52 protein-coding genes and 1 tRNA gene (1 of these 53 only partly in view) are annotated in these 56907 nt (G+C 64.1%); 27 read left to right on the top strand and 26 right to left on the bottom strand.

The annotated features are described in order from the left end of the window. The 3 genes from purB to RLQ26_02535 all read right to left on the bottom strand — a co-directional run. Positions 1-852: the 5' portion of an adenylosuccinate lyase gene (gene purB / locus RLQ26_02545; GenBank protein MEQ9087603.1), read on the bottom strand. Its footprint begins 447 nt before the window's first position; 852 of the gene's 1299 nt are visible here — the first part of the coding sequence; the start codon lies at positions 850-852; its stop codon lies off the left edge, out of view. Positions 853-927: 75 nt separating this feature from the next. Then, positions 928-1995: a glycosyltransferase family 1 protein gene (locus RLQ26_02540; protein MEQ9087602.1), complete on the bottom strand. Its 1068-nt coding sequence runs from the start codon at positions 1993-1995 to the stop codon at positions 928-930. After that, positions 1995-2924 (bottom strand): UDP-2,3-diacylglucosamine diphosphatase, encoded by a 930-nt coding sequence (locus RLQ26_02535; GenBank protein MEQ9087601.1) that lies wholly within the window; start codon positions 2922-2924, stop codon positions 1995-1997. The genes RLQ26_02540 and RLQ26_02535 overlap by 1 nt, the downstream gene beginning before the upstream one ends. 231 nt (positions 2925-3155) lie before the next feature. On the opposite strand from RLQ26_02535, the gene RLQ26_02530 reads away from it, so the two are divergent. Beyond that, positions 3156-4079 (top strand): YegS/Rv2252/BmrU family lipid kinase, encoded by a 924-nt coding sequence (locus RLQ26_02530; GenBank protein ID MEQ9087600.1) that lies wholly within the window; start codon positions 3156-3158, stop codon positions 4077-4079. A gap of 8 nt (positions 4080-4087) precedes the next feature. Here the strand turns inward: RLQ26_02530 and RLQ26_02525 are convergent, their stop codons facing one another. Beyond that, on the bottom strand, positions 4088-4621 hold the full coding sequence (locus RLQ26_02525; GenBank protein MEQ9087599.1) for a histidine phosphatase family protein: 534 nt from the start codon (positions 4619-4621) through the stop codon (positions 4088-4090). A 148-nt stretch (positions 4622-4769) separates the two neighbouring features. Between RLQ26_02525 and RLQ26_02520 the strand changes: the two genes are divergently transcribed. Genes RLQ26_02520 through RLQ26_02510 form a run of 3 tightly spaced genes read left to right on the top strand, consistent with a single transcriptional unit; the run spans position 4770 to position 8989 of the window. Further along, positions 4770-6953, top strand: coding sequence for an RNA degradosome polyphosphate kinase (locus RLQ26_02520; GenBank protein MEQ9087598.1), 2184 nt, complete (start codon positions 4770-4772; stop codon positions 6951-6953). Further along, positions 6954-8489: a Ppx/GppA family phosphatase gene (locus RLQ26_02515; GenBank protein MEQ9087597.1), complete on the top strand. Its 1536-nt coding sequence runs from the start codon at positions 6954-6956 to the stop codon at positions 8487-8489. It begins immediately after the preceding gene. 29 nt (positions 8490-8518) lie between these two features. After that, positions 8519-8989, top strand: a complete 471-nt coding sequence (locus RLQ26_02510) for a RidA family protein (protein MEQ9087596.1) — start codon at positions 8519-8521, stop codon at positions 8987-8989. 21 nt (positions 8990-9010) lie between these two features. Here RLQ26_02510 and RLQ26_02505 read toward each other — a convergent pair whose 3' ends face one another. From RLQ26_02505 to sfsA, 4 genes are all read right to left on the bottom strand, one after another. Next, a complete protein-coding gene (locus RLQ26_02505) occupies positions 9011-10033 on the bottom strand; it encodes a lipid A deacylase LpxR family protein (GenBank protein MEQ9087595.1) in 1023 nt (340 codons plus the stop codon). A gap of 223 nt (positions 10034-10256) precedes the next feature. After that, complete coding sequence (gene radC / locus RLQ26_02500) at positions 10257-10952, bottom strand: DNA repair protein RadC (GenBank protein MEQ9087594.1); 696 nt, start codon at positions 10950-10952, stop codon at positions 10257-10259. Then, positions 10939-11751 (bottom strand): type I methionyl aminopeptidase, encoded by an 813-nt coding sequence (map, locus tag RLQ26_02495; protein MEQ9087593.1) that lies wholly within the window; start codon positions 11749-11751, stop codon positions 10939-10941. The genes radC and map overlap by 14 nt, the downstream gene beginning before the upstream one ends. A gap of 141 nt (positions 11752-11892) precedes the next feature. Beyond that, a complete protein-coding gene (sfsA, locus tag RLQ26_02490) occupies positions 11893-12633 on the bottom strand; it encodes a DNA/RNA nuclease SfsA (protein MEQ9087592.1) in 741 nt (246 codons plus the stop codon). Between the two features lie 209 nt (positions 12634-12842). On the opposite strand from sfsA, the gene RLQ26_02485 reads away from it, so the two are divergent. Further along, positions 12843-13625, top strand: a complete 783-nt coding sequence (locus RLQ26_02485; GenBank protein MEQ9087591.1) for a molybdopterin-binding protein — start codon at positions 12843-12845, stop codon at positions 13623-13625. A gap of 67 nt (positions 13626-13692) precedes the next feature. Here the strand turns inward: RLQ26_02485 and RLQ26_02480 are convergent, their stop codons facing one another. Next, positions 13693-13998 carry a hypothetical protein gene (locus RLQ26_02480; GenBank protein ID MEQ9087590.1) on the bottom strand — a complete coding sequence of 102 codons (306 nt, stop codon included), beginning with the start codon at positions 13996-13998 and terminating at the stop codon, positions 13693-13695. 209 nt (positions 13999-14207) lie between these two features. On the opposite strand from RLQ26_02480, the gene RLQ26_02475 reads away from it, so the two are divergent. The 4 genes from RLQ26_02475 to RLQ26_02460 all read left to right on the top strand — a co-directional run bounded on the left by RLQ26_02475 (position 14208) and on the right by RLQ26_02460 (position 17414). Further along, positions 14208-14296 (top strand) — tRNA-Leu (locus tag RLQ26_02475). A gap of 118 nt (positions 14297-14414) precedes the next feature. Beyond that, the gene (locus tag RLQ26_02470; protein ID MEQ9087589.1) at positions 14415-15707 is read left to right on the top strand and encodes a DUF1329 domain-containing protein; all 1293 of its coding nucleotides are present in this window, start codon (positions 14415-14417) and stop codon (positions 15705-15707) included. A 19-nt stretch (positions 15708-15726) separates the two neighbouring features. Beyond that, positions 15727-16923: an SGNH/GDSL hydrolase family protein gene (locus RLQ26_02465; protein MEQ9087588.1), complete on the top strand. Its 1197-nt coding sequence runs from the start codon at positions 15727-15729 to the stop codon at positions 16921-16923. A gap of 53 nt (positions 16924-16976) precedes the next feature. After that, positions 16977-17414 carry a DUF1499 domain-containing protein gene (locus RLQ26_02460; GenBank protein ID MEQ9087587.1) on the top strand — a complete coding sequence of 146 codons (438 nt, stop codon included), beginning with the start codon at positions 16977-16979 and terminating at the stop codon, positions 17412-17414. A gap of 55 nt (positions 17415-17469) precedes the next feature. On the opposite strand, the gene RLQ26_02455 is transcribed toward RLQ26_02460, so the two are convergent. The 3 genes from RLQ26_02455 to RLQ26_02445 all read right to left on the bottom strand — a co-directional run bounded on the left by RLQ26_02455 (position 17470) and on the right by RLQ26_02445 (position 21794). Next, complete coding sequence (locus RLQ26_02455) at positions 17470-18489, bottom strand: 2-oxoacid:ferredoxin oxidoreductase subunit beta (protein MEQ9087586.1); 1020 nt, start codon at positions 18487-18489, stop codon at positions 17470-17472. After that, positions 18486-20360, bottom strand: coding sequence for a 2-oxoacid:acceptor oxidoreductase subunit alpha (locus RLQ26_02450; protein ID MEQ9087585.1), 1875 nt, complete (start codon positions 20358-20360; stop codon positions 18486-18488). The genes RLQ26_02455 and RLQ26_02450 overlap by 4 nt, the downstream gene beginning before the upstream one ends. 336 nt (positions 20361-20696) lie before the next feature. Next, on the bottom strand, positions 20697-21794 hold the full coding sequence (locus RLQ26_02445) for a cyclase family protein (protein ID MEQ9087584.1): 1098 nt from the start codon (positions 21792-21794) through the stop codon (positions 20697-20699). Between the two features lie 209 nt (positions 21795-22003). Between RLQ26_02445 and RLQ26_02440 the strand changes: the two genes are divergently transcribed. Next, positions 22004-23605, top strand: a complete 1602-nt coding sequence (locus RLQ26_02440; GenBank protein MEQ9087583.1) for an FAD-binding oxidoreductase — start codon at positions 22004-22006, stop codon at positions 23603-23605. Positions 23606-23615: 10 nt separating this feature from the next. After that, positions 23616-25220: a gamma-glutamyltransferase gene (ggt, locus tag RLQ26_02435; protein ID MEQ9087582.1), complete on the top strand. Its 1605-nt coding sequence runs from the start codon at positions 23616-23618 to the stop codon at positions 25218-25220. A 13-nt stretch (positions 25221-25233) separates the two neighbouring features. Here the strand turns inward: ggt and RLQ26_02430 are convergent, their stop codons facing one another. Continuing rightward, positions 25234-25872, bottom strand: a complete 639-nt coding sequence (locus RLQ26_02430; GenBank protein MEQ9087581.1) for a TetR/AcrR family transcriptional regulator — start codon at positions 25870-25872, stop codon at positions 25234-25236. Positions 25873-26065: 193 nt separating this feature from the next. Here RLQ26_02430 and RLQ26_02425 point away from each other — a divergent pair, with 193 nt between their 5' ends. From RLQ26_02425 to RLQ26_02410, 4 genes are read left to right on the top strand one after another with little or no spacing between them, the layout of a single operon-like run. Further along, the gene (locus RLQ26_02425) at positions 26066-26998 is read left to right on the top strand and encodes an efflux RND transporter periplasmic adaptor subunit (GenBank protein ID MEQ9087580.1); all 933 of its coding nucleotides are present in this window, start codon (positions 26066-26068) and stop codon (positions 26996-26998) included. After that, the gene (locus tag RLQ26_02420; GenBank protein MEQ9087579.1) at positions 26982-28748 is read left to right on the top strand and encodes an ATP-binding cassette domain-containing protein; all 1767 of its coding nucleotides are present in this window, start codon (positions 26982-26984) and stop codon (positions 28746-28748) included. The genes RLQ26_02425 and RLQ26_02420 overlap by 17 nt, the downstream gene beginning before the upstream one ends. Then, positions 28745-29914: an ABC transporter permease gene (locus RLQ26_02415; GenBank protein ID MEQ9087578.1), complete on the top strand. Its 1170-nt coding sequence runs from the start codon at positions 28745-28747 to the stop codon at positions 29912-29914. The genes RLQ26_02420 and RLQ26_02415 overlap by 4 nt, the downstream gene beginning before the upstream one ends. Positions 29915-29919: 5 nt before the next feature. After that, positions 29920-31056 (top strand): ABC transporter permease, encoded by a 1137-nt coding sequence (locus RLQ26_02410; protein MEQ9087577.1) that lies wholly within the window; start codon positions 29920-29922, stop codon positions 31054-31056. Here the strand turns inward: RLQ26_02410 and queG are convergent. Continuing rightward, positions 31010-32167, bottom strand: coding sequence for a tRNA epoxyqueuosine(34) reductase QueG (gene queG, locus RLQ26_02405; GenBank protein MEQ9087576.1), 1158 nt, complete (start codon positions 32165-32167; stop codon positions 31010-31012). The two genes, RLQ26_02410 and queG, sit on opposite strands and share 47 nt — an antisense overlap. A 100-nt stretch (positions 32168-32267) precedes the next feature. Here queG and queC point away from each other — a divergent pair, with 100 nt between their 5' ends. The 3 genes from queC to RLQ26_02390 are packed head-to-tail and all read left to right on the top strand — an operon-like array spanning position 32268 to position 33990. Continuing rightward, positions 32268-32978 (top strand): 7-cyano-7-deazaguanine synthase QueC, encoded by a 711-nt coding sequence (queC, locus tag RLQ26_02400; GenBank protein ID MEQ9087575.1) that lies wholly within the window; start codon positions 32268-32270, stop codon positions 32976-32978. Then, the gene (gene queE, locus RLQ26_02395; protein MEQ9087574.1) at positions 32975-33619 is read left to right on the top strand and encodes a 7-carboxy-7-deazaguanine synthase; all 645 of its coding nucleotides are present in this window, start codon (positions 32975-32977) and stop codon (positions 33617-33619) included. Before queC ends, queE begins: the two co-directional genes overlap by 4 nt. A gap of 11 nt (positions 33620-33630) precedes the next feature. Further along, positions 33631-33990 (top strand): 6-carboxytetrahydropterin synthase, encoded by a 360-nt coding sequence (locus RLQ26_02390; protein ID MEQ9087573.1) that lies wholly within the window; start codon positions 33631-33633, stop codon positions 33988-33990. 16 nt (positions 33991-34006) lie between these two features. On the opposite strand, the gene queF is transcribed toward RLQ26_02390, so the two are convergent. The 9 genes from queF to RLQ26_02345 all read right to left on the bottom strand — a co-directional run bounded on the left by queF (position 34007) and on the right by RLQ26_02345 (position 44652). Continuing rightward, entirely contained in the window at positions 34007-34471 is a 465-nt protein-coding gene (queF, locus tag RLQ26_02385; GenBank protein MEQ9087572.1) for a preQ(1) synthase, read from the bottom strand. A 4-nt stretch (positions 34472-34475) separates the two neighbouring features. Beyond that, the gene (gene tgt / locus RLQ26_02380) at positions 34476-35639 is read right to left on the bottom strand and encodes a tRNA guanosine(34) transglycosylase Tgt (protein MEQ9087571.1); all 1164 of its coding nucleotides are present in this window, start codon (positions 35637-35639) and stop codon (positions 34476-34478) included. Between the two features lie 20 nt (positions 35640-35659). Further along, the gene (queA, locus tag RLQ26_02375; GenBank protein ID MEQ9087570.1) at positions 35660-36706 is read right to left on the bottom strand and encodes a tRNA preQ1(34) S-adenosylmethionine ribosyltransferase-isomerase QueA; all 1047 of its coding nucleotides are present in this window, start codon (positions 36704-36706) and stop codon (positions 35660-35662) included. Further along, entirely contained in the window at positions 36703-37782 is a 1080-nt protein-coding gene (locus RLQ26_02370) for an AbrB family transcriptional regulator (protein ID MEQ9087569.1), read from the bottom strand. Before RLQ26_02370 ends, queA begins: the two co-directional genes overlap by 4 nt. Before the next feature lie 27 nt (positions 37783-37809). Then, a complete protein-coding gene (argE, locus tag RLQ26_02365; GenBank protein MEQ9087568.1) occupies positions 37810-38979 on the bottom strand; it encodes an acetylornithine deacetylase in 1170 nt (389 codons plus the stop codon). Between the two features lie 53 nt (positions 38980-39032). After that, complete coding sequence (locus tag RLQ26_02360; GenBank protein MEQ9087567.1) at positions 39033-39812, bottom strand: NAD kinase; 780 nt, start codon at positions 39810-39812, stop codon at positions 39033-39035. 142 nt (positions 39813-39954) lie between these two features. Further along, positions 39955-41238, bottom strand: coding sequence for an ankyrin repeat domain-containing protein (locus tag RLQ26_02355; GenBank protein ID MEQ9087566.1), 1284 nt, complete (start codon positions 41236-41238; stop codon positions 39955-39957). A 535-nt stretch (positions 41239-41773) separates the two neighbouring features. After that, positions 41774-42775, bottom strand: a complete 1002-nt coding sequence (gene moaA / locus RLQ26_02350) for a GTP 3',8-cyclase MoaA (protein MEQ9087565.1) — start codon at positions 42773-42775, stop codon at positions 41774-41776. Between the two features lie 149 nt (positions 42776-42924). Beyond that, positions 42925-44652, bottom strand: a complete 1728-nt coding sequence (locus RLQ26_02345; GenBank protein ID MEQ9087564.1) for a PAS domain-containing sensor histidine kinase — start codon at positions 44650-44652, stop codon at positions 42925-42927. Positions 44653-44967: 315 nt separating this feature from the next. Between RLQ26_02345 and mobA the strand changes: the two genes are divergently transcribed. After that, positions 44968-45606, top strand: a complete 639-nt coding sequence (gene mobA, locus RLQ26_02340; protein ID MEQ9087563.1) for a molybdenum cofactor guanylyltransferase MobA — start codon at positions 44968-44970, stop codon at positions 45604-45606. A 26-nt stretch (positions 45607-45632) separates the two neighbouring features. Here mobA and RLQ26_02335 read toward each other — a convergent pair whose 3' ends face one another. Continuing rightward, positions 45633-45812 carry a DUF3553 domain-containing protein gene (locus tag RLQ26_02335; GenBank protein ID MEQ9087562.1) on the bottom strand — a complete coding sequence of 60 codons (180 nt, stop codon included), beginning with the start codon at positions 45810-45812 and terminating at the stop codon, positions 45633-45635. Positions 45813-45957: 145 nt separating this feature from the next. On the opposite strand from RLQ26_02335, the gene RLQ26_02330 reads away from it, so the two are divergent. The 6 genes from RLQ26_02330 (at position 45958) to RLQ26_02305 (ending at position 52755) form a co-directional block, all read left to right on the top strand. Further along, a complete protein-coding gene (locus RLQ26_02330; protein ID MEQ9087561.1) occupies positions 45958-46620 on the top strand; it encodes a histidine phosphotransferase family protein in 663 nt (220 codons plus the stop codon). A 172-nt stretch (positions 46621-46792) separates the two neighbouring features. Continuing rightward, entirely contained in the window at positions 46793-49810 is a 3018-nt protein-coding gene (locus RLQ26_02325; GenBank protein MEQ9087560.1) for a hybrid sensor histidine kinase/response regulator, read from the top strand. Then, the gene (locus RLQ26_02320) at positions 49810-50298 is read left to right on the top strand and encodes a chemotaxis protein CheW (protein ID MEQ9087559.1); all 489 of its coding nucleotides are present in this window, start codon (positions 49810-49812) and stop codon (positions 50296-50298) included. Before RLQ26_02325 ends, RLQ26_02320 begins: the two co-directional genes overlap by 1 nt. Positions 50299-50327: 29 nt before the next feature. Beyond that, positions 50328-50693 (top strand): response regulator, encoded by a 366-nt coding sequence (locus RLQ26_02315; protein MEQ9087558.1) that lies wholly within the window; start codon positions 50328-50330, stop codon positions 50691-50693. Positions 50694-50782: 89 nt separating this feature from the next. Then, a complete protein-coding gene (locus RLQ26_02310; GenBank protein MEQ9087557.1) occupies positions 50783-51916 on the top strand; it encodes a chemotaxis response regulator protein-glutamate methylesterase in 1134 nt (377 codons plus the stop codon). Further along, on the top strand, positions 51913-52755 hold the full coding sequence (locus RLQ26_02305) for a CheR family methyltransferase (protein MEQ9087556.1): 843 nt from the start codon (positions 51913-51915) through the stop codon (positions 52753-52755). Before RLQ26_02310 ends, RLQ26_02305 begins: the two co-directional genes overlap by 4 nt. Positions 52756-52854: 99 nt before the next feature. Here RLQ26_02305 and RLQ26_02300 read toward each other — a convergent pair whose 3' ends face one another. After that, positions 52855-53577: a response regulator transcription factor gene (locus tag RLQ26_02300; GenBank protein MEQ9087555.1), complete on the bottom strand. Its 723-nt coding sequence runs from the start codon at positions 53575-53577 to the stop codon at positions 52855-52857. 172 nt (positions 53578-53749) lie between these two features. Between RLQ26_02300 and fliI the strand changes: the two genes are divergently transcribed. Both fliI and RLQ26_02290 read left to right on the top strand, forming a co-directional pair. Continuing rightward, complete coding sequence (fliI, locus tag RLQ26_02295; GenBank protein ID MEQ9087554.1) at positions 53750-55150, top strand: flagellar protein export ATPase FliI; 1401 nt, start codon at positions 53750-53752, stop codon at positions 55148-55150. A gap of 33 nt (positions 55151-55183) precedes the next feature. Further along, complete coding sequence (locus RLQ26_02290; GenBank protein ID MEQ9087553.1) at positions 55184-55597, top strand: flagellar FliJ family protein; 414 nt, start codon at positions 55184-55186, stop codon at positions 55595-55597. A 35-nt stretch (positions 55598-55632) separates the two neighbouring features. On the opposite strand, the gene RLQ26_02285 is transcribed toward RLQ26_02290, so the two are convergent. Continuing rightward, complete coding sequence (locus RLQ26_02285) at positions 55633-56829, bottom strand: hypothetical protein (GenBank protein MEQ9087552.1); 1197 nt, start codon at positions 56827-56829, stop codon at positions 55633-55635. Positions 56830-56907: the final 78 nt, after the last annotated feature.

The following is a 56907-nucleotide window of genomic DNA, read 5'->3' as shown; positions in this document are numbered from 1 at the left end:
CACGATTCGGGCCAGGCCGGTCAGGTTTTCGGTCAGAACAGGGTTGCGTTTGTGCGGCATGGCGCTCGAGCCCTTCTGGCCCGGCGCGAAGAACTCCTCCGCTTCGCGTACCTCGCTGCGCTGAAGGTGACGGATTTCCGTCGCGAGATTCTCGACCGACCCGGCGATGACGCCCAGCGTCGCAAAAAACATGGCGTGCCGGTCGCGCGGGATCACCTGCGTCGAGATCGGCTCGGGCCGCAGGCCCAGTTTTTTCGCAACATGTTTTTCGACATGGGGGTCGATATTGGCGAAGGTGCCGACGGCGCCCGAAAGGGCACATGTGGCGATTTCGGCGCGGGCCGCCTCCAGGCGCTGGCGCGCCCGGGCGAAGGCGGCGAAATGCCCCGCCAGCTTGAGGCCGAATGTGGTGGGCTCGGCATGGATGCCGTGGCTGCGTCCGACACAAACCGTCATCTTGTGTTCGAAGGCGCGGCCTTCGATCGCATCCAGCAACGCGTCCAGATCGGCCAGCAGCAGGTCGCTGGCGCGGACCAGTTGCACCGCGAGGCAGGTATCGAGGACATCGGACGAGGTCATGCCCTGGTGCACGAATCGGGCTTCCGGCCCGACATGCTCGGCCAGATTGGTGAGGAAGGCGATGACGTCGTGGTGCGTCTTGCGCTCGATCTCGTCGATCCGCCCGACTTCGAACCGGCCTTTTTCCCAGACTGCCCGGGCGGCTTCTTTCGGGATGACCCCCAGTTCCGCCTGGGCGTCCGAGGCATGGGCCTCGATTTCAAACCAGATCTGAAACCTGCTTTCAGGCGCCCAGATATCGGCCATCTGGGGCCGGCTGTAACGGGGTATCATGGATTGGCCATCCTGACGGAAGGGTGGGAACGGACGGCTCTTCTGATACCACGATTATCCGCGGATTTGAAAGTTTCAGGAGAAGGCGGCGGCTGTGGCGTGGTCCCCGGCCGATTGCGGCCGGGTCGGTGTCAGATTGGCGAGAAACTGGGCGGCGCTGCGCGCCCAGGTAAAGCGGAGCGCATAGGCGCGGGCCACCTCGCCCGGGATGTCGAGCGCCGCCAGTGCCGCCCGTCCGAGGTCATCGTCCAGGATGCCGGGCGCCGGATCGTCGGACCTGTGCTCCGCCAGCACGTCGCGCGGGCCGGTCACGGGATAAGCCGCCACCGGCACGCCCGAGGCCATCGCCTCGAGAAGGACATTGCCGAACGTATCGGTCAGGCTGGGGAAAACGAAGACATTGGCGGCCGCATAGTGCCGGGCCAGCTCTTCGCCATGCTTGGCGCCCGCGAAATGGACGTCCGGATAAGCACGGCGCAGTGTTTCGAGCTGGGGGCCGTCGCCGACGACCATCTTGGTGCCGGGCAGGTCGAGCTCGAGGAAGGCCGTGATATTCTTTTCCACCGCCACCCGCCCGGTATAGAGAAACAGCGGCCTTTCGAGCGGAAGGAATGCGGTCTCGCGGCATTCCGGGCGCGGGTGGAAGATTTCCACATCCACGCCGCGGGTCCAGGGGACGAGGTTCTCGAACCCCCAACCGGCGAGTTCCTCCCCGACCGAAGGAGTCGCTACCATGGTCTGGCTGGCGGTGCTGTGGAACCAGTGAAGAAACCGGTAGCTGAGACGGATTGGAATGCCGAAACGGGCGTGGACGTATTCCGGGAACTTTGTGTGGAAGGATGTCGTGAAGGCCAGATCTCGCCGGCGGCAGACGCGCCTCGCGGCGAGGCCGAGCGGCCCTTCCGTCGCGATGTGAATGGCCTCAGGCGCGAAAGACCCGATGATCCGCGCGATCTTCCGCCCCGGCAGAAGCGACAGCCGGATTTCCGAATACGTGGGGCAGGGGATGGAGCGAAACTGGTCCGGGGTTATGAGGAGGATTGTGTGTCCGGCTTTTTCCAGTTCCCGGCCGATAGCGTCCAGCGTGCGAACCACGCCGTTGATCTGGGGAAACCAGGCGTCGGTGACAATCAGAACGCGCATCAGGACTCCGTGCCGAGTGGTGCGGGATGGTGGCGTGCCAGGGGGACAGGAATCTCCTCCGGGCCGGATATCGGCGCCTCGCCCGAATCGCCCGAATCGCTCGTCGCCGCGGGCTTCTTGTCTTTTTTCCGCTTCTTCCGCCTGACTTCCTTGGGCGACAATCCGGCACTTACGAAATCCGGTTCGACCCACTGGATGATCTCAAGCCGGCCATCGTAATGCTCGACGAGTGCGGTGCAGCTTTCTACCCAGTCCCCGTCATTGCAGTACAGAATGCCGTCCATGTCGCGAATCTCGGCCCGGTGGATATGGCCGCACACCACGCCGTCGAAACCCCGCCGCCGGGCTTCCTCGCTCAGGCTGTTTTCGTACTGGCTGATATATTCGACCGCGTTCTTGACCCGGTCCTTGAGGTAGGCCGACAGCGACCAGTATTTGTAACCGAACCGGTCGCGCAGCACGTTGAACCAGTGATTCAGCGTCAGGGCCAGATTGTAGGCCATGTCCCCGAGCACGGCGAGCCACTTGGCGTATTTTACGATTCCGTCGAACTCGTCGCCATGAATGACGAGGAGCCTGCGGCCGTCCGCTGTGGTGTGGACGGCTTCCAGCATGAAGTGAATTTCGCCGAATTCGATGTTGCAGTAGTGACGCGCGCCCTCGTCGTGGTTGCCCGGGACATAGATGACGCTCGTGCCGTGCTTGGCCTTTTTGAGGATCGCCTGGATGACATTGTTATGGCTTTGCTGCCAGTACCAGTTGCGGCGCATGCGCCAAAGATCGACGATATCGCCCACGAGGTAGAGAAAATCGCAATCGTGATGCTTGAGGAAATCGTGGAGAAACGCCGCCTTGCAGCCCCGGGTGCCGAGATGCGTGTCCGAGATCCAGATGGTCCGGTATTTTTGCTTGAGCGGTTTTGCGGCCATGGGTCACCTGCCTGTGCCACCCCCGGGGAAAAATCGTGCTGGGTCAAATTCTTGTGGCTTCGAGGCGCGCGCATCCTAGATATGGATGGATGTTAGTTATGTTACGGATTGCATAATCTTTGATGACAGTGAGCGGTTTCGCGCGAACCTCGTGGCCGGGACGGTGCGCGCAGGCTATACCTCTGCTCCTTGCGGGCCCGGCTGTTATTGACCGGGAAGGGGGAAGCGAAGGTGCGAGATTATCCGGAAGAGGCGGGGGCGCCCGTCCTGCCGCGCGACCGCCGGCTTGCGATCATTTTCAATCCGACGGCCGGGATGCGCGCCCGCGCGAGGCTGACCCCGGTGCTCCGCCGGCTCGAAGCGGCGGGCGCGAAAGTTGACCTGCGGGCAACCGGCTGCCGGGGCGATGGCGAGCGTATCGCCGCCGGCATCGGACGACAGGACGCGGACGTGCTTGTCGTGGCTGGCGGAGACGGGACGCTGAACGAAGTTCTCAACGGCCTTACAGCGGAGAGCCCGCCCCTCGGCGTCATTCCACTCGGCACGGCCAACGTGTTCGCGGCCGAAATCGGGCTTGGCACCTCTGCTCGCGATGTGGCCGAGACGCTCCTGCACGGACAGGCCTGGCCTCTCCGGCCGGGCCGGGTGAATGGCCGGCGTTTTCTGATGATGGCCGGGGCCGGGTTCGACGCCGATGTCGTCCAGGGCGTGCACCCGGGTCTGAAACGGCTGCTTGGAAAAGGCGCCTACGCGTTTCAGATCATGAAGGAATTCGCGATCCTCGACCCACCCCGTCTGACCTGTCGGGTGGAAGCACAATCGGTCGATGTCGCCGCCTGCATCCTGGCCAAGGGAAAACATTATGCCGGGCGGTTTGTGCTGGCGCCGCGCGCCGACATCGCGCGCTCCGATTTCGAGGCCGTTCTGTTCCGGCGGGGCCGGCGCCGCGACGTCCTGCGGTACCTTCTGGCGCTGCCGTTCGGGCGCCTCTGGCGCGTGCCCGGCGTGGAACTCCGCCGCGTAACCATGCTGGAGATTACCGGGCCGGCTGGCCTGCCCGTCCATGCCGACGGCGATATCGTGACCCGTCTGCCGGTCACGGTCGATATGGCGCCCGAAACCTTTTACGTGCTGCGCGCGACCCGCACGCCGTAGGGGTCCACTCAGTCCTCGTCAAGATCGCGTGGATAGGCGAGATCGGTCAGGCGGCCCGTGCCTGGCGTCAGGGTGGCCCATGCCGTGATGCCAAGGTCGAGGCAGGCGAGGGCACAGGTCGGGAATTTTTCACGAATCCGGGTGACATCGGCCGGCTCTCCCTGACCGGCCAGTTCCGCGGCCAGATCGGCCAGTCCCGGATTGTGACCGATCAGAAGAACCGTGCCGGTCTGCTCATCGAGACGCTGCAGGCACCGCAGAAGCGTGCGGGAGCCGGCCATGTAGAGCGAGTCCGTCGTCTCGATCCGCATCGACGGGGGCAGCAGCCCGATCATGTTGGCCAGGGTTTCGCGGGTCCGGAACGCGGCTGAACACAGGACAAGATTTGGCCGATAGCCCCTGGCTGCCATATACTGCGCGATCTGGCGGGCGTCGCGAATGCCGCGCGGGGTCAGCGGGCGTTCCGAATCGAGCTCCCCGGCGCGTCCCGGCCGGGCCTTGGCGTGACGCAAAATGTAACAAATCTTTCTTGATTCCGTCACAATATGGGCTCCGTAGACAGCGATGCTCCCAGCGCCCGGCAGACTGATCGTTCCTGCCGTGGCCACACAATACGCGCGCCACGCGCCCGTCGGAAGGGGGAGCGGGCCGGGGCGGGGCGACCAAAAAAGGGGTCGAGGCTTGACGGAAATGGAAAAGGGCGACGTGACGAAACTCGCGCCGGAAGAAGATTACAGCGTACCGTCGCGCACCGAGCGGTCGCCGGACCAGGAGCAAAGCCGCTACATCGACCGGGAACTTTCCTGGCTCGCCTTCAACGAACGCGTGCTGGATGAAGCCCATAATCCCGACCACCCGCTCCTCGAACGGCTGCGCTTCCTCTCCATTTCAGCCAGCAACCTCGATGAATTCTACATGGTCCGCGTCGCTGGGTTGAAAGGCCAGGTCCGGGCGGGCGTGAAGGAGCTTGGCTTCTCGGGGCTGCTGCCGCAAGAAACGCTTGAACAGATTCATGCACGCGCCCTCCTGCTTATCCAGCGCCAGCAGGCCTGCTGGCTGACCTTGAAGACGGCTCTGAGGGCGGAAGACATCTCCGTTATCGAGCCGGAAGAGACGACCCCCTCGGATCGCGACTGGCTGGGTAATTTTTTCGACGAGAATATTTTCCCGATGCTGACGCCGCTGGCGGTGGACCCCGCGCACCCGTTTCCTTTCATGCCGAATCTCGGCTTTGCCATCGCGCTTGAATTTGTGCGCTCGGCTGATGGCGAGAAACTCAACGCGCTCATTCCCGTGCCCCAGGCCCTGGACCGGTTTGTCTGGCTGCCGGGAGACTCGCCCCGTTGCCTGCCGCTCGAACGTGTGATCGAGATGTTTCTCGGCCGGCTCTTTCCCGGCTTTGAATGTCGGGAAATCGGCTTTTTCCGCATCATCCGCGACAGCGACATCGAGATTGAAGAAGAAGCGGAAGACCTTGTCAGCAGTTACCTGTCGGCCCTGAAGCGCCGTCGGCGCGGATCTGTCATTCGTCTCAAGATCAATGCCGGCATGGCGCCGCAGCTTCGCCGACTGGTGTTCGACGAATTGGGCGTGAACGAGCAAGACGACGTCTTTGAGCTCGATGACCTGCTCGGGCTCCGCGACCTGTCGCAACTGATCGTATCCAATCGGCCGGACCTGCTTTTCAAGCCCTATAATCCCCGGTTTCCCGAGCGGATCCGCGAGGCCAACGGCGATTGTTTCGCGGCCATCCGGCAAAAGGATTTCGTCATTCACCACCCTTATGAGAGTTTCGACGTGGTGGTGCAGTTCCTGCGCCAGGCGGCAGCCGATCCGCATGTCATTTCGATCAAGCAGACGCTTTACCGTACGAGCCAGAATTCACCGATCGTCCAGACCCTGATCGAAGCGGCCGAAAGCGGTAAGTCCGTGACGGCGATGGTGGAGCTCAAGGCGCGGTTCGACGAGGAGGCCAATATCCGCTGGGCCAAGGACATGGAGCGCGCTGGCGTTCAGGTCGTCTACGGCTTCGTGAACAAGAAAATTCATGCCAAGCTGTCGATGGCCACCCGCCGGGAGGGGCTTGGGATCCGCACCTATGTTCATTACGGCACGGGCAACTACCACCCGGTGACGGCGAAGATCTACACGGATCTCTCGTACTTCACCTGCGATCCGGTGCTGTGTCGCGACGCGGCCCTGATTTTCAACTACATGACCGGCTACGCCGAGCCCGAAGGGCTTGCCAAGGTTTCGATCTCGCCCATTGACCTGCGCGAGACGCTCTATGAGTTGATCGACGACGAGATCCGCAACGCGCGGGCTGGAAAGCCGGCGCAAATCTGGGCGAAACTGAATTCACTGGCGGACCAGGGGGTTATCGACAAGCTGTACGAGGCCTCGGAGGCGGGGGTCGAAATCGATCTCGTGATCCGGGGGATCTGTTGCCTGCGGCCGGGCGTGCCGGGCCTGTCATCCAATATCAGGGTGAAGAGCCTGGTCGGCCGGTTCCTCGAACATTCCCGCATTGCCTGTTTTGCCGCCAGCCAGCCGCTCCCGAGCCGGCAGGCGAAGGTCTTTATCTCGTCTGCCGACTGGATGCCGCGTAATCTCAACCGACGGGTCGAGGCTTTCGTCCCGGTGGAAAACGAGACGGTGCATGAACAAATTCTCGACCAGATCATGGTCGCCAACCTGAAGGACAACGTCCAGAGCTGGAATCTGCGACCCGACGGCGATTACGAGCGGGAAAAACCGGGGGATGACAGATTTAGCGCGCATAACTACTTTATGACCAACCCGAGTCTCTCGGGCCGCGGCAAGGCCCTCACGGATGGCGGAGCGGTCCCGCGTCTGATCCTGGACAATGACTGAGTGAACGACCCCGATTTTCTGGCGCCCGATTCGCTGGATCCCCCGCCCCTGGCCGTCATCGACATCGGCTCGAACTCCGTCCGGCTGGTGATCTTCCAGATGCTGGGGGCCTTTCCGGTCGTCCTGTTCAACGAAAGCCTGTCCTGCCGTCTCGGCAAGGGGCTGGACAAGACCGGCCGCCTCAACCCCGACGGCGTCAAAATGGTCTTTGACAATCTGCCGCGGTTCCGCGCCGTCTGTGATGCGATGGATGTCTCGCATATGACGCCGCTCGCCACGGCCGCGGTCCGCGACGCGTCGGACGGCGCCGAATTCGTCCGCGCCGCGGCCCGGATTCTCGGGACGGAAATCCAGATACTGACCGGCGACCAGGAGGCGGTGACCTCGGCCGAGGGTGTGCTGCGCGGCATTTATGATGCTGACGGAATTGTCTGCGACATGGGCGGCGGGAGCATGGAACTGGCCATGGTCGAGAAGGGCACGGTCGGTGAGACGGTCACGCTGCCGCTTGGCTCCATGCGCCTCGAACAACCCGGCAGCGATCGCCGGCGGAAGATGCAGGACCACGTCGCCCGGGAGCTCGCGGGCGTATCCTGGCTGGACCAGGGTTCCGGCCGCAGCGCCTATCTTGTTGGCGGCGCGTGGCGCGCGCTGGCCCGCGCGCACATGCATCTGTCGGGCTATCCGGTAAAGATGGTGCACAATTATGCCTTGTCCGCCCAGGAGGCTCGCGAGGCTGCCAATGTCATGCTGACCATCGAAAGCGCCATTCTGGGCGCCGTGCCGCGGATGAGCCGCAAGCGGATCGAGACCATGCCGTCGGCCGCCATCGGGTTGCTTGGGGTGCTCGACCACATGCGGCCGCGCCAGGTGGTGTTTTCCACCTACGGGTTACGCGAAGGCCGCATCTTCGGGCACATGCCGCCCAACGGTCCCGAGCACGACTGGTTCCTGGCCGCGGCGGCGGATTATGCGCGGCGGACAATTCATGAAAGTCTTTCGGCCGATGTTCTTGTCAAATGGGCTGAGCCGCTTTTCGAGGATGCCTCCCGCGCGCATCGCCGGATTTTCCTGGGCGCCTGCCATCTGAGCAATCTTGGCTGGGCGGATCACCCCGAGGATCGCGCCTATCACGTCATGAACCGCTGTCTCAGGATCGCCGTGCCGGGGCTCGATCACCCGTCCCGGGCCTTCATCGCGCTCGCGCTGTTCCGGCGGTACAATGGTGAGTTGAGCGACGAACGCCTGTCGCGCCTCGATGGGCTTTTGTCGGTGGCCGAAAAGAACGAGGCGGTCACCCTTGGCCTCGTCCTCCGATTGGCGTATTTCATTTCCGCCGGAGACTCGCGGGTGCTCGCCGCCACCCGGCTGCATCGGGCCGACGGCAAGCTCGTCCTCAGCGTGGGCTCGGTGGCCCAGCCGTTTTTGGGGGACGTCGTGCACCGCCGCCTGGATGATCTGGCCAAGGCACTCGGACTCAACCCCGTCCTCGTCATCGAGGGTGAGGGCGGGAGGGCGGATTCCCGGCGCGCCTGAGCCAAACGCAAACCAGAGGGAGAGGTTTCTTGGGAAAGATTGATACCCGGTTGACGGAACTCGGCATTACCCTGCCGCAACCGCAAAAAGCGAAAATCGCCAAAATTCTCGGTTATGCGATGACGGGCAATTTACTCATGATCTCGGGCCAATTGCCGCAATGGGAAGGCGACATTCGCTTCAAGGGCAAGGTTGGCCAGGAATTCAGTCTCGCCGAGGGGCAGGAGGCGGCCCGGCTCAGTGCCCTCAACGTCCTGGGTCAAGCCTACAAGGCGCTCGACGGCGATCTCGACCGGGTGCGCCGCGTGGTCAAGGTCAACGGCTTCGTCAATTGTACGCCCGACTTCGACGAGGTCGCCCAGGTCGTCAACGGCGCTTCCGAACTGATTATCGATGTTTTTGGCGACGCTGGACATCACGCGCGGGTTGCTGTCGGCGCGACCACGATGCCGTTCGGTGTTGCGGTCGAGATTGAGGCGATCATGGAAGTGTCCCCCTAGAACGGGGCCGGGGGCCAACGCTCAGAAATTCCAGGAAATCGCAAAGGAGCCGAACCGGTCGCCGGCGGTCTGCGTGTCGAATTCGCGCGACCGCCAGACATGCGTGTAGGTAAGACGGACCCCGTAGATCCGGACGGCGAGCCCAGCCTGATAATCGGCCACCAGAAAATTCTTGTTGACGTTCAGGCTGTCGGAAACGGTGTTGCCATCCAGAAAGATATTGTGGCCGACCGCCCGGGCCCCGGCTCCGGCGAAGAGATACCAGGCGAACCCATCCTGGGGCTGCAGCACGCTGGAGCCCGCCAGATTGGGCTGGATGCGGTGTGTGCCGAAATCGTCGGCCAGATCGTCACCGAGGCGCAATGTCACTTCGCCGCCGGCATAGGTGAAGATATTGCCAAGGCTGAGGTTGGCGCCGGGGATGATGTCCAGTTCCAGCCCCTCGGCAGACAGAGCTCCAAGGGGCGGGCTTTGCCAGAGAGCGGCCCGCCATTTGGTCCGATAAAGGAAGACCAGCCCCGGTTCGGTCTTGAGCTGGTTTTCCCAGCCGTTCGGTCTCGGGCTGTTGATGACCTTGTGCCAGTTGATCTGGGTTTCATCCGCAAGGGAGCCGGGGCCGATCACGCCGAGATCAATTTCGATTTCGTCGATGCGGCGGTCGCCGCGCCGCTCCGTCAGGATCAGCCCGCCATAGAGCCAGCCGGCATAAGGCCGGTCATCGGGAATGGGATCGGTCCGGCTGATATCCTCGGGCGTATACATGTTCTGGCCGATGGCACCGCCCACCCATCGGGCGCGGGCAAGTCCGTGGTCAGGCGCAAGAAGGTCGATCAGATGCGAGAGAGGTCGTGTCCAGGCTGGGAACGCCTCGACCGGGGAGACCCAGGAGAGGCGCAGCCCGTTCGTGAAATGCCGGTCGGTCGCGCCGGGGATGAATTTGTCGTTCTCGACCACGAGATTGAGCGAGGTCGGCGCGGAATCCACCTCCGGGTCCGCGGCGAGAGCCGGCGCCACTCCTGTCGCCAGTCCCATTGCCAGTCCCATTGCCAGCGCGATCTTCGCGCTCCTCAGGGCTGCGTCGCGGCCGCTGACGTGGCCAAGCGGGGAACGGGGTGTGGAACGGGGCGGCGTCAATTCCGGCCTCCTTCGCGTTGTCCGGGGCGCCTGTCGCGATCTCGGCTCCTGCCGGGAACCTTGAACGGAATTTGCGACAATTCTGTGATCGGGGGCAGTTGCGGCGCAAGCCCCAGGGTGACTTGAGGCGGACCTAAAGAAGTCCCTTTGACTTCAGGGAGACGTGGCCCGTCCGCGCCACGATGATATGGTCGTGAACCGTCACGCCCAGCTTCGCGCCCGCTTCTGCCACTTCGCGTGTCATGTCGATATCGGCGGGCGAGGGGGTCGGATCGCCCGATGGATGATTATGGACGAGGATGATGGCCGACGCCCCGATTTCGAGGGAGCGACGGATGACCTCCCGCGGATAAAGCGGCGTGTGGTCAATGGTCCCTTTCTGCTGAACCTCGTCGGCGAGAAGTGCGTTCTTCTTGTCGAGGAACAGGACGCGGAACTGCTCGATATTCTCGAAGCCCATCGAAACCCGCACATAATCCAGCACCGCGTTCCATGAGGAAAGGACGGGGCGTTTGTAAACCTTCTCTCGGGCCATGCGGATGGCGGCGGCCTGGGCCACCTTCAGCGCATGGGCCGCCTGCGGTCCGATGCCCTTGATTTTCTGGAGTTCCGCCGGGCTGGCGGCCAGTACGCCGGCGAAGCTGTCGAAACGCCTGAGAAGCGCCTTCGCCGATGGCTTCACGTCACCGCGCTGGATGACCGGGAACAGCAGCAGTTCCAGCAGCTCGTAATCGCTGACCGCGTCGCTGCCCGATTTCATGAATCTGTCGCGCAGTCTTTCGCGATGGCCCGCCTGGTCGGGCCGCGAGGGCGGGTCACCTTTGCTCATAGGGTGGCGCGTGCCAGTTCCGGGGCGAGAGGGTGAAGATTTCGCAACCGGCCGCCGTTACGCCGATGGAATGCTCGAACTGGGCGGAGGGCTGCCGGTCACGCGTTACCGCGGTCCAGCCGTCCTCGAGGACCTTAACCTCGAACCCGCCGGCATTGATCATCGGTTCGATGGTGAAGAACATGCCTTCCCGTATTACGGGGCCTTGTCCCGGCTCGCCGTAATGGAGAATGCTCGGCGGCTGGTGGAAGATCCGGCCCAGCCCATGACCGCAAAAATCACGCACGACGGAAAACCGGTTGGCTTCGGCATGGGTCTGAATGGCGTGGCCGATATCGCCAAGCGTCGCACCCGGGCGCACAGCCTCGATCCCCTTCATCAGGCATTCATAGGTGACCTGGACCAGCTTGCGCATCTTCACACCGACCTTGCCGACATAGAACATGCGGCTCGTGTCGCCATGCCAGCCATCCAATATGGGCGTCACGTCGATATTGACGATATCGCCGTCCTTGAGCCGCTTGTCGCCGGGAATGCCGTGACAGACGACGTGGTTGACCGAAGTGCAGACGGATTTGGGAAACCCCTTGTAGTTAAGCGGCGCCGGGCGGGCGCCCGCATGAACCTGAAAATCGTGGCACAGCTGGTTCAGCTCTTCCGTCGTGACGCCCGGCCGGACATGGGGGGTGATGAAGTCAAGCGTCTCCGCCGCCAGGCGACCTGCCCGGCGCATGCCCTCGAATTCTTCGGGGCCGTGGAGCTCGTATTCGGAATCTCGCGCCGTCCAGGGCGTTTCCATGCCTGATTACCTCTCTGTCGCGTCCCGGGATCGGTCCGGGCGCACCGGGCTGACGCATAGAATTAAGGACTAACCGGCCCGTCGACAAGGGTTGTCGGCTCCGAAACCGCTGAAACGGGGCCTCCCGGCGGTGCCGACCCGTCAGCCCGGCGGGCGATCGGGCCAGATCACCGGTATCGGATCGGTGATCGAAAGGGCGGTCAGGCTGAGGTCGCACTGATAGGCGAGGAAGGCCACCCCTGCTTCGCGGGCGGCCCAGGCGGCGGCGGCATAATCGGGATCGATATCGCCGGCCACGGCGAACCGGTCGCAATCCATGCGCTGGACCACGTAAAGGACAACCGCCCGGTGTCCGGCCCGGGTCATGGCGGCGAGTTCGCGCATGTGCTTGGCGCCCCGGCGGGTCACGGTGTCGGGAAACTCGGCCAGCCCGCCCGGTGCCGTGCCGTTACGCCGCAGATGTACGTTCTTGACCTCGAGATAGGTATCGGGTCCCCTGGCGCTGCTCAGCAGGAAGTCGATCCGCGAATTCTCGCCATAAGGCACTTCCGCGCGAAGCGTGCCGAACCTGGCGAGGGGCGCGATCCGGCCGCCGTCGAGCGCTTCGCGGACGAGCCGGTTGGGGTGATGGGTGTTGATCCCGACAAGCCCCGAAGCGGTCTCGATCATCTCCCAGGAATAGGGCAGCCTGGCCTTGGGGTTGCGCGCGGGGGCCAGCCAGACCCGCGCCCCCGGCGTCGTCAGCCCCGTCATCGCGCCCGGGTCCGGGCAATGGACCGTCACGGGCGCGCCATCCGGCGCCGAGTCGAGCCGGACATCGGCCAGGAATCGCTTGTAGCGCCGGATAAGCCGGGCCGGGATCAAAGGCTTGTCGAAATCCATGGAAAGATCGTCCCGAAACGCGGCGGAGCATGACGGTGATTGGCGGGCACGTCAAACCGGGGCAGCGACCGGATCGAAATGGCTAGAGACACCGACAGTGTCTGGCTAGAATGCGCCGCAACCGGGCAGGCATTGGGGTCGCCGGCCCGGCCCCGCCACCTGACCCTGGTGCCTGACCACGCCACCCCTGACCCGGAGAAATCGATCTCATGAATGGCAGCGTTCCTCCGGCCGAAAGCAAATCCGCCACCGTTACGGCGGCGATGGTGATCATCGGGAACGAGATTCTGTCGGGCCGCACGGCGGACAAGAACCTCAACTACCTGGCGACCAAGCTGACGAAGGCCGGGGTGCGGCTGATGGAAGTGCGCGTTGTGCCGGACCTCGAGGAGATGATCGTCGAGGCGGTAAATGCGTTGCGGACGCGCCACGATTACGTCTTCACCACGGGCGGCATCGGTCCCACCCATGACGATATCACCGCCGGCGCTATTGCCCGGGCCTTCGGTGTCCGGCTGATCCGTCATCCCGAGGCGGAAGCCCTGCTGCGCGCCCATTACAGCGAGGATCGGCTGAACGAGGCGCGTCTCTCCATGGCCGACACGCCCGAAGGGGCCGATCTCGTGACCAATCCCGTCAGCGCCGCGCCCGGGTTCCGGATGGAGAATGTTTTTGTCATGGCGGGCGTGCCCACCGTGATGCAGGCCATGACCGACGAGGTGGTCCCGAGGCTGCGCGCGGGCGCGCCGGTGCTCAGCCAGACGGTCGCCGCTGATCTCGGCGAGGGAACGGTGGCGGCGGGGCTTGCCGATATTCAGACCGCCTATCCGGCGCTCGATATTGGCAGCTATCCGTATTTCCGCGACGGCAAGTTCGGGACCTCGCTGGTCGTGCGCGGGACCGAGCGCGCGGCGATTGCGCGCGCGGCGGCCGAGATCGCGGCCCTCGTGACCGACCTGGGCGCAGCGCCGCAGATCGGCGAGATCGAGTAAGGCTGGCGGCGGGAACCGGTCCGGCTGCCAGGCTGTCAGGCGGTCAGCCAAGCTGTCAGCCAAGCTGTCAGAATGTCACGCTGTCGCCGGAACGGGCGTCGAGCCCGCCCGGCGCGTCCGGCGCACCCGAAGCGGGCGGCACGCCATCGGGTGACAGCGCCCCGGGCGCCGTGGCGGGCCCGCTGCTGTCGGGCGTCTCGATGAAGTATTTATAGCCGAGGACCAGCACAGTCAGGATGACGAGCCACGTCACCAGATTCTGCAATGCCTTGCCCGGCCCGCCGTGAAAGAGAAAACGCCAGCCGCCGCGCGAGAAAAGAAAGATCAGTATGGCGATGAGGGCGACGAGGCCCACCCAGTGAAAACCCTGCATATCTCGCTCTTGCTCGATTGATCCGGAATATCCTGCCAGTGCCGGGCCATCCGGCGATCACCCATCTACCCCTCGACAGGATCGGTTCGTCAACCTGATTTTCAGGATGGCGGCGGCCGGGCGGGCGGACCTGACCCGTTCCCCGCCTGTTTTTCTTCTTCTTGGCGGCCCGGAGGGCCCGTGGCATGGTGCCGCTCCGGCGCCGGCCTGCCCGCTTGGCGGAATTGGTAGACGCAACGGACTTAAAATCCGTAGGCCCGCAAGGGCCGTCCCGGTTCGAGTCCGGGAGCGGGCACCAGGCATCGCGCGGGACGGGGCCGAGATTGAACGACGGAAATCCGGGCGACGCTAGTGCCGCCCGCGGCGCGGTCTGCCATACTGCCGGACCGCCATTTCGAAAAGAGCCGGAAACGAACATGACAGATTCTTCCCTTCGCCACTACGGACGGCAATGGCCGGCCGCCCTGGCCGCCGTTTTCATCCTCACAACCGGCGCGGCCGGGGCACAGGCCGGCGACGTTGCCGGCGGCACCCTTCTGACCGCGGAGAACTGGGACGAGCTCAAGAGCAAAACTCTCGAAGGCCATGCCATCGAGGGTCTGGTGCCGGAACCGTTCAGGTTTCAGATGCGCGAGCAGGGGCTGACCCTGGAACTGGTCGAAGCCACTCCCTATCCGCCCGATCCGGGGTTCGAGGCGGCAACGCGCCAGTATGCGGGCGACGTCACGTTCGACCCCGAAACCGGAGAAATTTCGGGCTGGAAGGCGGGCGTGCCGTTCCCGGATGTGGATGCGCTCAACGATCCGCACGGCGCCATCAAGGTGGTCTGGAATACACAGCGCGGCCGGCGGCGCGGCGACACGCTGTTTCAGGACAAATACGCCTTCCTCCTGATCGACGGCAATGCCGGTCCCGACCGCGTTCAGGTCTGGGAATACCGCCGCTTCGATATGAAGGGACGTTATGCCCTCGGCGCCGATCCGGTTCTGGGCGACGGCTCGATTCTCGAGAAGGAAATCAACATTGCCCTCCTTCCCCAGGACATCAAGGGCGTGGGCACCTTTACCATCCGGTATGACACCGGCCAGGTGCACGACTCCTGGGCTTATATCCGTGATCTGCGCCGGGTGCGCCGGCTATCGGGCGGGTCCTGGATGGAGCCGATCGGAAGCACAGACATCATGGGCGATGATTTCGCCGGGTTCAGCGCCTATCCGACCTGGTATGACAAATACGAAATTATCGCCAAGACCCACGCGCTGGTCGTCGCCAATGCCGTGGCGCCCGCCTGGATTCCGGAGGGCAGCACGGTGGCGGAGCAGTTCCCCCATCTGGACCTGACCACGCCGCCCTATTGGACCGTCCGCGACCGCTGGGAAATCCGGCCGGTTTACGTCATCAACGCGATTGCGCCGGACGGTCACTCCCAAAGCCGCAAGGTGCTCTATGTCGATACCGAGACCTGGAACATCTATTACAACTTCGGCTATGACCGGGCGGGCGAATTACAGAAGATTTTCCTGATCGCCAATTATCCGTACCCCTATGTCGATCAGCCGGGCAGCGCGATTTATGAATCCTACGCCATGGCGATGGATTTCCAGCGCAATCACGCGAGCCTTTATGCCGGGCCCGAGGAATACATGATCAGCGGGCCCTTGCGCGAAGAGGACGTCTCGCTGGCGACGCTGGAAGCCGGCGGGCGCTAGCGTCGGGCCTGGAATAACCATGGCTTTCGAAAAAGCTTCACCACGCCGGCGGGGACGGGCCATCGCCGGGGTGGCCCTGCTGTTCGTGGCCTGCCTTGCCGCGACGGAATTCTACCTCGCGACAGAGGCGGGCTCCGGCGGGCGGGAGACGGTCTTCCTGGGGGAAAAGCCGGCCGGTGGGGCGCGCCATGTCCGGCTGCGCGAATGGCAGCCGCGCACCACCTATCTGGCGCCACCGCCCGAAATCCGCCGGCGCAACCCGGGACCGACCGGCGCGCGGGTGGCCGATTTCTACCGTCTCGAGACCGACGATGAGGGCTATATCCGGCCGGTCGGCACGGGCGGAGACGGCGGCCTCACCCTGGCGTTTCTCGGGGGCTCCACAACCGAATGCCTGTATGTCCTGCCGGAAGGCCGCCTGCATGCCGTAGCCGGTGCGACGCTGGCCGCGGCGCTCGAGCGTCCGGTGGCGGCGCTGAATGGTGCCAAGTCCGGCAATAATGCCCTCCACAGTCTCCATCTGCTGACGGGCAAGATGTTATCGCGCCGGCCGGACGCGGTTATCGTGATGCATAACATCAACGATCTGGCCGCGCTCGCGCGGCTTGGCACCTACTGGAACGGGGATGGCAGCCTGTCCCCCCTCATTGCGGAGAAAACCGGCGCCGGCGCCGCCTTCAAGGCGCTGCGGGATGCCCTCATCCCCCATACCTACCGGGCGTTCAAGCGCCTGACCCGCTCCCCCGCCCGTGAGGCCGAACCGGCGCCGCCGACCGCCGCTCAGGCACCGCTGGGACTCCAGGCGGGCGAACTGCACCGCTGGGCGCACGATTTCGAGCGTGCCCTTCGCCAGCTCGTACGGGTCGCACAGAGCTGGGACAGTCGGGCCGTGCTGGTCACCCAGGTCGTGGCTCATGGCGATGCCTGGGGTGGACGGGCCGGCCAGGGCGATTACCTCGCGCCCGGCCGCCTGGCCCGCCAGGGGTTCACGCCCGAGAGCTTTCGCGCCGCCCATGACCGCTTCAACGAGATCATTCGCCGCGTCGCAGCCGAGGAAGAGGCTTATCTTGTGGATCTCGCTGCGGGCGAGGGCTGGGATGCAAGCCTGGTTTACGATCGGCTCCATTTCACCGATGCGGGCGCACGTCGCGCCGGCCGCGCCATCGCGGAGGCTCTCATTCCCGCCTTCCACGCGCGCCCGCCGGATAACGAGTGAGCGCCGGCATGCCGGGCGGGGCATTTTTCCGGCGCTGGACGGGAGGCGTTCTCATGGCGGGATTGTTGGCGGGTTGTCTGAAGGTGCCCGATTCGGAGAAGATAGATTTCACGACACTCGTACCACCCGACCGCCCCAACTGGGCGCTCGCCTGTCCGCCTGAAGAGTGCGCCGGACTGGCGGGGACGGCCACGCCGATCATGCCCCTCACGCCCGATCGTCTCGCGGCTCTCGCCGACGAGGTCATTCGTGCCGGTCCCGACGTCGCGTTTCTTGGCCGCGTTCCCGACCGCCTGCAATATCACTATGTGCAGCGCTCACGATTTTTTGGCTTTCCCGATCTCGTAACCTTCGAAGCGGTCCCGGTCGCCGGCGGGGCAGGGTTCTATCTCTATAGCCGATCAGTCTATGGCTACGGCGATCTTGGCGTGAACAGGCAGCGTGTGCAGGATCTGGTCGGCCGGATTGCCGCGAGGGCAGGCCAAAAATAAAGGGGGCCGCTTTTCAGCGGCCCCGTCATCTGTCCGGTCTTGCCAGACGGTGCTTTTAGCCGTCCACCGTCCAGGTCTGGCCCCGACGCAGCAGGGCGTTCAGGTCACCCGGCGGTGTTCGCTTGTTGCTCTCGGAAATCTGATCGTAGACGACCTTTTCATAGCTCGGCGCCGGATCGCAGTAGAGCACGCCGATTGCCACCGGGAAGTCGTGTCCCCAGGCGTTGGCCAGCAGGGTTGCGATCGTCCGGTTGGTCTCGTCATGGACCAGGATATCGCCCTCGGTGATGCCGTCCTCACCGATCCTGACCACTCGCAGTTCCAGCCGGTCCCGGTCCAGATAGATACCCTTGTCCCTGTTCTGCCCGAAAATCATGGGTTCGCCATGGGTCAGGATCAACTGGCGCTCGGCCGCCACGGTCTTGTCGGTGAAATCGGTAAACGCACCATCGTTATAGACGATGCAGTTCTGGTAGATTTCGATAAAGGACGCGCCCTTATGATCGTGGGCGCGCTTGAACACTTCCGGCAGGTGCTTTTGGGCGGTGTCTATGGACCGTGCCACGAACCGCGCGCCCGCGCCCAGCGCGAAGGCGCACGGGATGACGGGCGCATCGACCGAGCCCAGCGGCGTCGATGGGGACCGCGTGCCGAGGCGCGAGGTTGGCGAATACTGACCCTTGGTCAGGCCGTAGATCTCGTTGTTGAACAACAGGATCTGCATGTCGACATTGCGCCGAAGGACATGCAGCAAGTGGTTCCCACCAATCGACAGACCGTCGCCGTCTCCGGTGATCAGCCAGATATCCAGCTCCGGATTGGCGAGCTTGACGCCGGTGGCGAAGGCCGGCGCCCGGCCGTGGATGGTATGAAACCCGTAAGTCGACATGTAATAGGGGAAACGGGACGAGCAGCCGATACCGGATATGAACACGTAGTTCTCGAACGGCGTGTCGAATTCCGGCAGCGTGCGCTGCATCGCTTTCAGAATGGCGTAGTCGCCGCAGCCGGGGCACCAGCGGACCTCCTGATCCGAGGTGAAATCCTTGGCGGTGAGGGGGCGTTCGGCGGTCATCCCAGTTGCTCCAGATTCTCGAGAATGGCGGCCTCGATTTCAGCCACCTTGAAGGGCTGGCCCGAAACCTTGCTGACACTGATGGCGGGCAAGGCATATTCGGCGCGGACCAGCTTGACAAGCTGCCCTGCGTTCATCTCGGGCACGATTACCCGTTCGTAACCCTCCAGCAGGTCCTTGAGATTGCGCGGCAGGGGCCAGATGTGCCGCAGGTGAATATGGGCGACGTCCGTCTGTCCCTTTTCCTGCAGGACGGTGACCGCGCGATGGATGGGCCCGAAGGTGGACCCCCAGCCGAGCACTGCCAGCTTGCCCGAGGACGGGCCAAGCGCCACGTCCTGCTCGGGGATGTCGTTGGCGATGCCGTCGATCTTGCCGATCCGCGTGTCCGTCATTTTCTGGTGATTGGCCGCATCGTAGGAGATGTGGCCCGAATCGTAATTCTTCTCGATGCCGCCGATACGATGCTCGAGCCCGGGCGTGCCTGGTATCGCCCAGTTGCGCGCGAGCGTCTTTTCATCGCGGAGGAAGGGGTGGAAGCCCTCCGGGTCCGTCCTATGCGTTACCGGAAACGGCGCATAGCTGTTGACATCGGGGATGAGCCAGGGCTCCGACGCGTTCGCCATGTAGCCGTCGGTCAGCAGGATGACCGGTGTCATGTATCTGGTTGCAAGCCGGACTGCCTCGATCGCGACGTCGAAGCAATCGGCCGACGAGCGCGCGGCCAGCACCGCCACGGGGGAATCGCCGTTGCGGCCCCAGACAGCCTGGAACAGATCGGACTGTTCCGTCTTGGTAGGCAGGCCGGTGGATGGCCCCGCGCGCTGCGAGTTCACCACCACGAGCGGCAGTTCGGTCGAGATGGCGAGCCCGATGGCTTCGCCCTTGAGCGCGATGCCGGGGCCCGAACTCGAGGTGACACCCAGGGCGCCTGCATAGGAGGCGCCGATAGCGGAGCAGACAGCGGCAATTTCGTCTTCCGCCTGGAAGGTCACGACGTTGTACTGCTTGAGGCTCGAAAGCGTATGCAGCAGGCTGGAGGCCGGCGTGATCGGATAGGAGCCGAAAAACAGTTTGAGTTGAGCCAGTTGGGCGCCGACCACAAGGCCCCAGGAAAGCGCCTCGGCGCCGGTGACCGCGCGGTATACGCCGGCCTCGGATTCCATGCGCGGCACATGGAACAGCGTCACGCTGGGCGGCACCTCGCCCGCTTCGCCGTGAATATGGCCGGCGTTGAGGGCCGCGATATTGGCGTCGGCCACCTGCGGATTGCGCTCGCGGAACTTGCGGTTGATGCCATCGATGATGGGCTGGCGGTCGCGGCCGAACATCCAGAGTGTAAGGCCCAGCGTCCACATGTTCTTGCAGCGCAGCGCGTCGCGTTGCGCGAGCCCGGTGTCCTCGACCGCAGCCAGGGTAAGCTTGGAAATGTCGATGGCCAGCACACGGTGGTTGTCGAGACTGCCATCCTCGAGCGGGTTGCCCTCGTAACCCGCCTTTTTCAGGTTGCGGTCATTGAAGGCGCCCGAATCGACGACGACGAGCCCGCCCGGCTTGAGGTCGCCCAGATGCACCTTGAGTGCGGCCGGGTTCATCGCCACCAGCACGTCGGGCGCGTCTCCCGATGTCATGATTTCGCGGCCGCCGAAATTGATCTGGAAGGCCGAGACGCCGAATGTCGTGCCAGCGGGCGCTCGGATTTCCGCGGGGTAATCAGGGAAAGTCGCAAGATCGTTGCCGAAAAGGGCGGTCGAGAGCGTGAACTGCGAACCCGTGAGCTGCATGCCGTCGCCCGAATCGCCGGCAAACCGTACGACCGCCGAATCGACCTGCCGACGTTCAAACTGATCCTGGGGGGCTGTGCCTTCCATCTTTTTTCCTCTTGGCGGGATTCGCCGCCCTTGCACCTGACGCTCCGGGCCTGTCGGCTCCGCCTTTTTCGGGAGACGGCGGGTTCGGGAACCCCCGACCCGCGCCGGGTTCGAGAAACTTTCGGGCTGCCGGCCTGTCAGTTCGCCGGTGCTCGCTCCTGCCCGCCGCCTGTGGTCGCGGCTGTTATCCCATGGCACACCGGAGATCCGGCCGCCGGTCCAGCGTTCTGGATAGGGTATAGATACTGACCCAAGCGGCCCGGTGCAACTCCCTTAAAGCGCTAAAGAACCTATGGAATTAGCCGGTTTCCGGGCCGGCCGGGATCCGATGCCGCCTCAGCGGATCGCGAAGGGCCGGGCCGGCGAGCCGGTTGCGCCCTTGATCGCGATGGGTGCGAAGGAAAAGGCGAAGACATAGGTCTCATCCTCGATAAGGGGGGTGAAATCCATGTTTTCCATGATGTGGATGCCGTGCCGGATGAGGAATTTCTGATGGTTGGGCGCGAAGAGCTCAGGGTCCTCCGGGTTGGGTATGGCTTCGACCGACCAGTTGTCGGTGCCGACCAGCACGACCTGGCGCGCCACTACCCAATCGCCCGCCTTGTCCGACAGGCCGGGCGAACCGCTGTTGAACTTGTCGTTATCGACTTTCCAGAGTTCGCCCCAGCCGGTGTTGTAGAAAAGCGCGTCGCCCGCCCGGATATCGTCTTCACTCAGCCCCTGCCGCTCGAGGGCAGCCCGGATATCGGCCACGGTAATCTCTTCCTCGATCTCGATCATGCGGCCCTTGAGTCCGGCGAAGTCGAGAAGGACGCCACGTGTGAAGATGGGGGTCACCTTTTCGACGCCAAGCTTGGAAAACCCGTAGGGACCGGCGATATCCGAGTGGCGGAAACCGTTGTAGTAACGAAGGTCGCGCTTGTCGCCCTTTTCTCCCAGGTGCGTGGCCATGTGCGCGAGCGAGTCGAACTGGGTGCCATCCTGGGTGATATGTCCGGACACGTAGTCATCGTTCCAGACGAGGGCGTTGCGCCCGACCGGCTGGTTGAGCGGGGCATGTACCGAGACGCTGGTGAACTTCCGCGGGTTGGGCGGCAGGTTCATAAGCGGCATCTTGTCGTCGAACTCCCGGCCAAGATCGTAGAGCTTGCCGGTCTCGATCAGGGCAGCGGCTTCCAGCACCTTTTCGGGCGTCAGGAGGTTCATGTTCCCGCGCTCGTCCTCGGCGCCCCAGGGCGACGGCCACCAGGGTTCGAGACGGGCCGCGTCGGTTTCGGGATCGATCCCCGAAGCCCGGGTGTCGTCGCCCGGCGTCTCGTCCGCCATACCGGCCGTTGATCCCGGGCCTGCCGCCATGAAAAGCCCCGCCACGAGGCCGAGGGACAGCATGAGTTGAAAGAGGGCGTGCCGGGATCGTGAAGGGGTCTCGCTCATTGGATCGTTGCTCCTTGGTTGACGCGGTCTGTAAGTGCCCGTCCCGGCACCGGTCTTGGGTCCTGCCCGGTTTATCGCCTCTTTGGGGCGGCGCGCGAAGGGGGTAGTCTAGCGGGCGGCGCCGTCGGGGACCATGGCCGGATGCGCGCCGCGGCTCAATCCCCGGCCGGGCGGCCGGGCATACGCGCTGAAATCGGAAGGGGGCGGATATGACGCGGACGGAAGACGCGGCGGGGGCGGAGGCAAGGGAGCTGGGCGAGGCGCTGCGCCGGTTACTGGGGCCGGACAACGTTCTGGACGACACCGAGGCGCGCGAGTTTTTCGCGCAGGACCTTTCCAATCGCCGCCTCGCCCGGCCGGCCCTGGTTATCCAGCCCGAAACGGTCGAAGACCTCGCCGGCGCCGTCCGGACAGCGACCGGCACCGGGTTCGCCGTCGTGCCGCGCGGTGGCGGCATGTCCTACACGCTTGGCTATCTGCCGGCGGTGGAAAAATCCGTCTCGGTCGATCTGCGCAAGCTTGACCGGATCGTCGAGATCAACACGGACGACATGTACGTGATCGTCGAGGCCGGCGTGACCTGGGGACAGCTTCACGCCGCGCTCGATGACATCGGCATGCGCACGCCGTTCTGGGGCACGCTGTCGGGATATCACGCGACGGTGGGCGGATCGCTCGCCCAGGATGCAGCCCTCTTCGGGTCAGGCCAGTTCGGCACGGCCGCCCAATCGGCACTGGGCCTCGAACTGGTCCTTGCCAATGGCGAAATTCTGCGCACCGGGTCCTGGGCCAACCGGCGGTCGACGCCTTTCTATCGCCACTGGGGGCCCGATCTGACCGGGCTTTTCCTCGCCGATACCGGCGCACTCGGAATCAAGGCGCGGATCAGTCTCCAGCTCGTCCGCCAGCCGCCGGCCATGGCGGCCGCATCCTTCGGCTTCAATACCTTCGAGGAACTGGTGGCGACCCAGACAGAGGTTACGCGGATGCGCGTGGCCTCGGAATGCTTCGGCTTCGATCCTTATTTTAACGAAGGGTTCGAGGCGTCCGGCATCACGTTGAGCGAGGGATTCGAAATTCTCGGCAAGATTGCGGGATCGGGCCGCGGGTTGCGCGGGCTCGGCGATCTTTTCCGCGTGACCCGGGCCGGCAAGCGGGTCCTCCGCAAGGTGAACTATTCGCTGCACGTGACGGTCGACGGGCATGACGACGGGGCAGCGGGCCGCATGATGGACTCGATCCGCCGGGTGGCGCGCGAAAACGGCGCCTGGGAACTGACCAACGCCATTCCGACGGTGATGCGCGCGCACCCCTTCCGACCCATTCGCTCCAACCTGCTTGGCCCGAAGGGACAGCTCTGGATGCCGATGCACGGGATTTTTCCGCTCTCCCGCGCCCAGGCGGCGGTGGACGCGACCGAGGCCTACCTGGCGGAGAACCGACAGCGCATGGACGAGCACGGCGTAACGACCTCGTATCTGACAGCGGCCAGCGCCAACATGTTCCTGCTCGAGCCCAGTTTTTATTGGATCGATGCGTTGGGGCCCTTGCGGCTCAGCGTGATCGAGCCCGAGTTTCAGGAGAAATGGAAAACCATCGGGGCCAATCCGGCGGCGCGCGATCTGGTTATCGAACTGCGCCAGGGGATTGCCGATCTTCACGAGGCCCTTGGCGCCGTGCAGCAGCAGATCGGCAAATACTACGCCTTCAGCCGCAACATGGTGCCGGAGAGCTGGGAGCTTCTCCAGGGGCTCAAGCGTCAGCTCGATCCAAGGGGTCTGATGAACCCGGGCGCGCTGGGCCTTGGCTAGGGCCCCGGCCATGCGCGATTTCCAGCAGCCCGGCCGGTCACCGGTCCACGGGACAAACGGGATGGCGGCCACGTCCCATCCGCTGGCGACACTGACGGCCGTGGCCATTCTGGGCTATGGCGGCAATGCGGTGGATGCCGGGATTGCCGCTGCCGCCGTCCTCGCCGTCGTCGAGCCGCAATCGACGGGCGTGGGCGGGGACGCGTTTGCGCTCTTCGTGCCCGGCGGGACCGGCGAGGTGGTGGCGCTCAACGGGTCAGGGCGCGCGCCGGCGGCGATCGACGCCGAGGCACTCCAAGGCCGGTTCGGCCGCCATATCCCGCCCGATAGTCCGCACGCCGTCACGGTGCCCGGATGCGTCGCCGCCTGGGACCGGCTGCGCCGTGATTTCGGCACCATGGACATGGCGGACCTGCTGCAACCGGCGATCAGCTATGCCGAGGACGGCTATCCGGTGGCCGAGCGCATAGCCTTCGACTGGGCGGAAAATCGCGAAAAGCTGTTGCGCGACGACACGGCGCGTCGGGTCTTTCTCGATGCGTCAGGGGCCCCGCCCGCGATGGGCAGCCTTCACCGCCAGCCCCTGCTGGCCGGAACACTGCGCGAGATCGCTGCCCATGGCCGCGCAGGGTTTTACGAGGGCCGGGTGGCCGAGGATATCGTCGAGACGCTGCGCGCGCGGGGCGGGGTTCACACGCTCGAGGATTTCGGGACGGCCGAGGCGGCATATGTCTCGCCCATACAGACCCGTTATCGCGGTTATGACATTTTTGAATGTCCGCCGAACGGGCAGGGCGTCACGGCGCTCCTGATGCTGAACCTTCTGAGCCGGTTCGATGTTTCGGCGATGGATCCGCTGGGCGCGGAGCGGTTTCATCTCGAAGGCGAACTGACGCGCCTCGCCTTCGAGGTGCGTGATGCCCATATCGGCGATCCGGAAACGAGCGATGTGCCGGTGGACGAACTGCTGTCGCCGGCCTTCGCAGACCGGCTCCTGGGCGGGTTCGATCCGGACCGCGCCGGCGCCGGCGGATCGGGGGCGCCTTCAGCAGGCGATTTCCCGGTGCACCCCGAGACAGTCTATCTCACCGTGGTGGACGAGGATCGCAATGCACTCTCCTTCATTAACTCGATCTTCTTTTCCTTCGGCTCGGGGATCGTCAGCCCCCGATCGGGCGTCGTGCTGCATAATCGGGGCGCCGGTTTCGTCCTCGAGGCAGGGCATCCCAACGGCCTGGCTCCCGGCAAGCGGCCGCTTCACACCATCATCCCGGCGATCGCCATGAAAGACGGGCGCGCGGCCCTGTCCTTCGGCGTCATGCATGGCCAGTACCAGCCGGTCGGCCAGGTCCGCGTGCTGTCCAATATCCTCGATTACGGCCTGAACGTGCAGGCGGCGATTGATCAGCCACGCGCTTTCAATTTCGGCGGGCGCTACGATCTTGAGCGGGGCGTCGGCGAGGCCACGGCCGGGGCGCTTGCCGCGAAGGGCCACCGCATCACACGGGCCGCCGTCCCCTGGGGCGGCGCGCAAGCGATCCGGATCGATTGGGAAACGGGCGTGCTGACGGGGGGCTCGGACCCGCGCAAGGACGGGCTCGCCCTGGGCCATTAACGCAAGCGGGCTCTCAGTCGGGTGCGTAACGGGCGAGGAAGGTGCGTACCGCCTCGTCGACACGCTCTTCGAAATTCCGCCGATCCTCTTCCGTCTCGATATAGAGGAGGTGGCGGATATGGGGCGGTCCCATGACCATGCCGACGAACTGCTCGGCCGCGAGCTGCGGCTTTGCGACGGTGAGGCGCCCGGCCGCCGTTTCCGATCTGAGGAAATCCGTCAGCCGTTTCAGAATCCGCGCCGGCCCAGCGTTGAAGAACGTCCTGGTAAGCCCCGGAACCCGATGACCCTCGGCGAACAGGAGCCGTTGCAGGGCCAGCGCCAGGGGTGAAAGGACAAGATTGCCATGAGCGCGCGCGAAATGGCGAAGGACATCTTCGGGCGCGGCGCCGGCAGCGTGGCGCGTATCGAGCACTGCGATTACCGAGTTCCGGGCGCGGGCGATGATCTCGGCAAAGAGATTTTCCTTGGTCCGGAAATGGGCGTAGAGGGTGGCCTTGGACACGCCGGCCGTGTCGCTCACCCGGTCCATGCTGGTGCCCTCATACCCTCTCTCGAGAAAAAGCCGGCTCGCGGCATCGAGGATACTCTCCCGCTTGGCGCTGTCAGCCGGCGCGCGCGGGGTGCCGCTCTCTGTCGGCTGTGCTGCCACGTTGGGATACTCCCGTTTCCCGTTTCCGGCCGCGGGATTGGGATGTCATTCTGTTGACCCGGGGCCGGCGGCAAGACTAGACTAAACTGAACCGTTTAGTCTAGTCAGGTCTGGTTTCTTCCAGTTCAGCCGGGCGGAGATCATCGCCGCGGGGAGCCGCGCGGAAATTCCTCCTGGCGGGGAGCATTTTGCGATGAAGACACCTCCCAGGCCCGTCATCGGGCTCGTCGTTCTCGTCCTCCTCGCCGGGGCGGGCTGGGCCGCCTACCTTTTTCTTGCCAATTCGCCGACGGACGACCGGTTGACGCTGTACGGCAATGTGGACGTGCGCGAGGTCGATCTCGCCTTCAACGTGGAAGGGCCGATCGATGTGATGCATGTCGAGGAGGGTGACCGGGTCAGCCGCGGGCAGGTTCTGGCGGCGCTGGAGGCCGACCGGTTCATTTACGACGAAGCCAGTGCGCGTGCCAGGGTGCGCGAGGCGAAGGCCCGGCTGGTCAATGCCCGACGGACGCTCGCGCGTCAGGAAAAGCTGTTCCGCGGCGGCAATACTTCCGAGCAACGCCTGGACGATGCCCGTCAGGCGGTCGACGCTACCGAAGCGGAAATCGAGGCGCTTGAACAGGCGGCCGCGCTGGCCGCTTACCGGCTGGACCGCACCCGGCTGGTCTCGACGGTGGACGGCACGGTGCTGGTCCGGATCCGTGAACCGGGCGCCGTGGTCCTGGGCAATTCCCCGGTCTATTCCATCGCCATCGACGATCCGGTCTGGGTCCGTACCTATGTCGATGAGCCCAATCTGGGGCGGGTCTTTCCGGGGATGACGGCGCTGGTCACGACCGATACGGATCCGGAAGCTCCCTATGAAGGATGGGTGGGGTTCATCTCGCCCACGGCCGAATTCACACCCAAGACCGTCGAGACACCGGAACTGCGTACGGATTTGGTCTATCGCTTGCGGGTCTATGTGGCCAATCCCGATCGCCGTCTCCGGCAGGGGATGCCGGTCACGGTCGAACTCGTCCCCGAGGTTTTCGACCGTTCGGCCGCCGGGGCACGCGCCTTGGCCGCGCCGGCGGAGGCCCAACAACCGTCGCCGGAGACCCGCGATGACCGGCAGCCCTGAGAGCGCGGCGCTCGAGACCGAGGGACTGAGCAAGGAATTTGCCAACGAATCGGGAACCGTCACGGCGCTCCAGGGCGTGTCGCTCAGCATCGGCGCGGGCGAGATAACCGGCCTTGTCGGCCCCGACGGGGCGGGTAAGACGACCTTGCTGCGCCTGGCGGCGGGTCTGCTCACGCCCAGCGCGGGCGAGATTCGCGTGTTTGGTGAAGCGGTCCGGCCGGGCCGCGCCGGGCCTCGTGGCGCCGTCGGCTATATGCCGCAGCGCTTCGGCCTGTACGAGGATCTGAGTGTTCTGGAAAACCTTCGCCTGTATGGCGATCTCAATGGGCTGGCGCCGGCGGCCCGGCGGCGGAAGTCTGACGAATTGCTCGAGTTTACCGGCCTCGGCCCCTTTTCCCGCCGGCTGGCTGGCCGGCTGTCGGGCGGCATGAAACAAAAACTCGGCCTCGCCTGCACGCTTCTCAGCGAGCCCGACCTGCTGCTGCTGGACGAGCCCAGCGTCGGGGTCGATCCGGTTTCGCGGCGTGAGCTTTACGCCATTGTGCAAGATCTTGTGGCGGGCGGGATCGGCGTCGTCTGGAGCACCGCCTATCTCGACGAAGCGGAACGCTGCGCCCGTGTCATCCTGCTCGATCAGGGGCGGGTACTTGCGTTCGACCGCCCGGCCGCACTCACCAGAAAAATCGAGGGGCGCAGCTTCCTCGCCCCTATCGGCGACGGTCCGAAGCGCCACGTCCAGCGGCGGGCGGAAGAGCACCCGGCCGTGCTGGATGCGCTTATCCAGGGGCGGAACCTGCGTCTCGTCCTGCATGCCGGTGCGGCCCCGCCGGCGCCGGCCGATCTCGGCCTGACGAGAGAGATGCGTCTGGTGCCGCCACGCTTCGAAGATGTCTTCGTTACCCGGCTTCACGATGTTGAGACCCGTTCCGGAGAATGGCGCGCCGGAAGCGCGGAGGTGATGTCCGGCCTCGTCACAGGATTGCGCGATGCGAAAGGGCCGGTGATCGAAGTCAAGGATCTGACACGTGATTTCGGCCAGTTCCGGGCGGTCGACAAGGTGAGTTTTGCGGTCCGGGCAGGCGAGGTGTTCGGCCTGCTCGGCCCGAACGGTGCAGGCAAATCGACGACGTTCAAGATGCTGTGCGGCCTTCTGCCGCCAAGCTCGGGCGAGGCGCGGGTGGTCGGGCTCGACCTTGCCCATGCGGCGGCCGAGGCGCGGGCCCGGATTGGCTACATGGCACAGAAATTCGCCCTCTACGGCAATCTGACGGTGCGCCAGAATCTGGCATTTTTCGCCGGCGTCTACGGTCTTACGGGCCGACGGCGCGAGGATCGGGTGGCCAGCATCCTCGAGGAATTCAACCTCGCCCGCTACGGCAACCAGGAAAGCGGACCGCTCCCGCTCGGCTACAAGCAGCGTCTGTCGCTGAGCTGCGCTGTTCTGCACGATCCCGACATCCTGTTCCTGGACGAACCCACTTCGGGCGTCGATCCAATGACCCGGCGCGAGTTCTGGGCGCGCATCAACGCGATGGCGGATGCCGGAGTCACAATTCTCGTCACCTCGCATTTCATGGATGAGGCCGAATACTGCGACCGGCTGGCCGTGGTCTATCGTGGCCAGCTGGTGGCTACCGACACCCCCGACGGGTTAAAGGCGCGGGTCCGGCGCGACGACCTGCCGGACCCCAGCCTGGAGGATGCCTTTGTCGGGCTGATCGAGGCCTTTGACCGGGAGCATCCGTTGTGATCCGGGGCGACAAGAGATCGCAGAGCGGCGGTCGCGCCCGGCGCGTTCGCGCCCTGGTGCGCAAGGAATTTCGCCAGATCATGCGTGATCCGTCGAGCATCCTGATTGCCTTCGCCATGCCCCTCGTGCTGTTGATCCTGTTTGGCTACGGCGTCAGCCTCGATGCGAAGAACGTGCCGGTGGCGGTGGTGATCGAGGCGCCGACGCCGGAAGCGCATGACTTTCTGCAAAGTCTTGCGCAGTCGCATTATTTCCGCCCGCAGGTTTTTCGTGCGCGCCAGCCGGCCGAAAGTGCCTTTCGCGAGCGCGACGTGCAGGCGATTGTCGTGCTGCGCGAGAATTTTGCCCGCGACCTCGAGACTGCCCGGCGCCCCGGAGAGGCCACCGAAGCCGCTCATATTCAGGTCATCTTGAACGGGACAGATTCAAATACCGCCAATCTGGTTTCCGGGTATATCCAGGGCGCTTGGCAGACCTGGCTGGCGGAGCGGCGTCTGCGCGAGGGGATATCGGCCGGCGCGCTGGTGGAAATCCAGCCCCGCGTCTGGTTTAACCCCGAATTGCGCAGCACAAATTTTCTCGTTCCCGGCCTTATCGCTATCATCATGACGCTGATCGGTGCCCTGCTGACCGCGCTCGTGGTAGCACGCGAATGGGAGCGCGGCACGATGGAAGCCCTGATTGTCTCTCCCGTAAGTGAGAACGAAATTCTGCTGGGCAAGCTGATCCCTTACTTTGCGCTGGGGATCGGCGCGATGGCGCTTAGCGTAACGATGTCGATCCATGTCTTCGATGTCCCGTTTCGCGGGCATATTCTGGTGCTTGGGCTGGTGGCCGCGGTCTTTCTGGCGGCCGCACTCGGGCTTGGGCTTCTGATTTCGACAGCGACGAAGAACCAGTTCCTCGCATCCCAGATGGCGATCATCGTGACTTTCCTGCCGGCATTTCTGCTGTCCGGCTTCATCTTCGATATCACGAGCATGCCCGGATGGGTTCAGGCCCTGACCTATATCGTGCCAGCGCGATATTTCGTGGCCTGCATCCAGACTCTTTTCCTCGCGGGCGATGCCTGGTCCGTGCTGCTGCCAAACCTGCTGGCGCTGGCCGCGATGGCGGTATTTTTTCTCGCCCTGACGCGCCGCAAGACGCGCAAGACGCTGGAGTAGGGCGGATGGGAACAGTCCGGTCGCGGCTGCGCGCGCTGATCGCCAAGGAATTCCTGATCGTTTTCAAGGACAGGAAGTCACGCATCATTCTTGTGGCGCCGCCGCTCATCCAGATCCTGGTCTTCAGCTACGCTGCCACGTTCGATGTCTGGAATGTCCGGCTCGCGGTGTTGAATGAGGATTCCGGCCTCGCCTCGCGCGAACTCGTGTCCCGGTTCACGGCCTCGCCCAATTTCCGGCCCGTGAAGCGGCTCGCGCACAGGTCCGAGATTGCGCCGGTCCTGACCGGGCGCGAGGCGCTCATGGTCCTTCATATCGGCGAGACATTTTCGCGCGATTTGCATCTGGCGGCGGAAGCGGGGCAGGCCGATCCTGCCCAGGTGCAGATTCTGGTGGATGGGCGGCAGTCCAACACGGCCCAGGTCGCGGTCGGCTACGCCCGTACGATCGTCAACGATTTCGCCCGCGCTCGGGCCCGGGCGGCGGGGCTGAGCGGCCCGCCGGCCGCCCTCGACATCCGTGCGTGGTTCAATCCCAACCTCCGCAGCCAGTGGTTCATCGTGCCCGGTATTACGGCCACGCTCGTTTTGATCATCGCGATTCAGGTCACGGCGCTCTCGGTCGCGAGGGAGCGTGAGATGGGCACGTTCGAGCAATTGCTGGTCACGCCCCTCAGGCCGGTCGAGATACTCATCGGCAAGATGGCACCTGCCCTGGTGATCGGCATCGCCGAAGGGGTGGCTATCGTCACCATCGCGCACGCCTGGTTCGGCGTACCCCTCAATGGCAGTCTCTGGATCATGGCGGCCGGCATGCTCGCCTTCATCTTCGCCGTGATCGGCGTCGGGCTGATGATCTCCAGTATCTCTCAGACTCAGCAGCAGGCCATTCTGGGTGTGTTTCTGTTTGTCGTGCCCGCGGTCATCCTGTCGGGCTTCGCCACGCCGATCGAGAACATGGCGCAATGGGTCCAGTCCCTCACCTACCTGAATCCCGTGCGCTATATCCTGATCATCATGCGCGGCCAGATGCTTGAGGACATGCCGCTCCAGACCGCTGTGCAGAATATATGGCCGCTCTTCGTCATTGCTCTCGTCAGCCTTGCCGTGGCGCAGTGGATGTTTCGCCGGCGCCTGCAATAGGCGTAGGACGGTCCCACTCGGCCCGCACCGCGGGATCGGGTTCATCCGGCCGGTGCCGGTCGCGCAGCCCGACAAAGCTGTCGGCCCCTTCAAGCTGGCCCAAAGCCCAGACCGCCATCGCGCGCACCAGTGGAGACGGGTCCGTCAAGAGGGCGGTCGCAGACGGGATGAGGGCGGGATCACCTGAATTACCGATGGCAATCAGCACGTTGCGCACGAACCGCGCGCGCCCGGTCCGCTTGATTGGCGATTTGCGGAACACCTCGCGGAAAGCCGCCTCATCGAGCGCCGCCAGGTCGCGCAGCTTGGGGGCCTGCAGCTCGATCCTGCCGGCGAGGCGCGAGGTCGTGCCGGCTTGGGCGAATTTGTTCCAGGGACAGACGGCGAGGCAATCATCGCAACCATAGATCCGGTTGCCGATGGGCTTGCGGAATTCAACCGGAATATGCCCCTTGTGTTCGATCGTCAGATAGGAAATGCAGCGCCGCGCATCGAGTTTGTAGGGCGCCGGAAATGCGTTTGTCGGGCAAATGTCGAGACATCTGCGGCAGTTGCCGCAATGATCCTCGCCGGGCTGGCCGGGCTCGATCTCGGCCGCGATCAGAATGGCCCCGAGGAACAGCCATGAACCGAATTTCCGCGAGACAAGGTTCGTGTGCTTGCCCTGCCAGCCGAGCCCGGCAAGCTGGGCCAGGGGCTTTTCCATGAGCGGCGCGGTATCGACGAAGATTTTCACCTCCGTCCCGAGACTGGCCGCGATGTGCCGAGCGAGCTGCCTGAGCTGACGCTTCAGTATGTCGTGATAATCGTCACCACGGGCGTAGACCGACACGTTGCCGCACTCGGGCAAGTCGAGTAGACGCAGCGGCGCATCGGGTGGGGTGTAGTTGGTGCCGACCGCCAGGATCGAACACGCCTCGGGCCAGAGTCGCCGCGGCGCGCGACGGCGCGCCGCCGTGTCGGCCATCCAGGCCATGTCGCCCTGCCAGCCCGCCTCGAGAAAGGCAAGCAGCCCTTTTTCGGCGTAATCCGGCAGGCGCGCCGGTGCCAGCCCGGCGGCATCGAAGCCGTACCGGTGCGCCTCGGCAATCAGGGCTTCCGCCGTCCGCATAGCCAAGCTGCTTCCCGGTGTGTTATCCACCTGCGCCGGCCCGCCCTGGCGCGAATCGCCGGCAGAGTGGCGGTTCTGGACTAAAAAAGAAAGATGGGTAATGGCGCAAAATCCGGTCGCGATCGTGTTGCTGAGTGGCGGGCTTGATTCCGCCACCGCCCTGGCGGTTGCTCAGAGCGAAGGGTACGACGTGGCCGCCCTGACGTTCAACTATGGCCAGCGCCACATCCACGAGGTCCGCGCGGCCGAGCGTGTCGCGGCCAGCCGGGGCGTCGAGGATCACGTCATCATCAAAATCGATCTCCGACAGTTTGGCGGCTCGGCCCTCACGGCCGACATTCCGGTGCCGACCAATCGTGACGCCAGCGAGATGGCGAGCGAGATTCCCGTTACCTACGTGCCGGCACGGAACACAATCTTTCTGGCCTTCGCGCTGGCCCATGCGGAAGTGCGCGGATCGGGCGACATCTTTATCGGTGTCAATCGCGTCGATTATTCAGGCTACCCCGATTGCCGGCCCGAATTCGTCAGGGCTTTCGAAGCCATGGCCAATCTCGCGACCCGCGCAGCGGTGGCCGGGGAAATCCCGGTCCGGATCCATGCCCCCCTGATAGACTTGTCCAAGTCGGATATCATACGGCGCGGGCTCGAGCTGGACGTCGATTACAGTGAGACCACCAGTTGCTACAGTCCGGGTGTGGGCGGCACGGCCTGCGGGGTCTGCGATGCCTGCCAGATTCGCCTCAAGGGGTTTAACGAGGCGGGGATCGACGATCCGATCGCCTATATGACCGGCCAGGCGCGACGATGAGCTACGCGGTCAAGGAAATCTACTACACGCTCCAGGGCGAAGGGGCGAATACGGGCCGGGCCGCCGTGTTCTGTCGCTTTGCCGGGTGCAATCTGTGGTCCGGGCTGGCGCGCGACCGGGCAACGGCAGTCTGCCGGTTCTGTGATACCGATTTCGTCGGGACGAACGGGCCGGGTGGTGGCACTTTCATCGATGCCGCGACCCTGGCTGACCGGGTGCGGACGGTCTGGAACGCGCAGGCGGCGTCCGGCGCGGCGCTCCCGCTCGTGGTCTGCACGGGCGGCGAGCCGCTCCTGCAGCTCGACCGGACGCTGATCGATGCTCTGCACGGCGCCGGGTTCGAAATCGCGATCGAGACCAATGGTACCCTGGCGGCGCCGGCGGGGATCGACTGGATCTGCGTCAGTCCCAAGGCCGGGGCGGCGCTGGTCCAGGAATGCGGGCAGGAGCTCAAGCTCGTCTACCCGCAAGACGGTGCGCCGCCCGATAAATTCGCGCATCTGGACTTCGCGCATTTCTACCTGCAGCCCATGGACGGTCCCCGCCTGGACGAGAACACCCGCCTGGCGCTGGCCTACTGTCTTGCCCATCCCCAATGGCGCCTCAGCCTGCAGACGCACAAGCTCCTCGGATTTCCCTAGGCGATCGGGTCATGATGGAAGTTTTCGTATCAATCCGTTTCGAAGCGGCGCTCAGATTGCCGGAGGCGCCGGCGGGCTCAAAAGCCGGTCGGCTGCACGGTCATTCCTTCGAGGCCGAAATCTGGGTCGCCGGCGATGTCGGCGACCAGACCGGCTGGGTGATGGATTTCGCCGAGTTGCGCCGCCTCGTGGCCCCCGTGGTGGAGGCGCTGGACCATCAGTATCTCAATGATATTCCGGGGCTCGAAAATCCGACTGCGCCGGCGATCGCCGGCTGGATTTTTGATCGGCTGCGGCCCGATGTGCCGGGTCTGGTCCGCGTTGCGTTGCGCGATCCCGAAGGGGGCGCGGTGGTGCGGCGCCCCGACTGATCGGGCAGGGGCGGTATCAGCCGCGTCCGCGATAGGGTGCAACGCCCGTATCGGGCAGCCAGACTCCGTCGGGTGCGGGTCCGGTCTGGTAAAAAACATCGATCGGAATACCGCCCCGCGGATACCAGTAGCCCGCGATCCTGAGCCAGGTGCAGTCGCTTGCACCGACAATCCGTTCCGCGATCATCAGGGTGCAGGCCTCGTGAAACCCCGCGTGGTTGCGAAAGGAATGAAGGAAAAGCTTGAGCGACTTGCTCTCGACGAGCCGGGGGCCGGGCACGTAATCGACGACGAGATGGGCAAAATCGGGCTGCCCCGTGACGGGGCAGAGCGATGTGAACTCGGGACAGGTGAACCGCACGACATAGGCCGTGCCCGCGCGCGGGTTCGGAACGGTCTCGAGCGTCGCTTCCTCGGGCGCGTGCGGGATTTTGCCCGACCCGCCAAGCTGGCTCAGTCCACCATAGGTTTCTTCCGCCATAGGCTTATTCCTTTCCGGGTATGACCTCGTGATCCTCGGGCATGTTTTCCGCGTCACCGTCCCCGGCCTGACGGAAAGCGTGGACGAAATCCGCGAGGGTGCCGTCGGCAATCCGGTCGCGCAGCGCCGACATCAGGTCCTGATAATAGGTCAGGTTATGCCAGGTCAGCAGCATGGCTCCCAGAATTTCATTGGCCTTGACCAGGTGATGCAGATAGGCGCGGCTGTAATCGCGGCAGGCGGGGCAGGCGCAACCATCCTCGAGAGGCGCCGGATCGTCGGCGAAACGGGCGTTACGGATATTGAGCGCGCCCGCGCGCGTGAACGCCTGCGCCGTCCGGCCCGAACGGGTCGGCAGCACGCAATCGAACATGTCAACGCCCCTGAAGACCGCCTCCACGATATCGCGCGGCTTGCCCACGCCCATGAGATAGCGCGGCCGGTCGGCCGGCAAGCAGCGGGTCGTCTCGGTGGTGACCTCGACCATGCGCGCAAATCCCTCACCCACCGCGAGGCCACCGATCGCATAGCCGTCGAACCCGATTTCCTGTAATGCGCCGGCGGATTCTGCCCGGAGGTCTGTATAGACGCTCCCCTGCACAATGCCGAAGACGCCGTGTCCGGCCCGGTCCACGAAAGCCTCCCGGCAACGCCTCGCCCAGCGCATCGACAGGGCCATCGAGCGAGCGGCGGCGTCCTTTTCAACGGGAAAGCTGGTGCATTCATCGAGCACCATCGAAATGTCCGATCCGAGCAGATGCTGTATTTCCATGGCGCGCTCGGGCGAGAGGTGTACCTCGCGACCATCGAGATGGGAGCGGAACAGCACGCCATCCTCACTGATCCGCCGTCGCTGGGCGAGCGAGAATACCTGGTAGCCGCCCGAATCGGTCAGGATTGGGCGGGGCCAGTTCATGAAGGCGTGCAGACCACCCAGCGCCGCCACGCGCTCGGCCCCGGGGCGCAACATCAGATGGTAGGTATTGCCGAGGATGATGTCGGCGCCGGTTTCGCGGACCGATTCGGGCCGCATCGCCTTGACCGTGCCGGCCGTGCCCACGGGCATGAAGGCCGGCGTGCGCACGTCACCATGGGCGGTCCGGAGGAGGCCGGCGCGCGCGTCGCCGTCACGCGCCTTGATTGAAAAGGAGAAACCGGGTGTGGCCATCTGCTCGTCCATTGTGCCCGTCAGGCGGCCGCGGCATCGCGATGCAGGAGACAGGCGTCGCCATATGAATAGAACCGGTAGCCCCGGTCAATGGCGTGGGCGTAGGCGTGTCTGATCCGTTCAAACCCGGCAAACGCGGCCACCAGCATCATCAGCGTGGATCGCGGCAGATGAAAATTGGTGATCAGCAGATCCGCCGCGCGAAACCGGTAACCGGGGGTGATGAAGATCTCGCTCTCGCCGCTGAAGGGCCGGATTTCGCCGCTCCCGCCAGCCGCCGTCTCCAGCAGCCTGAGCGAAGTGGTGCCGACCGGAATGATTCGCCCGCCCCCGCGGCGCGTCGCATTCAGGGCTGCCGCCGTCTCGGCGCTGATTTCTCCCCATTCCGCGTGCATCCGGTGCTGGGCCGTGTCTTCGACCCGGACCGGCAGGAAGGTTCCCGCCCCCACATGCAGCGTCACGAGGCTGTGGGCGATGTTCCGTTCGGCCAGGGCCGACATGAGACGCGGGGTGAAATGGAGTCCCGCCGTGGGCGCGGCGACCGCCCCTTCCCGGGCCGCGAACAGGGTCTGGTAGTCCTCTGCGTCCTGTGCGTCCGGTGCGCGGTTGCGCTGGATATAGGGCGGCAGCGGCATGGTTCCATGCGCCTCCAGCCGGGTGCGCAGCAGTGGGAGGCTGTAGGGAAAGGACAGTGTGACCCCGCCAGCTTCCATTGGCTCGACCGCGACGATGTCCGCCCTGAAATCGTCACCGAAGATGACCTGGCGGCCCGGCCGGAAAACGCGCCCCGGGCGAACGAAGGCCTGCCAACTCTGGTGCTCAAGCCGCCGGTGCAGTGTAACTGAAACGCGTCGGTCACCGATCTTCCCGTTAAGTTGTGCGGGAATGACCTTTGTATCATTGAAGACGAGTCGGTCGCCTGGCTCGAGGCATTGGGGCAGATCGGTCATCACCCGGTCCGTTAGCGTGGCACCCACCTCGAGAAGACGTGCCGCATCCCGGGGTGAGGTCGGGCGTGTTGCGATGGCGCTTTCCGGCAGGTCGAAATCGAACAACGATACTTTCACGATTGGCGGTCCTTCGGATCAGATGGCGGAGTCTCGGCCGTCCCAAGGAGCTTCCGACCGGCGCGAAAGATGATCGGCGCCAGAACAACGACCATGGCGATGCGTGCAACGTGGTGCGTGGACACGAATGCCGTATCGACATTGAGTGCGAGGGCGGTCAGACTCATCTCGGCGACCCCGCCCGGCGCGAGGCTGAGCAGCATGCGGGCAAAACCGATATCGAACAGGCGGTCGGCGCCGTAGGCGAAGCCGATAGCGAGCGCGATCGTGACCAGCGCGGCGACGGCCGAGACCCACAGGATGCGTCTCACCGAGAAGAAGTCGACACCGACGAAGCGGCAGCCGATGGCGGTGCCGATAATTACCTGCGCGACGATGACCAGAAGGGCCGGCGGGTTGGCCGCCGTCCACCCCAGGATGTGGACAGCCGCGCTCAACAGCATGGGGCCGGTGAGTTGTGACGCCGGCAGGCGTATAAGTCGGGCAAGGGCGAAGCCCGCGATACCGGCGGCGCCCAGGATCGCGACATCCCCCGCCGTAACGGTCGCGCCGGGCGGGGTGAGCGTGGTGATTCGCTCAGCCCCCTCCCAAAGGCGCAGGAAAAGTGGGACCGTGGCCACCACGACGAGAATGCGGATGGCGTGGCTGAGCGAGATCACCCGGTCATCACCACCCATGCTCTGGCCCATCAGGACCATTTCGTTCAGCCCGCCCGGCGCGGCGGCGAAGAACGAGGTAATCCGGTCATACTTGCCAACCCGGTAAAAAAACCAGCGCGACAGGCCGCCCGCCCCGATCACGAAAACCAGCAGCACGCCCAGGGGCAGAAGCCAGGAAGAGGCGTCGTGCATTACATCGGGCGTGAAGGCGCTTCCGATAAGGACACCCAGGACGACGATCATCAGCGTGCGCAACCAGCTGGGCATGTAGAGCGGCACGCTCCGCATCGCAGCCACGGTCGCAAGACACAGCGCGCCCAGGAGCCAGCCGAGCGGCACGCCAGCCCAGGTGAACAGGGCGCCGCCCGTCGTGCCGATGGTCACGGCGATCAGAAAGTCTCGGGCTTTTTGGGTCACGCTTCGCTGTCTTTTCGGCCGAAGGGGCTAGGCAGTGGCGAGATGATCGACGAGCCGGCCGAGAAACTGGCGGCCGGCCTCGAACTGCTCGATCAGAATGAACTCGTCGGGTTTGTGGGCCTGGTCGATACTGCCGGGTCCGCAGACGACGGTCGGAATATCGGCGCGGTCGAAGAGGCCGCCCTCCGTCCCGAACGGGACCTTGAACGTTTTATTTTCGCCGGTCAGGTTCTTGACCAGGTCGACAATATCCGAGGTCTCATCGGTCTCGAGCGGCGGGAAATTGCCCTGAAGGGTGAACGAAATTCCGGCGTCCGGGTCCGTCTCGTGCATCCGTGGCAGAATTTCCGTCTCGACCCGCCCGGCTATTTCGTCAAGGAGCGTCATGGGGTCGTGGGTCGGCAGATTGCGAAACTCGAAGTGGATGTCACAGGTCCTGGGAACGATGTTGAGGGCCGTGCCGCCCTGGATCACGCCGACATGAACTGTCGTATAGGGAGGATCGTAACTTTCGTCGATCGGACCGTCATGCCGGATGCGGTCCCTGATCTCGGCCAGGATGGCCAGGACCTCGCCCGCGTGTTCGATGGCATTGACCCCCTTGTGGGTCAGGGAGGAATGCGCCTCGCGGCCTCGCACGCGGCAATGCACGGTTGTCTTGCCCTTGTGACCGTTGATGACCCGGAGCCCTGTGGGTTCCCCCACGATGCATGCCCACGGCCGATGAGCAAGATGCGCGGCCATGTCGTCAATGAGCCGGGGCACGCCGAGGCAGCCCACCTCCTCGTCATAGGAGAACGACAGATGCAGCGGGACGCGGCCCGGACGCTCGGCATACCGGTGCGCGGCTGCCAGCGCGAGGGCGATAAAGGATTTCATGTCGCTGGTGCCCCGCCCGTACAGTCTTCCGTTTGCTTCAGTCAATGAGAACGGATCGGTGGTCCAGTCCTGCCCGTCCACCGGGACCACGTCGGTATGGCCCGAGAGAATCAGGCCGGGACGATCCAGCGGGCCGAGGGAGGCAAAGATATTGGCCTTCGCCTCCGCGTCGTCATAGGTAAGCCGGCAGTTCGCACCCAGAGATTCGAGGAAGTCCTGAATGTACCCGATACAAACAAGGTTCGAGTATCGGCTGGTCGTGTCGAAAGAGATCAGCTTCTTCAGGATGTCTTTGGCGTCGGGTGAACTGCTGGGCATTTCCACTGCGGCATAGGGGGGTTGGGATGACCGGCTGGTCGAGCAATTCCGGGTCAGGGCGCGAACTGTTCGCGCAGGACACGTTCTTCGTAGTTCTGGTTTTTGTCAAAAAGAATGGTCAGTGAGATGGACCGGTCCTCGTAAACCTGGACCCATTCGACATCCCGCACTTCCTGATTGTCGGCGACGGCGCTGACCCGGCGGTGCTTCGCATCGAGCACCTCAAACGTCACCCGGGCCGTATCCTTCAGCAACGCGCCGCGCCAGCGGCGGGGGCGAAAGGCGCTGATGGGTGTCAGCGCCAGGACGCCCGCCCCCATGGGGACAATGGGTCCGTGGGCCGACAGATTGTAGGCGGTACTGCCCGCGGGCGTCGCGACCAGGATCCCGTCGCAGACGAGCTCATCCAGGCGGACCACATCATCCACCAGAATCCGGATTCGCGCCGTCTGGTGCCTTTCGCGCAGGAGCGATACCTCGTTGATGGCGAGCGCCTCATGGCGCGTGCCGTCCAGGGTGGTCGCCACCATCCGCAACGGATGCAGGGTTTCGGGCTTGGCGGCGAGGATGCGTTCCAGCAGGTCGCCGTCGGGCGCATGGTTGGTGAGAAAACCGACACTGCCCCTGTGCAGGCCGTAAATCGGCTGCCCCTTTCCCATGAAGCGATGCATGGCCTCCAGAACTGTGCCGTCCCCACCAATGGCGACCACGACATCCGCGTCTTCGCTGAAATCGCCATGACGCGCACTCAGTTCAGCAAGAGTCTCCTGAGCTTCCGGCGACTCGGCGGCGACGAAGGTTAGTTTTGTCGTTTGCGTCGTGGCAGAAGGCACTCGGACACTTACCCTTTGGCAGATTCGTTCGGCTCCGATCATCCGGGCCCGGCTGACCCGCACGCGGCTTGCCGGGGGAGTATAGTCGGGCGCGGGAGAAGCGCCAGACAGGACCCGCCGGCCGGCGCGGTTCGTGCGGATTTCAGCCCTTTTTCCGGATCAGCTCGACGATTTCCGCGTATCCCTCGCGCCGGGCGATGTCCAGTGCGGTGTCCCGGTCACCGTTGCGGAAATCGGTCGCGGCACCGGATTCCAGCAGCTTTTCCACGACATCCTTATGCCCGTTCCAGGCAGCGCGCATCAAGGGCGTCATGCCGAACCGGTCCTGATGGTTGACATCGGCCCCGGCCTCGACGAGCTTTCCGGCCGCCTTGGCATGGCCGTTGACGGCCGACCAGGTGAGGGCGGAAAGGCCGTTCTGGTCTGTGAAGTCCGGATCCGAGCCGAATTCGAGCATGACCTCGACCACCTTTTCGTAGCCGCGCCACGCCGCATTGATCAGCGCCGTCTTGCCCCCTTTATCCGTTGCCTGCGCATCGACACCGAGCGCGAGCAATGTGCGGACGCGCGCGATATCTCCGGTTTCGGCCGCGCGTCGGAGCTCCTCCTGCATTTCCCGTTTTTCTTCGGGCCGGGCCTGCGGCGGGGCCACCTCAGACATGATCTGCGCCCATTGGGCCGAAAGTTTGCGGGATTCGATCAGATCCTTGGCCGGCATGATCGGCTCCAGCAGCTCCTTGCCCTCACGCGCAATCTCATCTCCCGCCTGGGCGGCCTGGGTCCACCAGAAATGCGCCTTGGCAAGATCGCGTGGGGTGCCAATGGCGCGCCCGTGCAGAAAACCGAGAATCCGTTGGGCGGGTGCGTAGTTCTGCTCCGCCGCCTTCTGCAGCCAGGCGACCGCTTCTTGGGCGTTGGCCTCGGTGCCGCGTCCGATCAGCTCGCGGACGCCCACAGCGTACTGGGCCGGCGCATATCCGATCTCCGCGGTTTCGAAAATTCGTTCAAAGGATTTCCTGTCCGCCGCTTGCTGCCGGGCCCGGATCCGATCGAGCGCCGCGTCTTCAGGCCGCGCGCCCTCAAGCGCCGCTACACGATTGTCCTCGAGCCGGCGCATAACATCCCCCGCACGCGGATCGATGGCCGCGACATAGTCCAGGATTTCGCCGATATCGCGGGTTTTCGGGCGGGCGGGGCGGGGCGGTGCTTCGTAGATCCGTGTATCGCGCCCCCCGCTGGCCGCCCCCTGATCTGCGGCCGGAGTGGTGGAGGCGTCCGATTCCGGGGAACCGGCGCTCGCCGGCATTTCACCTTCGGCTGGCTGTCCGGCGCCCTCCGTACCGGATGCCTGTGTGCCCGCGTGCGCCGCCTCGGCCGCCGCCATGGCGCGACGGAAGGTCTCGGGGTCGATGATTTCCACTGCCATTTTATCGGCATCGGAGATCTGCGGTGACGGCTTTCCGGACTTTGTCCGGTCTTGGGCGGAAGGCGCGCGTGTTGCCGCGGCCGGATCTGCCGACGAGGTTTCGGCCCCGCTCGCGGGCCGGCTGGCAGTTCGGCCCTCCTGCCGGCGGCTGTCGGCACCATCTTCCGGGTCTCCCCGCTTGCCGGCAATCTGGGGGCGTCCGCCTGCTGGCGGGGACTGCGTCTCGTCCTCCTCTTCGTCCGGATCCGGTTCTGGGTCAGATTCGGGTAGAAGCGTGGCCCAGTTGACGCTTTCCGGTTCTTCGCTGTCTTCCTTGAAGAAATCAGGCCAGAACAGCCATAGGGAAGGCAGGCCCAGGACGAGCAGGGCGATCACCGAGCCATGGAGTAATCCCGAAAGAGTGATGCCACGCCGCACGTGTCTGCTCCACAACGAGGGTCCCGGATTGCCCGGGTGCTGTCATCCGCCGGTAGACGCCCCCGATTTTAGGCGAAAGGACCGGCATGCGACATGCTAAAGCTCGGGGAGCGAGGGATCAGCCGCCGGTCACGCTCATGTGGCGCTCGACCGGCTGCGCCTGACGGCGATCGATCACGAAATCATGCCCCCGGGGCTTGCGTGATATGGCCTCAAGGATCGCTTGCTCCAGCGGCCCGTCACCCTCCGCCGCGCGGACAGGGGCACGTAAATCGGCCTTGTCCGCCTGTCCGAGGCACATATAGAGCTGGCCCGTACAGGTCAGCCGCACGCGGTTGCAGCCTTCGCAGAAATTGTGGGTGAGTGGCGTTATAAAGCCGAGCTTCCGGCCAGTTTCAGCGACCTCGACATACCGCGCGGGTCCTCCTGTCCGATAGTCGATCGGACGGAGTGTCCAGTCGGCCTTGAGCCGGGTGCGGACCATGGACAGGGGCAGGTACTGGTCGAGCCGGGCGGTCCCGATTTCACCCATCGGCATGACTTCGATAATTGTCATGTCGAAGCCCTGATCGCCGCACCAGGCGAGCATAGCGCTGAGTTCGTCATCGTTGACGCCCTTGAGGGCGACGGCGTTGATCTTGATCGTCAGCCCCGCCCTGCGGGCGGCGTCGAGCCCGGCCAGCACCTGATCGAGGCTGCCCCAACGGGTGATTTCCCTGAACACGTCGGGCTTCAGCGTATCGAGTGAGACGTTGAGGCGCCGGACTCCGGCCGCCGCGAGGTCGTCGGCGAACCGCGCGAGCTGGCTTCCGTTCGTGGTCAGGGTGAGTTCGTCGAGCGTGCCGCTTTCCAGATGCCGCCCGAGGCGACGGATCAGCGTCATGATATTACGTCGGACCAGCGGTTCGCCGCCCGTCAGCCGCAGCCTTCTCACGCCAAGGCGGATAAAGGCGTTACAGACCCGTTCGATTTCCTCCAGCGACAGCACCTCCGATTTCGGCAAGAACGTCATGTCTTCCGACATGCAGTAGATGCAGCGGAAATCGCACCGGTCCGTCACCGACACCCGAAGATAGCTGACTTCGCGTCCAAACGGGTCAATGAGTGGTGCTGCGGGCATGGGCCTGGATTTTTCCTTGCGTCGGTTTGCTGGCGGATGTGGGCGGCCGCCGCGCTTGCCGACGGCGCGCTGCCCATGGCCCAAATTACGGAATCGGGCGGCGGTTTTCACCCCTGCCGGCGAAGGGTTATGTATCCCCTACGGGTCGCTCAGGCGTCTGCGCCCTGGCGGCGGCAGGGCAGGGTCACGGTGAAGCGCGCCCCCTGGCCTTCGGTGCTCTCGACGGAGATTGTGCCCCCCATCATTTCGGCCAGGAAACGGGAAATCGTGAGGCCGATCCCCAGCCCGCCGGGGCCGGCCTGAAAGGCCGACTGCTCGCCCTGGTAAAAGCTGTCGAAGATCTTGGCCTGCTGCTCGGGCGTGATCCCGACGCCCGTGTCCCAGACCGTGATATCCACCATCTCACCCTTGGGGCGGGCGACATCGATGCCGATCCGTCCGCCCTTGTCCGTGAACTTTACCGCGTTACCGAGAAGATTGACGAAAATCTGGCGCGCGCGGACCGGATCACCCAGGACATCGAGGCCGGCCGGGACCGGGCCGATCTCGATCTCGAACCCGCGCTCGGCCGCGTTGGCCGAAACCAGCTTCGCGGCCTCGTTGAGGAGGCCGTCAAGCGCCATGGGTTCCGATTTCGCACTGGCAATGGTGTCCGTCCCCTCGAGATCGGCAAGGGCGAGGATGCTGTCCACGGTTTCCAGCAGGTGATGGGCGGAACGCGCGATGTCGCGGAAATATTCCGAATATTTTTCGCCCAGTGGTCCGTAAATCTGGGTGAGGGACATCTCGGAGAAACCGATGATCGCGTTGAGCGGCGTGCGCAACTCGTGGCTCATCATGGCGAGAAACTCGGACTTCGAATGGGCGGCCGCCTGCGCGCGTTTCAGGGCCTCGTCAAGATCTCGGTTGCGCGCCTTGAGGCTTTCGAGCGCGACCTCCAGCTCTTCGCGCGCGCGAACCGCGGTATTTTCGGCCGCCACCTGCCGCGTTACGTCGGTTCCCGTACCGCGATAGCCGATAAACCGGCCCGAGTCCGAATTGAAGACCGGGACGCCGCTCAGCCTGATGCGATGGGTGTCGCCCGATCCGTCCGTGACGACGAACGCGGCGCCGCGGAAGGGTTTTCGCCGGCCGATAAGCCGGTCGGGCGCGCGGGGCCCGTCCGAATCGTCCTCGAACCGTCCGATTGCGCCAAGATAGCGCCCGGTCAAGGTTTCGGCCGGCTCGCCCAGCGTCTCCGCGATACGGTTGGATGCAAAGGTCAGATTCAAATTGTGGTCGGTCTCCCAAACCCAGTCCGAGGCCGAGCGGATCACATCTTCGTAGCGCGCCTGAGTCTGGGCCAGCCTGCGATTGGCTTCGGCGCGATCGGTGACATCGGTGTAAACGCCGACATAGGCCACGGTCAGGCCCGACGCATCGGTCAGCGGAAAATGGCGTCCCGAATAATAGGCCATGGAGGTGCCACGGGCGGCGACGTCATTCGTCACGATCTCGTCCGAAGCTTCGCTTTCGAGCCGCTCAAAAATCTCGCCCAACGCCGTCGGCGTTTCTTCGAGGACGTGGCCTCCGTTCTCTCCGTCGTCGTCGAAGATGCGCGCCGCCAGATCGTGAAAGGCGGGGTTGGCGTAAATCAGATGACCGCGCCTGTCCGCGATATAGAGCGGCGCGACCATGACGAGAAGCGCCTTGTACAACTCGTCGCTGACAAAAGTGCCTTCGTGAAGCGGATAGGACGCCTGATCCTGTCGCCGGCGCAGCGTGCTGACCTGGCGCGGGCCGCTCGGGGGCGGACGGTGAGCCCGAAGATCGTCAGCGTCGGTGCGCGCCGGCTGGTCCGGCCGCCGGGACGGCGCCTCATCGTCAGTGAAATTCACGTTGGTTCCCCCAAAACCAGATGGTAATCCGGCCGGCCGCACCGTACCGGCTGCCGTCGCGCGAATTTCGCCGCGGCCAGCGAGGGCGCAGTCTGTCGGAGGCGAGTCTTCAGGTCAAGAAATTGGTGCAAGTATCTGAGCACGCATTTAAATACCCTGTATCGGTCGTGGCAGCCTGGCCGGATCCTGGCGGGATCGTGGCGGGATCGTGACGGGCCTTGTCGGGATTTCGGCCACCCCTCATAGTCCGGCCATGCTGCGAGGTCGCACAGCCCGCCGCCCCGCCGCGGGCGGGGCCGAGAAGGAACCCCGGACGTGAGCGCGTTCGGCCTGGTGCTTGCCGGCGGCCGTTCGCGGCGCATGGGGCAGGACAAGGCGCGTCTTCGCCTCGGTGGTGAGACGCTTCTCGGTCGTACGCTGGCGCGGGCCCGGCGTCAGGTCGCCGGGCTGGTGATCGTGGCGGGCGACCGGGCGGGCGACCGGGCGGGCGATCGGGCGGAAAATTTCGCCGACAGCGGCGTGCCGGTCCTGACCGACGCCATTCCGGGATCGGCCGGCCCGCTCGCCGGACTGCTTGCCGGCCTGGATCATGTTGCTGGCGAGCGGCCGGATGTGTCCTGGCTCGCGAGTTTCGCCACCGATACGCCGTTTTTTCCACCAAATCTGGTGGCCGAGCTACTGGCCGCCGCATCGCGGCAAAACGTCCCGATCGCGATGGCCCGTTCCTGTGGGCGGGTCCATCCGGTTTTCGGCCTTTGGCATGTTTCTCTCAGGGCCGATCTGCGCGAAGCCCTGGTCGGCGAGGGCATCCGGAAAGTGGATCTCTGGACAGCGCGGCACGGGTCCGCGCTGGTCAATTTCCCGCTATCGGCCGGCCTCGATCCGTTCTTCAATATCAACACGCCCGATGATTTACGCCGCGCCGCGACATTTCTTGCGTCCGACGCCGGATAACGCCCGCCGTCATTCGTTCCGCCCCATCAGTCATTGTCGTCGTCGATCACTTCAAGCGTGATCACACGGGTGTTGATAAGTACTTTCCCGGAGTTCTCGAAGTTAACGGTCACCCTGTCGCCGATTGCCGACTGGACCTGACCGATGCCCCAGTCAGGCTCATCGGGATGGCGGACCCGGGCACCGGGCACGAGTAAGGGATTCACGGCGAAACTCCTGTCCTTTCTGTTTTGCCAATTCCACCCGTTTTCGTTACGAATGAAAACCAGGGGGAAAGGATACCATCCCTCGGGTCTGTCTGGGTTTGGTAGGAATCGACAGGCGCGGTATTCGCTGGGAGGCGCTCAAGTGGTGAGCCATTTCACGGTCGACCTGCGCGTGCTGGAACTGATCAGCTCGCGCCTCTGCCACGAGCTGATCGGGCCGATCACCGGAATTTCCACCGGAATCGAACTTGCCTCCGGCGGCGAAAACGGTGCCGATAGGGAAATACTGGAGCTGCTTGGCTTCAGCGCGGCCCAGGCCTCCGCCCGCCTGCAATTCTACCGCCTGGCTTACGGGCTGGGCGGATCGGACGACGAGAGCGTGACTCTCGGACAGATAACCCGATTATGCGACGGCATTGTCGGGGAAACCCGCGTCACATGCGACTGGTCCGCCGTCGGCAGCCTGGACGCCCGGATGCGCAAATCCGACGCCCGACTCTTTCTCAATCTTTTCGTGATCGCCTGCGACAGTCTGCCCAAGGGCGGCACTGTTTCGGCTCGTCCGTCGGAGCAGGGGGCGCGAATCGTTCTGGAAGCGGCGGGCGAGGGCGCCGGGCTTGCCGAGGTGGTCCCAGCTGCCTTTGACGGGCGCGTGGACGTCTCCACCCTGACGCCGCGCACCGTCCACCCCTATTTCACCGCCTGTCTGTTTGAGCGAACGGGTCAGACGGTGAAGCTCTCCGACAAACCCGGCCAGCCCGGGTTCGATTTTTCCCTCTCGAAAGCGCTTGCCTTCGGTCCGGAATAAGCTCCTAGGACGCGCGGCATACAGCGTCTTTTTTGCAATTTTTACGCGATTTTAATCGTTCCCGGCCAGTCTTGGCGCCGGATCGCCGAGAGTGCTGCCGGAAGGACCGGCCGTGCGAAATCTGGCGCTCCTGTTTCGACTTACCCCAGCCCCAGGCCCGGATGGCAGCTCCATGGACGACCTTCTCAGCGAATTCCTGACTGAAACCAACGAAAGCCTCGCGACACTCGATCTGGAACTGGTTCGGCTCGAACAAAATCCGAACGACCCGGAACTGATCGGCAGCATCTTTCGCCTCGTGCACACGATCAAGGGTACATGCGGCTTCCTGGGTCTGCCGCGCCTGGAATCGGTCGCACATGCGGGGGAGAACGTTCTTGGCAAAATCCGGGACAAGGAGCTGGAGGCAGATTCCACAGCCGTCACCCTAATTCTCGCGTGTCTGGACCAGATTCGCGATCTTCTTGCGACGCTGGAGCAAACCCAGGAAGAGCCCGAGGGGGATGACAGCGAACTGATCCGTCGGCTTAACGATTTCGCCGACGGCAAGGGCGGCGCCGACGGGACGGTCGAGACGGCAACCCAGACGGTACCGGCGATCGAGGGGACGACGGCTGAAGCATCGCATCCGGCGTCGGCCAATGATGGAGACTCGTCGCAAATCGGCGAGATTGCCGCCGCCTGGCGGCGCCGCGCCGGCGAGGATGACCAGATTCGCACTTTCTTCGAAAACGAGATCTGGGCCGAACGCTTCGCCGCCATGGCCGCCTTTGTCATCCAGGGGGGTGATTCGTATTCGCCGGCACGTGCCGCGGCCGATTTCTCCGATGCCGTGGGCGCCGGATTCAACGATCTCATTTTTGACCAGCTTGTCGATCATCTGCGGGCCGCCGTTTCCGAGTCGGGCGGTGACCGGGCGAGTGTCGACGAGGCAGCAATTCATTTCGAATCGCTGCAGGATGCGTGTCTCGGCCGGGCACCCGCCGCGGAACCGGGACCGGTGGCTGAAACCGTGTCAGCGCCCGAACCGGCGCCGGCGGCCCGCAAGGGCGCAGCAACGGGGCCGAAGGACGCGAAGCCCGCCAAGGAGGTCGCCGAGGCCGAAGGCGGGCAGAAGGAATCCAGCCTCGCCAACCAGTCGATCCGCGTACGGCTGGATCTTCTGGAAGACCTGATGAACATGGTGAGCGAGCTGGTGCTGACCCGGAACCAGCTTCTGCAGCTCCTGCGCACCCATCAGGAGAGCGAATTCACCAGCCCCCTGCAGCGGCTCAACCACGTGACCTCCGAGCTGCAAGAGGGCATCATGAAGACCCGCATGCAGCCCATTGGCAATGCCTGGGCCAAGCTGCCCCGGCTGGTGCGCGACCTCTCGCTCGAACTGAACAAGAAAATCGACCTCCAGATGGTCGGCGCCGAAACGGAACTCGATCGGCAGGTACTGGACCTGATCAAGGACCCGCTGACCCATATGGTCCGGAATTCGGCCGACCACGGCCTTGAGACCACCGCCGAGCGGCGCGCCGCCGGCAAGCCCGAAATGGGACGCATCATCCTCAAGGCCTATCAGGAGGGCGGCCACATCATCATCCAGATCGCGGATGACGGGGCCGGCATCAATGTCGAGCGGGTCAAGGCAAAGGCGCTGCAGAACGGGCTTACGACCGATGCCGACCTGGAAACGCTTTCGGACCAGCAAATTCTCAGCTTCATTTTCAAGCCCGGCTTCTCGACCGCGGCTGCGGTAACCAGTGTTTCCGGCCGCGGCGTCGGCATGGATGTGGTGCGCACGAATATCGAGAAAATCGGTGGCAATATCGAAGTCAAGTCGAATACCGGCAAGGGCTCTGTCTTCACGATCAAGATCCCGCTGACCCTGGCCATCGTCTCGGCCCTGATCGTCGAGTGCAGCGGTGAGAAATTCGCCATCCCGCAGCTCAGCGTGCTGGAGCTGGTCCGGGCATCCTCGCGGTCGGAGCACACGATCGAGCGGGTCAACCAGACCCGGGTCCTGAGGCTGCGCAACCGGCTTCTGCCCCTGGTATCGCTCAGCGACCTTCTTCAACTCGAGGACGGGCGGGAGGTCAATGATGAGGACGACACCTTCGTCATCGTCAGCCAGGTCGGCACTTATTCCTTCGGCATCATCGTCGATCAGGTTTTTGATACCGAAGAGATCGTGGTCAAGCCCGTGGCGCCGATCCTCCGGGATATCACGATCTTCTCGGGCAACACGATCCTGGGCGATGGAAGCGTTATCATGATCCTCGATCCCAACGGCATCGCCGCCGCGACGGGCGAGCCGACGATGCGGGCGGATGATGGCGATATCGCTGACCAGGACACTCAGGATGGCGGAGAGAAGACGCCGCTTCTGATTTTCCGGGCCGGCAACCGGACTCCCAAGGCGGTGCCGCTGGGCCTGGTAGCGCGGCTCGAAGAGGTGGATTTCGAATCCATCGAGGTCACCAACGGGCAATCGGTGGTTCAGTACCGCGACCGGCTGATGCCGTTGCTCACCGTGGACCCGACCCACGAACTGACCGGCAAGGGCAAAAAGCCGTTCCTGGTTTTCGCCGATGAAGAACGAAGCATGGGTCTCGTCGTGGACGAGATCGTCGATATCGTGGAGGCCCCGCTCAACCTGCAAATGTCCGGCGAACAATCCGCCATTCTCGGCAGTGCGATCGTCGACGGTGCGGCGACCGATGTCATTGACGCCGGTTATTTCCTCACCTCCGCCTTCAAGGACTGGTTCAGCCGGGCGCGCGGTTCGGCGGCGAGTGGGCGGCGCGGCAGCGCATCCGGCCAACGAAACCTGCTGCTCGTCGATGACAGCAGCTTCTTCCGTAACCTGCTCTTGCCTCTCTTGACGACGGCGGGCTATCGGGTGACTTCCGTCGGCTCCGCGGCGGAAGCCCTCGCTCTCCAGGAACAGGGCAAGCAGTTCGATGCCATCATCAGCGACGTCGAAATGCCCGACATGGACGGATTTGCCTTCGTCGAGGCCGTGCGCAATGGCGACAGGTGGGCCCACACACCGGTGCTGGCCCTGTCTTCCTACACCTCGCCGGAAGATTTCGATCGAGGTCGGGCTGCCGGGTTCACCGACTATATTTCCAAGTCGGATCGCGACAGCCTGCTTGATGTTATCGGACAAACGCTGTCGCAGGCCGTAGGAGGCGTATGATGAGCGACGACTTTCACGAAAAAAATAATGTCCTTCACGAAGATGGAAGCAGGGGCACGAGCCAGTTCGTCACGCTCTATGTGAATGATCAGCTTTTTGGAATTCCCATCCTGCAGGTTCAGGATGTCCTTGGCCCGCAGCGCCTGACGCCGATCCCCCTCGCCCCGAAACAGGTGGCCGGCGCGTTGAACTTGCGCGGCCGTATCGTGACAGCGATTGACGTGCGCAAGCGGCTTGGCCTGCCGCCGCGTGAAGGGAACGAAAAGGGGATGAGCGTCGCGGTCGAGATTGGCACGGAGCTCTATAGCCTGGTTGTCGATTCGGTGGGCGAAGTCATGAAATTGCCGACCGAGGATTACGAGGCGGCGCCGCCGACCCTCGATCCGGTATGGCGGGATATCAGTGATGGCATCTTCCGTCTCAAGGGCGATTTGCTGGTCGTGCTCGATGTCGAGCGATTGCTGAATACACAGCAAAAAGCCGCGTAATTGGGCCTGGGTTCTCTTTGGGGGAATAGATGAAATCCTGTCTTGTTGTCGATGATTCGAAAGTCATCCGTACTGTTGCCCGTCGTATTCTCGAACAATTGGACTTTTCAATTACGGAGGCGGCTGACGGAAAAGAGGCGCTGGACGCCTGTTCCGGCCGTATGCCGGACGTCGTGCTGCTGGATTGGAACATGCCGGTCATGGACGGGCTGGAATTCCTCAAGTCCCTGCGAAAGACGCCCGGCGGAAACACGCCGGTCGTCATTTTCTGCACCACTGAGAATGATCTCGGCCATATTCGCACCGCGCTCGAGGCCGGCGCCAACGAATACATCATGAAGCCCTTTGACAGCGAAATTATCCAATCCAAGTTTGCCGAGGTAGGCATCCTGTGAGTTCCTCCCCGTCCCCCAGCACCCCTGCCGGGGCTGGCCGCAACAAGGCTGGACAGGCGGTGGAAACGTCGTCCGACGCCTACCGTGTGATGGTGGTGGACGACTCCACCGTTGTGCGGGGTCTGATCGCGCAAACCCTTCGTCAGGATCCTGACATCGATGTGGTGGTCACGGCCCCGGATGGCGCGGCCGCATTGCGCCTGCTCGACCGCCACGATATCGAAGTTATCGTTCTTGATATCGAGATGCCGGTCATGGACGGACTGACGGCTCTGCCAAAGCTGAAGGAAAAGAAGCCGGATCTCAAAATCATCATGGCCTCGACGCTGACCCGCAAGAACGCGGAAATCAGCTTCAAGGCATTGTCCCTGGGGGCGTCCGATTACATCCCCAAGCCCTCGACCTCCCGCGAGGTCAGCGGGGGCGTGGATTTCAAGACGGATCTGGTCAGCAAGGTCAAGGCGCATGGCCGGCGGGGACGGGCGAGAACCGGCGGCGGCGCACCCTCGCCGGCACCCGCGTCCGCGCCGGGTGCACCGTCCCGCACCTCGGCCATGCCGACGATGCAGGGGCGCGAGGTTTCCCTTCGAGCGTCCCTCGTCCACAGTGTGAGCGCGCTGGCCATCGGCAGTTCAACCGGGGGCCCACAGGCTTTGTTCAAGCTTTTCACCAGCCTGCCGGCCGATCTCGGTCTGCCGATTTTCGTCACCCAGCACATGCCGCCGACATTTACCGAAATTCTCGCGCAGCATATTACCAAGCAAACGCGGTTTCTGGCCGAAGAAGGGCGCGATGGGGTCGAGGTTGTGCCGGGCCAGGTCTACGTGGCACCGGGCGATTACCATATGGGCGTCGAAATGACGGACGGGAAGGCAGTCATTCGTCTGGCTCAGGATCCTCCCGAGAATTTCTGCCGGCCGGCCGTCGATTACATGTTCCGCAGCCTGCTGAAGGCGTATGGCAACCATATTCTGGCGGTGGTGCTGACGGGTATGGGGCAGGACGGGATGCTGGGCGCGCAGGAGATCGTCAAAAAGGGCGGGACGGTCATCGCCCAGGACGAAGCAACCAGCGTTGTCTGGGGCATGCCTGGCGCGGTCGCGACAGCGGGGGTCTGTTCGGCAATTCTTCCCATCGAAGAAATTGGTGAATACATGGGCAATTTCGCCAAGCGGCGGAAACTTGGATCAACGTCACCGGTCGCCGGAGTATCTCTCCCATGAAACCTGAACACGTCGACATCGTCGCCGCTCTGGTAAAGCGCACATCCGGTCTGATCCTCAGCCGCGAAAAGTCATATCTGGTGGAAAGCCGCCTCATTCCGCTGGCGCGGCAGTGGGACGAAACCACACCGGACGACCTGGTGGCCCTGTATGCGGCCAAGAAGGACGCGAAACTCGAAAAGGCGATTACGGAGGCGATGACCACCAACGAATCGTTCTTTTTTCGCGACAAGACACCGTTTGACCAGTTCCGCAGCCTGATTTTGCCCTACCTGATCGAGAACCGGCAGGCCCGGAAGACAATCAATATCTGGTGTGCCGCCTGCTCGAGCGGGCAGGAGCCGTATTCGCTGGCGATGATCCTGCGGGAGGAGGCGGCCAGGCTTCAGGGCTGGCGCGTCAAGATCCTGGCAACAGACATATCCGAAGAGGTCCTCGGGCAATGCCGCGAGGGCGTCTACAACCAGTTCGAGGTGCAGCGCGGCCTTCCGGTCCAAATGCTGGTGAAGTATTTTAACCAGGAGGGCGAGAAATGGCGGATCGATCCCTCCCTGCGTGAGCTGATCGACTTTCGCTATTTCAACCTGCTGGATGCCAATTATGGGCTGGTCAAGTTCGATGTGGTTTTCTGCCGCAACGTCCTGATCTATTTCGATCGGGAAACCAAGGGGGCGGTGCTGAGCAAAATCAGCAAGAATCTGGCCGATGACGGGAAGCTGTTTCTTGGCGGTGCCGAGACCGTCATGGGCGTGACCAAGGATTTCGAGCCGGTTTCGGGCCAGCGCGGCATTTATGCCAAGTCGGGTGTGGCGGCGGAGCATCTCGCGAAGACGGCGTGAGCTTCGCCCGCAGGTCGAACCCTGCATGAAAAAAGCGGGAAAGGAATTCCCGCTTTTTGTTTCAGGCCTGTGGTCAGGGTCTGCCTCGCGGCCGGGGCATTACCCGTTAGCGGCCGCCGCCATTTCCGGCGCACTGGCGTGGCCTTCACCCGGATCGCGCAGCACGTAGCCGCGGCCCCAGACGGTCTCGATGTAATTTTCGCCGCCGGTTCCCGCCGCCAGCTTCTTGCGAAGCTTGCAGATGAAGACGTCGATGATCTTCAGTTCCGGCTCGTCGATGCCGCCGTAGAGGTGATTGAGGAACATTTCCTTGGTCAGGGTCGTGCCCTTGCGCAGCGACAGCAGTTCCAGGATACCGTATTCCTTGCCTGTCAGGTGAATGGGCTGCCCGTCGGCCTCGACGGTGCGGGCATCCAGGTTAACCAGGAGCTTGCCGGTGCGGATGACCGATTCGGAATGTCCGCGCGCGCGCCGGACAATGGCGTTGATACGGGCGAGAAGCTCTGCCTTGTCGAATGGCTTGGTGAGATAGTCGTCGGCGCCGGTGCCGAGGCCGCGAACCTTGTTGTCAGGCTCGCTCAGGCCCGACAGGATCAGGACCGGAGTTTCAACCCGCGCGCTGCGGATGCGGCGCAGCACCTCGTAGCCGTCCATGTCGGGCAGCATGAGGTCGAGTATGATGATGTCGTAGTCATAAAGCTTGGCGATTTCGAGCCCGTCTTCACCAAGGTCGGTTGTGTCGCAAACGAAGCCCTCCGACTTCAGCATCGCCTGAACCGTTTTGGCGGTCGGTGAATCGTCTTCGACGAGCAGTACACGCATAGCTTGAATCCCCTGTGATCCCCTAGTGTGGCGCGCCGGTTCACCGGCCTTTAACCATGGCGCCAGTTTGGCGGGCCGAGGTTAACAATTCGTTTAACGAAGCTTAACACGTATCTCGGCCCGAGACCCGATTTTCGTCCATTTTACAGTTCCTTAAGCAAGCAACACCAGAATGGGCCCGAAAAAAGATTTGTTGTCGCCTGTTCTCGCCGCAGGGCAGGGCTTAACTTTTACCGAGGTTTCCGGCGTGCAGCTAGCCGTCAATACGCTTGTTGACGATATCAACGAGATTCCCAGCTACCAATATTACGGTCGTGTAACTGCCATCCAGGGCATGCTGGTCGAGGTTGGCGGGGCCGAGCGCTCGCTGACGATCGGCGCGCGCTGCATAATCCGGGCCCGGAACGGGCACAACGTTCCCTGCGAGGTGGTCGGCTTCCGCGATAGCCGGGCCCTGCTACTGCCCTTCGAATCCGTGGAGGGAGTTGGCCTGGGCTGCCGGGCCGATATCGGGGCAGACGCGCCTACCATCCGGCCAACGGACCGATGGCTTGGCCGCGTGATCAATGCACTGGGAGATCCGGTGGATGGCAAGGGGGCGCTGGTGTCAGGGCTCCATGGCTATCGCTTGCGCGGCTCGCCACCGCCGGCCCACGCTCGCCAGCCGGTCGGTGAAAAGATCGATCTCGGTGTTCGCGCGATCAACACATTCCTGTCCTGCTGCCGCGGTCAGCGCATGGGGATCTTCTCGGGCTCCGGCATCGGCAAATCGGTGCTCCTGTCGATGCTCGCGCGGTACACGAAATCGGATGTGACGGTCATCGGCCTCGTCGGGGAACGGGGGCGGGAAGTTCAGGAATTTATTCGCCATAATCTGGGGCCGGAAGGCCTCGCGCGGAGCGTTGTGGTCGTGGCGACTTCGGACGAATCGCCGCTGATGCGCCGCCAGGCGGCCTATACCACCCTGGCTGTGGCGGAGTATTTCCGCGATCAGGGCCGCGACGTGCTTTGCCTGATCGACAGCATCACCCGCTTTGCCATGGCGCAACGCGAAATCGGCCTGTCCGCCGGCGAGCCGCCGACGACCAAGGGCTATCCCCCTTCCGTCTTCGCCGAACTGCCCCGGCTTGCCGAACGCGCGGGGCCGGGCACGGGTACGGGCGCCATCACCTCTCTCTTCACCGTGCTCGTGGAGGGCGACGATCATAATGAGCCGATAGCCGATACGCTTCGGGGCACCCTCGACGGGCATATCGTTCTGGATCGCTCTATCGCGGAACGGGGCCGTTTTCCGGCAATCAACATCCTGCGCAGCGTCTCGCGCATGATGCCGACCTGTAATTCGGACGAGGAAAACGAACTGGTCATGAAGGCGCGCCGCTACCTCGCGCGCTATGAGGATATGGCGGAAATGATCCGGCTTGGCGCCTATCGCCCGGGGACGGATCCCGATGTCGATGACGCCATCCGCTATTATCCGGCGCTGGAGAGGTTTCTGAGCCAGAAGAATGACGAGGCGAGCGATCTTGCGGCCGGTTACGCGGCGCTTGCCGAGGTATTTCAGGATGACTAGCGGAAGAGGTGCTCGGGCTAGAGGGATGGCGGCATGAAGGGACTGGACAGCCTGATCCGGCTGCATAAATGGCGACTGGATGAAAAGAAGAGGGAAATCACGGCGCTCCAGAATTTCGCCGGCCGTCTCAAGAAGGAACGCGAGCGCCTGGTACTGGATTTCGAGCAGGAAAAGGCAGTCGCCACCGCCTCCCCCGAAGCTGGCATGACCTTTGAAGCCTATGCCCGTCACGTGCGCAAACGGTTGGCCAAGCTGGACGGCTCGGTGGTGCAGGTGGTGGAGAAACTGGAAGTGGCCCGCGAGGATCTGGCCGAGGCCTTTCAGGAGGTCAAGCGTTACGAGATCACGCGCGACAGCCGCGAGCGCCGGGCACAGGAGAGGCAGCGCCGGCTCGAGACCGAGGAAATGGACGAGATCGGGGGGCACCGGTTTCGCCGTCGGATTTGAGTATGGGGCGGGGCCGTTCCGTCGCCTGGCTTCCTCTAAATCACCAACCCAAGATGATCGTCGCGCCGCGCGGCCCGAAACGGGTCGGAGATGGGGCTCTGGACCCGGAAGCGAAGGCCCGTCTCCAATCCGGTGACGGCGCCCGCTTCAGCGATCATCTCGTGCAGGTCGTGCCGGAGCCAGGCGGGCAGCGGTGCCTCGGAGGTGATGGCGAGCGCCAACCGGGTGGCGGCGGCCTGCCCCTCGATCTGGAGTCGGCCCAGCGCGGAAAGCGTGAGATCGAGGACGAAGCCGCTCTCGGAATCATCGCCCTCCGTTGCCCCACCGCCCGTTTCGCGATGTGCCAGTCGTATGAATTGCAGCGTGTCGCCGTCCTGCACCGGGAGCAGGGCCGGACGCCAGTCCTGGGGCCCGGCGTCCCGGGTCAGGCGCGCCATGTCCCCGAAATCGTCACCGAGCCGGCCCAATATGTCGCTGCGGCCGGCCTGCTCGAGTTGGCGCGCCGAACCGGCGCCGAACCATTTCGAAAAATCGCTGCCTTTCAGCGCCGTCATGAGAAAAAACAAGGCGCTCGCAAGTCGTGGTCCCGGCGTGGCGACGGCCCCGGTCTCGAAACGCCCCGCGACAGCGTCGCCATTGCCCAATGCGCCGAGAGCCTCGCGCAGATTGGGCCAGTCACCCCCCAGATAGAGGGCCAGCGCGCGCCCGGTGTTAAACGAGTCCGGTCCGCTTAGGACGGGGCCGAGAAAATCGAGCAAAAGCCGGGTGCCGGGCGGCAGTGGCGGCAAGCCCGGCAACAAAAGCCGCCCCTGTGAGGTCTGCACGAGCGTGCCCTCGCCGGCATGGCGCGCCGGATCGCCTGACCCGACCAGCACCGTCCCGGTCAGTCCCCGTGCCGCGCCGTCCGGCCCCGCATTCACCTGCGTGCCGGGACCGGCCTGTGCGGCTTGGACGACCTGGATATAAAACCGCCCGGCTTCCTGTCCCGCCGAGGGCGGGACGGAGCCGGCGGGCGCGGGCGCGGCGGTAATGGCGGGCGGCGGGACGGGCGTGCCGGCGACGGGCCTTGTATACGGCGGGTCAGGGGGCCGCGCGGGGGCGGTCTGGAGGGGCGTGGCCGAAAGGCGGTGCATTTCCTGGTTGGGGGCCGGCGCGATCGCGCGGGTCGATCCGGCCGGCGATGGCGCCTCCGGCGCGAGGAAGCGGCCGACGACGATCTGCGGCGCGCTCATTGAAACCGCCGGCGCCGTCGGCGGCCGCGGCCCCGCAGCGGCCGCGGCCGGGTTGGGGCCAGCAATGCACCCCGCCCG

It is taken from the genome of Alphaproteobacteria bacterium (assembly GCA_040220875.1).
Classification (GTDB): Bacteria; Pseudomonadota; Alphaproteobacteria; order JAVJVX01; family JAVJVX01; genus JAVJVX01.
This window is presented reverse-complemented; position numbering and strand designations above follow the sequence as displayed.

What these genes read in the sequence shown, in the direction of transcription:
- RLQ26_02480 (MEQ9087590.1), bottom strand. Translation starts at nt 13,998, where the DNA reads ATGCAGGGTTTTCACTGGGTGGGCCTCGTCGCCCTCATCGCCATACTG.
- RLQ26_02300 (MEQ9087555.1), bottom strand. Translation starts at nt 53,577, where the DNA reads ATGCGTGTACTGCTCGTCGAAGACGATTCACCGACCGCCAAAACGGTT.
- RLQ26_02320 (MEQ9087559.1), top strand. Translation starts at nt 49,810, where the DNA reads ATGAGCGACGACTTTCACGAAAAAAATAATGTCCTTCACGAAGATGGA.
- RLQ26_02455 (MEQ9087586.1), bottom strand. Translation starts at nt 18,489, where the DNA reads ATGACCGCCGAACGCCCCCTCACCGCCAAGGATTTCACCTCGGATCAG.
- RLQ26_02410 (MEQ9087577.1), top strand. Translation starts at nt 29,920, where the DNA reads ATGGGAACAGTCCGGTCGCGGCTGCGCGCGCTGATCGCCAAGGAATTC.
- queF (MEQ9087572.1), bottom strand. Translation starts at nt 34,471, where the DNA reads ATGGCGGAAGAAACCTATGGTGGACTGAGCCAGCTTGGCGGGTCGGGC.
- map (MEQ9087593.1), bottom strand. Translation starts at nt 11,751, where the DNA reads ATGGAAACGCCCTGGACGGCGCGAGATTCCGAATACGAGCTCCACGGC.
- RLQ26_02445 (MEQ9087584.1), bottom strand. Translation starts at nt 21,794, where the DNA reads ATGAGCGAGACCCCTTCACGATCCCGGCACGCCCTCTTTCAACTCATG.
- RLQ26_02540 (MEQ9087602.1), bottom strand. Translation starts at nt 1,995, where the DNA reads ATGCGCGTTCTGATTGTCACCGACGCCTGGTTTCCCCAGATCAACGGC.
- radC (MEQ9087594.1), bottom strand. Translation starts at nt 10,952, where the DNA reads ATGAGCAAAGGTGACCCGCCCTCGCGGCCCGACCAGGCGGGCCATCGC.
- queG (MEQ9087576.1), bottom strand. Translation starts at nt 32,167, where the DNA reads ATGCGGACGGCGGAAGCCCTGATTGCCGAGGCGCACCGGTACGGCTTC.
- fliI (MEQ9087554.1), top strand. Translation starts at nt 53,750, where the DNA reads ATGGGCCCGAAAAAAGATTTGTTGTCGCCTGTTCTCGCCGCAGGGCAG.
- RLQ26_02465 (MEQ9087588.1), top strand. Translation starts at nt 15,727, where the DNA reads ATGGCTTTCGAAAAAGCTTCACCACGCCGGCGGGGACGGGCCATCGCC.
- RLQ26_02420 (MEQ9087579.1), top strand. Translation starts at nt 26,982, where the DNA reads ATGACCGGCAGCCCTGAGAGCGCGGCGCTCGAGACCGAGGGACTGAGC.
- RLQ26_02425 (MEQ9087580.1), top strand. Translation starts at nt 26,066, where the DNA reads ATGAAGACACCTCCCAGGCCCGTCATCGGGCTCGTCGTTCTCGTCCTC.
- RLQ26_02390 (MEQ9087573.1), top strand. Translation starts at nt 33,631, where the DNA reads ATGATGGAAGTTTTCGTATCAATCCGTTTCGAAGCGGCGCTCAGATTG.
- RLQ26_02520 (MEQ9087598.1), top strand. Translation starts at nt 4,770, where the DNA reads ATGGAAAAGGGCGACGTGACGAAACTCGCGCCGGAAGAAGATTACAGC.
- moaA (MEQ9087565.1), bottom strand. Translation starts at nt 42,775, where the DNA reads ATGCCCGCAGCACCACTCATTGACCCGTTTGGACGCGAAGTCAGCTAT.
- RLQ26_02505 (MEQ9087595.1), bottom strand. Translation starts at nt 10,033, where the DNA reads ATGGGACTGGCAATGGGACTGGCGACAGGAGTGGCGCCGGCTCTCGCC.
- RLQ26_02450 (MEQ9087585.1), bottom strand. Translation starts at nt 20,360, where the DNA reads ATGGAAGGCACAGCCCCCCAGGATCAGTTTGAACGTCGGCAGGTCGAT.
- RLQ26_02470 (MEQ9087589.1), top strand. Translation starts at nt 14,415, where the DNA reads ATGACAGATTCTTCCCTTCGCCACTACGGACGGCAATGGCCGGCCGCC.
- tgt (MEQ9087571.1), bottom strand. Translation starts at nt 35,639, where the DNA reads ATGGCCACACCCGGTTTCTCCTTTTCAATCAAGGCGCGTGACGGCGAC.
- ggt (MEQ9087582.1), top strand. Translation starts at nt 23,616, where the DNA reads ATGCGCGATTTCCAGCAGCCCGGCCGGTCACCGGTCCACGGGACAAAC.
- RLQ26_02290 (MEQ9087553.1), top strand. Translation starts at nt 55,184, where the DNA reads ATGAAGGGACTGGACAGCCTGATCCGGCTGCATAAATGGCGACTGGAT.
- RLQ26_02460 (MEQ9087587.1), top strand. Translation starts at nt 16,977, where the DNA reads ATGGCGGGATTGTTGGCGGGTTGTCTGAAGGTGCCCGATTCGGAGAAG.
- queC (MEQ9087575.1), top strand. Translation starts at nt 32,268, where the DNA reads ATGGCGCAAAATCCGGTCGCGATCGTGTTGCTGAGTGGCGGGCTTGAT.
- RLQ26_02310 (MEQ9087557.1), top strand. Translation starts at nt 50,783, where the DNA reads ATGGTGGTGGACGACTCCACCGTTGTGCGGGGTCTGATCGCGCAAACC.
- sfsA (MEQ9087592.1), bottom strand. Translation starts at nt 12,633, where the DNA reads ATGGATTTCGACAAGCCTTTGATCCCGGCCCGGCTTATCCGGCGCTAC.
- queE (MEQ9087574.1), top strand. Translation starts at nt 32,975, where the DNA reads ATGAGCTACGCGGTCAAGGAAATCTACTACACGCTCCAGGGCGAAGGG.
- RLQ26_02355 (MEQ9087566.1), bottom strand. Translation starts at nt 41,238, where the DNA reads ATGGCAGTGGAAATCATCGACCCCGAGACCTTCCGTCGCGCCATGGCG.
- argE (MEQ9087568.1), bottom strand. Translation starts at nt 38,979, where the DNA reads ATGCCCAGCAGTTCACCCGACGCCAAAGACATCCTGAAGAAGCTGATC.
- RLQ26_02325 (MEQ9087560.1), top strand. Translation starts at nt 46,793, where the DNA reads ATGGACGACCTTCTCAGCGAATTCCTGACTGAAACCAACGAAAGCCTC.
- RLQ26_02535 (MEQ9087601.1), bottom strand. Translation starts at nt 2,924, where the DNA reads ATGGCCGCAAAACCGCTCAAGCAAAAATACCGGACCATCTGGATCTCG.
- RLQ26_02440 (MEQ9087583.1), top strand. Translation starts at nt 22,004, where the DNA reads ATGACGCGGACGGAAGACGCGGCGGGGGCGGAGGCAAGGGAGCTGGGC.
- RLQ26_02485 (MEQ9087591.1), top strand. Translation starts at nt 12,843, where the DNA reads ATGAATGGCAGCGTTCCTCCGGCCGAAAGCAAATCCGCCACCGTTACG.
- RLQ26_02315 (MEQ9087558.1), top strand. Translation starts at nt 50,328, where the DNA reads ATGAAATCCTGTCTTGTTGTCGATGATTCGAAAGTCATCCGTACTGTT.
- RLQ26_02305 (MEQ9087556.1), top strand. Translation starts at nt 51,913, where the DNA reads ATGAAACCTGAACACGTCGACATCGTCGCCGCTCTGGTAAAGCGCACA.
- RLQ26_02285 (MEQ9087552.1), bottom strand. Translation starts at nt 56,829, where the DNA reads ATGAGCGCGCCGCAGATCGTCGTCGGCCGCTTCCTCGCGCCGGAGGCG.